General features: G+C 70.5%; 48 protein-coding genes and 2 pseudogenes (1 of these 50 only partly in view). 25 read left to right on the forward strand and 25 right to left on the reverse strand.

The features are described 5' to 3' along the window. The 5 genes and pseudogenes from ACFVT1_RS36675 to ACFVT1_RS36695 all read left to right on the forward strand — a co-directional run. Positions 1-220: transposase (locus ACFVT1_RS36675; RefSeq protein WP_389803955.1), on the forward strand; the 220-nt coding region annotated here is incomplete at its 5' end. A 55-nt stretch (positions 221-275) separates the two neighbouring features. Next, positions 276-1136, forward strand: coding sequence for an alpha/beta fold hydrolase (locus ACFVT1_RS36680; RefSeq protein ID WP_389803958.1), 861 nt, complete (start codon positions 276-278; stop codon positions 1134-1136). Positions 1137-1818: 682 nt separating this feature from the next. Further along, on the forward strand, positions 1819-2286 hold the full coding sequence (locus tag ACFVT1_RS36685; RefSeq protein ID WP_389803961.1) for a hypothetical protein: 468 nt from the start codon (positions 1819-1821) through the stop codon (positions 2284-2286). 22 nt (positions 2287-2308) lie between these two features. Further along, a pseudogene (locus ACFVT1_RS36690) lies at positions 2309-3517 on the forward strand (IS3 family transposase); the annotation flags it as partial. A 521-nt stretch (positions 3518-4038) separates the two neighbouring features. Beyond that, a complete protein-coding gene (locus ACFVT1_RS36695) occupies positions 4039-5424 on the forward strand; it encodes an MFS transporter (protein ID WP_389803964.1) in 1386 nt (461 codons plus the stop codon). Positions 5425-5477: 53 nt separating this feature from the next. Here the strand turns inward: ACFVT1_RS36695 and ACFVT1_RS36700 are convergent, their stop codons facing one another. The 4 genes from ACFVT1_RS36700 to ACFVT1_RS36715 form a co-directional block, all read right to left on the reverse strand. Continuing rightward, positions 5478-5957, reverse strand: coding sequence for an NUDIX domain-containing protein (locus tag ACFVT1_RS36700; protein WP_389803966.1), 480 nt, complete (start codon positions 5955-5957; stop codon positions 5478-5480). 30 nt (positions 5958-5987) lie between these two features. Beyond that, positions 5988-7589, reverse strand: coding sequence for an apolipoprotein N-acyltransferase (gene lnt / locus ACFVT1_RS36705; RefSeq protein ID WP_389803968.1), 1602 nt, complete (start codon positions 7587-7589; stop codon positions 5988-5990). A 356-nt stretch (positions 7590-7945) separates the two neighbouring features. Beyond that, a complete protein-coding gene (locus ACFVT1_RS36710; RefSeq protein ID WP_389803970.1) occupies positions 7946-8509 on the reverse strand; it encodes a hypothetical protein in 564 nt (187 codons plus the stop codon). 60 nt (positions 8510-8569) lie between these two features. Then, on the reverse strand, positions 8570-9355 hold the full coding sequence (locus ACFVT1_RS36715; RefSeq protein WP_389803973.1) for a glutamate racemase: 786 nt from the start codon (positions 9353-9355) through the stop codon (positions 8570-8572). 58 nt (positions 9356-9413) lie between these two features. On the opposite strand from ACFVT1_RS36715, the gene ACFVT1_RS36720 reads away from it, so the two are divergent. Next, on the forward strand, positions 9414-10586 hold the full coding sequence (locus ACFVT1_RS36720) for a glycosyltransferase (protein WP_389803975.1): 1173 nt from the start codon (positions 9414-9416) through the stop codon (positions 10584-10586). A 51-nt stretch (positions 10587-10637) separates the two neighbouring features. On the opposite strand, the gene ACFVT1_RS36725 is transcribed toward ACFVT1_RS36720, so the two are convergent. The 6 genes from ACFVT1_RS36725 to ACFVT1_RS36750 all read right to left on the reverse strand — a co-directional run bounded on the left by ACFVT1_RS36725 (position 10638) and on the right by ACFVT1_RS36750 (position 21532). Further along, positions 10638-11963, reverse strand: a complete 1326-nt coding sequence (locus tag ACFVT1_RS36725; protein ID WP_389803978.1) for a TerD family protein — start codon at positions 11961-11963, stop codon at positions 10638-10640. A gap of 333 nt (positions 11964-12296) precedes the next feature. Next, a complete protein-coding gene (gene sbnA / locus ACFVT1_RS36730) occupies positions 12297-13370 on the reverse strand; it encodes a 2,3-diaminopropionate biosynthesis protein SbnA (protein WP_389803981.1) in 1074 nt (357 codons plus the stop codon). A 214-nt stretch (positions 13371-13584) separates the two neighbouring features. Next, complete coding sequence (sbnB, locus tag ACFVT1_RS36735) at positions 13585-14655, reverse strand: 2,3-diaminopropionate biosynthesis protein SbnB (RefSeq protein ID WP_389803983.1); 1071 nt, start codon at positions 14653-14655, stop codon at positions 13585-13587. Then, entirely contained in the window at positions 14652-15656 is a 1005-nt protein-coding gene (locus tag ACFVT1_RS36740) for a TauD/TfdA family dioxygenase (RefSeq protein ID WP_389803986.1), read from the reverse strand. Before ACFVT1_RS36740 ends, sbnB begins: the two co-directional genes overlap by 4 nt. Before the next feature lie 23 nt (positions 15657-15679). After that, entirely contained in the window at positions 15680-18934 is a 3255-nt protein-coding gene (locus tag ACFVT1_RS36745) for an amino acid adenylation domain-containing protein (RefSeq protein WP_389803989.1), read from the reverse strand. Between the two features lie 78 nt (positions 18935-19012). Further along, positions 19013-21532 carry a Pls/PosA family non-ribosomal peptide synthetase gene (locus ACFVT1_RS36750; RefSeq protein ID WP_389803992.1) on the reverse strand — a complete coding sequence of 840 codons (2520 nt, stop codon included), beginning with the start codon at positions 21530-21532 and terminating at the stop codon, positions 19013-19015. Between the two features lie 1235 nt (positions 21533-22767). On the opposite strand from ACFVT1_RS36750, the gene ACFVT1_RS36755 reads away from it, so the two are divergent. The 3 genes from ACFVT1_RS36755 (at position 22768) to ACFVT1_RS36765 (ending at position 26734) form a co-directional block, all read left to right on the forward strand. Next, complete coding sequence (locus ACFVT1_RS36755; RefSeq protein WP_389803994.1) at positions 22768-23247, forward strand: DUF6643 family protein; 480 nt, start codon at positions 22768-22770, stop codon at positions 23245-23247. Between the two features lie 280 nt (positions 23248-23527). Next, positions 23528-24136 carry a hypothetical protein gene (locus ACFVT1_RS36760; protein WP_389803997.1) on the forward strand — a complete coding sequence of 203 codons (609 nt, stop codon included), beginning with the start codon at positions 23528-23530 and terminating at the stop codon, positions 24134-24136. Between the two features lie 162 nt (positions 24137-24298). Then, positions 24299-26734: a right-handed parallel beta-helix repeat-containing protein gene (locus ACFVT1_RS36765; RefSeq protein ID WP_389804000.1), complete on the forward strand. Its 2436-nt coding sequence runs from the start codon at positions 24299-24301 to the stop codon at positions 26732-26734. Here ACFVT1_RS36765 and ACFVT1_RS36770 read toward each other — a convergent pair. Then, positions 26704-29160 (reverse strand): hypothetical protein, encoded by a 2457-nt coding sequence (locus ACFVT1_RS36770; RefSeq protein WP_389804003.1) that lies wholly within the window; start codon positions 29158-29160, stop codon positions 26704-26706. The two genes, ACFVT1_RS36765 and ACFVT1_RS36770, sit on opposite strands and share 31 nt — an antisense overlap. 128 nt (positions 29161-29288) lie before the next feature. Between ACFVT1_RS36770 and ACFVT1_RS36775 the strand changes: the two genes are divergently transcribed. From ACFVT1_RS36775 to ACFVT1_RS36790, 4 genes are all read left to right on the forward strand, one after another. Continuing rightward, on the forward strand, positions 29289-30125 hold the full coding sequence (locus ACFVT1_RS36775) for a DeoR/GlpR family DNA-binding transcription regulator (protein ID WP_389804005.1): 837 nt from the start codon (positions 29289-29291) through the stop codon (positions 30123-30125). A 205-nt stretch (positions 30126-30330) separates the two neighbouring features. Next, entirely contained in the window at positions 30331-30783 is a 453-nt protein-coding gene (locus ACFVT1_RS36780) for an SRPBCC family protein (protein WP_389804009.1), read from the forward strand. 88 nt (positions 30784-30871) lie between these two features. Beyond that, complete coding sequence (locus tag ACFVT1_RS36785; RefSeq protein ID WP_389804011.1) at positions 30872-32383, forward strand: SDR family oxidoreductase; 1512 nt, start codon at positions 30872-30874, stop codon at positions 32381-32383. Positions 32384-32470: 87 nt separating this feature from the next. Further along, positions 32471-32950, forward strand: coding sequence for an SRPBCC family protein (locus ACFVT1_RS36790; protein ID WP_389804014.1), 480 nt, complete (start codon positions 32471-32473; stop codon positions 32948-32950). Between the two features lie 38 nt (positions 32951-32988). On the opposite strand, the gene ACFVT1_RS36795 is transcribed toward ACFVT1_RS36790, so the two are convergent. Next, a complete protein-coding gene (locus tag ACFVT1_RS36795; RefSeq protein WP_389804016.1) occupies positions 32989-34122 on the reverse strand; it encodes a PLP-dependent cysteine synthase family protein in 1134 nt (377 codons plus the stop codon). Between the two features lie 207 nt (positions 34123-34329). Between ACFVT1_RS36795 and ACFVT1_RS36800 the strand changes: the two genes are divergently transcribed. Together ACFVT1_RS36800 and ACFVT1_RS36805 are read left to right on the forward strand one after the other, a co-directional pair. After that, on the forward strand, positions 34330-34647 hold the full coding sequence (locus tag ACFVT1_RS36800; protein ID WP_389804019.1) for a hypothetical protein: 318 nt from the start codon (positions 34330-34332) through the stop codon (positions 34645-34647). A gap of 188 nt (positions 34648-34835) precedes the next feature. Then, the gene (locus ACFVT1_RS36805) at positions 34836-35360 is read left to right on the forward strand and encodes an ATP-binding protein (protein WP_389804021.1); all 525 of its coding nucleotides are present in this window, start codon (positions 34836-34838) and stop codon (positions 35358-35360) included. A gap of 52 nt (positions 35361-35412) precedes the next feature. Here ACFVT1_RS36805 and ACFVT1_RS36810 read toward each other — a convergent pair whose 3' ends face one another. Genes ACFVT1_RS36810 through ACFVT1_RS36820 form a run of 3 tightly spaced genes read right to left on the reverse strand, consistent with a single transcriptional unit; the run spans position 35413 to position 39057 of the window. Then, positions 35413-37977 (reverse strand): ABC transporter permease, encoded by a 2565-nt coding sequence (locus tag ACFVT1_RS36810; RefSeq protein WP_389804024.1) that lies wholly within the window; start codon positions 37975-37977, stop codon positions 35413-35415. 4 nt (positions 37978-37981) lie between these two features. Then, positions 37982-38770 carry an ABC transporter ATP-binding protein gene (locus ACFVT1_RS36815; RefSeq protein WP_389804026.1) on the reverse strand — a complete coding sequence of 263 codons (789 nt, stop codon included), beginning with the start codon at positions 38768-38770 and terminating at the stop codon, positions 37982-37984. Next, a complete protein-coding gene (locus ACFVT1_RS36820) occupies positions 38767-39057 on the reverse strand; it encodes an SHOCT domain-containing protein (RefSeq protein ID WP_362209538.1) in 291 nt (96 codons plus the stop codon). The genes ACFVT1_RS36815 and ACFVT1_RS36820 overlap by 4 nt, the downstream gene beginning before the upstream one ends. A gap of 201 nt (positions 39058-39258) precedes the next feature. On the opposite strand from ACFVT1_RS36820, the gene ACFVT1_RS36825 reads away from it, so the two are divergent. The 3 genes and pseudogenes from ACFVT1_RS36825 to ACFVT1_RS36835 all read left to right on the forward strand — a co-directional run. Then, the gene (locus ACFVT1_RS36825; protein WP_389804029.1) at positions 39259-39828 is read left to right on the forward strand and encodes a TetR/AcrR family transcriptional regulator; all 570 of its coding nucleotides are present in this window, start codon (positions 39259-39261) and stop codon (positions 39826-39828) included. A gap of 21 nt (positions 39829-39849) precedes the next feature. Beyond that, the gene (locus ACFVT1_RS36830; RefSeq protein ID WP_389804031.1) at positions 39850-39990 is read left to right on the forward strand and encodes a hypothetical protein; all 141 of its coding nucleotides are present in this window, start codon (positions 39850-39852) and stop codon (positions 39988-39990) included. A 5-nt stretch (positions 39991-39995) separates the two neighbouring features. Next, positions 39996-40460, forward strand: a pseudogene (locus ACFVT1_RS36835) (phosphotriesterase); the annotation flags it as partial. Between the two features lie 27 nt (positions 40461-40487). Here ACFVT1_RS36835 and ACFVT1_RS36840 read toward each other — a convergent pair. Beyond that, entirely contained in the window at positions 40488-41702 is a 1215-nt protein-coding gene (locus ACFVT1_RS36840) for an ROK family protein (RefSeq protein WP_362209552.1), read from the reverse strand. A 121-nt stretch (positions 41703-41823) separates the two neighbouring features. Here ACFVT1_RS36840 and ACFVT1_RS36845 point away from each other — a divergent pair, with 121 nt between their 5' ends. Together ACFVT1_RS36845 and ACFVT1_RS36850 are read left to right on the forward strand one after the other, a co-directional pair. Next, positions 41824-43038 carry an MFS transporter gene (locus ACFVT1_RS36845; protein ID WP_389804033.1) on the forward strand — a complete coding sequence of 405 codons (1215 nt, stop codon included), beginning with the start codon at positions 41824-41826 and terminating at the stop codon, positions 43036-43038. A 76-nt stretch (positions 43039-43114) separates the two neighbouring features. Then, positions 43115-43870 carry a maleylpyruvate isomerase family mycothiol-dependent enzyme gene (locus ACFVT1_RS36850; RefSeq protein ID WP_389804035.1) on the forward strand — a complete coding sequence of 252 codons (756 nt, stop codon included), beginning with the start codon at positions 43115-43117 and terminating at the stop codon, positions 43868-43870. 70 nt (positions 43871-43940) lie between these two features. Here ACFVT1_RS36850 and ACFVT1_RS36855 read toward each other — a convergent pair whose 3' ends face one another. The 3 genes from ACFVT1_RS36855 to ACFVT1_RS36865 all read right to left on the reverse strand — a co-directional run bounded on the left by ACFVT1_RS36855 (position 43941) and on the right by ACFVT1_RS36865 (position 46881). Next, entirely contained in the window at positions 43941-44606 is a 666-nt protein-coding gene (locus tag ACFVT1_RS36855; protein WP_389804037.1) for a response regulator, read from the reverse strand. Beyond that, the gene (locus ACFVT1_RS36860) at positions 44603-45844 is read right to left on the reverse strand and encodes a sensor histidine kinase (protein ID WP_389804039.1); all 1242 of its coding nucleotides are present in this window, start codon (positions 45842-45844) and stop codon (positions 44603-44605) included. Before ACFVT1_RS36860 ends, ACFVT1_RS36855 begins: the two co-directional genes overlap by 4 nt. A 308-nt stretch (positions 45845-46152) precedes the next feature. Further along, complete coding sequence (locus tag ACFVT1_RS36865) at positions 46153-46881, reverse strand: TetR/AcrR family transcriptional regulator (protein ID WP_389804042.1); 729 nt, start codon at positions 46879-46881, stop codon at positions 46153-46155. A 128-nt stretch (positions 46882-47009) separates the two neighbouring features. Between ACFVT1_RS36865 and ACFVT1_RS36870 the strand changes: the two genes are divergently transcribed. Next, entirely contained in the window at positions 47010-47462 is a 453-nt protein-coding gene (locus ACFVT1_RS36870) for a nitroreductase/quinone reductase family protein (RefSeq protein WP_389804045.1), read from the forward strand. A gap of 74 nt (positions 47463-47536) precedes the next feature. On the opposite strand, the gene ACFVT1_RS36875 is transcribed toward ACFVT1_RS36870, so the two are convergent. After that, on the reverse strand, positions 47537-48751 hold the full coding sequence (locus ACFVT1_RS36875; protein WP_389804048.1) for a geranylgeranyl reductase family protein: 1215 nt from the start codon (positions 48749-48751) through the stop codon (positions 47537-47539). Between the two features lie 183 nt (positions 48752-48934). Between ACFVT1_RS36875 and ACFVT1_RS36880 the strand changes: the two genes are divergently transcribed. Further along, positions 48935-50299 carry a dipeptidase gene (locus ACFVT1_RS36880; protein ID WP_389804051.1) on the forward strand — a complete coding sequence of 455 codons (1365 nt, stop codon included), beginning with the start codon at positions 48935-48937 and terminating at the stop codon, positions 50297-50299. Positions 50300-50392: 93 nt separating this feature from the next. On the opposite strand, the gene ACFVT1_RS36885 is transcribed toward ACFVT1_RS36880, so the two are convergent. Next, the gene (locus tag ACFVT1_RS36885) at positions 50393-51430 is read right to left on the reverse strand and encodes an NUDIX domain-containing protein (RefSeq protein ID WP_389804053.1); all 1038 of its coding nucleotides are present in this window, start codon (positions 51428-51430) and stop codon (positions 50393-50395) included. Positions 51431-52408: 978 nt separating this feature from the next. On the opposite strand from ACFVT1_RS36885, the gene ACFVT1_RS36890 reads away from it, so the two are divergent. Next, positions 52409-52591 carry a DUF6233 domain-containing protein gene (locus ACFVT1_RS36890; protein ID WP_389804082.1) on the forward strand — a complete coding sequence of 61 codons (183 nt, stop codon included), beginning with the start codon at positions 52409-52411 and terminating at the stop codon, positions 52589-52591. On the opposite strand, the gene ACFVT1_RS36895 is transcribed toward ACFVT1_RS36890, so the two are convergent. Continuing rightward, the gene (locus ACFVT1_RS36895; protein WP_389804055.1) at positions 52575-53177 is read right to left on the reverse strand and encodes a fasciclin domain-containing protein; all 603 of its coding nucleotides are present in this window, start codon (positions 53175-53177) and stop codon (positions 52575-52577) included. The genes ACFVT1_RS36890 and ACFVT1_RS36895 overlap by 17 nt on opposite strands. Before the next feature lie 259 nt (positions 53178-53436). Here ACFVT1_RS36895 and ACFVT1_RS36900 point away from each other — a divergent pair, with 259 nt between their 5' ends. Further along, complete coding sequence (locus ACFVT1_RS36900) at positions 53437-53580, forward strand: hypothetical protein (RefSeq protein WP_389804085.1); 144 nt, start codon at positions 53437-53439, stop codon at positions 53578-53580. 277 nt (positions 53581-53857) lie between these two features. Here the strand turns inward: ACFVT1_RS36900 and ACFVT1_RS36905 are convergent, their stop codons facing one another. From ACFVT1_RS36905 to ACFVT1_RS36915, 3 genes are read right to left on the reverse strand one after another with little or no spacing between them, the layout of a single operon-like run. After that, positions 53858-54787: a carbohydrate ABC transporter permease gene (locus ACFVT1_RS36905; protein WP_389804058.1), complete on the reverse strand. Its 930-nt coding sequence runs from the start codon at positions 54785-54787 to the stop codon at positions 53858-53860. Beyond that, positions 54784-55698, reverse strand: coding sequence for a carbohydrate ABC transporter permease (locus tag ACFVT1_RS36910; protein WP_389804061.1), 915 nt, complete (start codon positions 55696-55698; stop codon positions 54784-54786). The genes ACFVT1_RS36905 and ACFVT1_RS36910 overlap by 4 nt, the downstream gene beginning before the upstream one ends. A 49-nt stretch (positions 55699-55747) precedes the next feature. Further along, complete coding sequence (locus ACFVT1_RS36915; protein WP_389804064.1) at positions 55748-57037, reverse strand: ABC transporter substrate-binding protein; 1290 nt, start codon at positions 57035-57037, stop codon at positions 55748-55750. A 268-nt stretch (positions 57038-57305) separates the two neighbouring features. On the opposite strand from ACFVT1_RS36915, the gene ACFVT1_RS36920 reads away from it, so the two are divergent. Further along, positions 57306-57333, forward strand: the 5' end (the start) of a protein-coding gene (locus tag ACFVT1_RS36920; protein ID WP_389804067.1) for an NPCBM/NEW2 domain-containing protein. The gene runs 2000 nt beyond the window's last position; only the first 28 of its 2028 coding nucleotides appear in the window; the start codon lies at positions 57306-57308; its stop codon lies off the right edge, out of view.

A 57333-nucleotide genomic window follows, 5' to 3' on the forward strand; every position in this document is an offset into this window, starting at 1 on the left:
CCTCCGGGCCCGCGGCATCACACCGAAGATCGCCCGCAAGGGCACAGCCCATGGCTCCGGCCTGGGCAGGACCCGCTGGGTCGTCGAGCGGACCTCCGCATGGCTCCACCAGTTCAAACGGCTCCGGATCCGCTACGAGATACGCGCAGACCTCCATCTGGGACTCCTCCAACTCGCCTCCAGCATCATCTGCTTGAGACGACTCCGAACCTCATTCTGAAACGATCAGTTAGTCTCACGGGAGTTGATGTTCCTCAGCTTCGGGAGGATGACCTATGGCAGCCGTGCACGTGACCGTGTGGGATGACCGCGATCGGGTCGGAGGAGGCCGGGCCCCGACAGCTTCGAGGGCCCCGGTGACCCCGGCGGCCGCTGCTGCCCCCGCCGTCTTCATCCACAACATCTTCACCTGGGGCAGCGACTCCACGTACGGGTTTGCCGGGCAGCGGCCCCTCGCGGACAGCCGACGGCTCCTCATGATGGATCGCCGGGGCTACGGCGACAGCCCGGACACCGCGCGCAGCGACTTCGACGTCGACGCCGAGGACATCGTGGAGGTTCTCGGCGACGGGGCCTCCTCCGCCGTGGGGCTCGGCGGCGCCCACCTCGTGGGGCACGGGAACGGCGCCGTCGCCGCGCTCATCGCCGCCGCGCGCCGACCCGACCTCGTCCGCTCCCTTGCCCTCATCCAGCCCTCCGCCTTCACCGCCGCCGCGCACCATCCAGTCGTCGCCGACCTCCTCGACCGGGTGCGCGACGGTGCCCCGGGCATCCCGGACGGCGTCACGCCGGAGCAGTATCTACATGCGTCCACCGAGGGGTTGGGGATGGCTATGCCCGAGCCCACGTCGCGCCGGCTCCGCGCCGTTGCCACATCAATGAGGGAGCGGCCCATCTGGGAGGCGGAGATCCCGTTGGAGGTGGTCCGGGGCGCCGCCCTGCCGATTCTGGTGATCTGCGGAACCTGGGAGCGCGCGCCGGCCACGTACCGCGCGCACGTGGGGCTCCCGCTCATGGCCGTGTCCGAGTCCCTCACGGACTCCCTCGGGGGCCGCCTCCTGCGAGTGCCCGGTTACTACCCGCACACCCAGGAGCCCGCCGCCGTCAACGCCGCCCTGCGCGAGTTCTGGAGCTGACCCGGTTCCGCATCGGCTGCCGGTCCCGCGCGGCCCGCCCTTGCCTGGCGGTCCGTCTCACCAGGTGCACACCGCACGTGGGGCATGGACTATCTGATGCCCGGACAGATTGCCTCGGTGAGAGGCTGGGATGCGGACGCCGCACAGGTTTCCGCCGGGGCGGCTGCTCTACGGGATGCAACTGCCCACCCAGTCGCAGAGCTCCCCCTACGCGGAGGGGTGGGAGGCGGACGCCACCGCCCGACGACCTCGCCGCGATCGCCCGCACCTGGTGACCTTCGCGTCCGCCGCCGCACCTGCGCCGTTCCTCACCCCGGTCAACTTGACCTTCTCCGTAACCCGTCGCGGCAGACCACACTGCTCGGCCAGCCGCATCACCGGGACCAGCCCGGCCTGCGCGATCAGATTCGGGTCATCGAACGCAGCGGAGACCGCCGCCGGCGTATGGGAAACCTGCATCTCGGAAGTGCCTTGCTGATTGCGCGTGCTGGAAGCGTGAAGAACTCCCCTCATCGCAGGTCACAAGGCACTCCTCCATTTTCCCAAACGTCATCCACAGGCATCAGTCGGCGGATCGAGGCCAAGGAGAGGCGGGAAGTTCTCAGGAAGATCCCCGCGGGCGCGGGGACGGCCACGGCATGGGCAACTCGTGGGCCTTCCACCCCGGAAGATCCCCGCGGGCGTGGGGACAACTGCCCGTACCGCCAGGAGTCCGGCGTCACCAGCGGACCATCCCCGCGGGCGCAGGGACAACTACGTCCTGGTGAACAACGCCCTCCACCTCACCTACCAGACCAACTCCTGTGCCCTCACCCACGTCCTCAACCGACCGGACTCCCACCTCGCCCACGGCACCAGCACGTGCGCCGACAACCACTGCCCGGCCAGTCAACGCGTCCTGTGTGCCTCCTCTGCGCCCCCGCCGGTTACACCCGACGACATTCAGCAGCACCTCGTATGGCTCGGCGTACCCACGGTTCACCCCATTCACTGGGACTCCGAACGGCGTACCGCAACCGTGGAAGGTGCCCTCACGCTGCGCGACTGCAACAACTCCGCGCAGGGCTTCGGGATCGGTGTCCAGGCACCACGACAGACCGGGGACGGGCCCTCACCCCTGATCTTGGACACTCGAGATAGTGGATCTTGAGGATCTGAGAGATGGACGTGTCGTGGTCATGAAGCACTACTCCGCCGAGTTCAAGGCGGATGCGGTCGCGTTGTAGGAGTCGCGGCCGGAAGCGACGATCAAGCAGGTTGCCGCGGACCTGGGGATCAACGCGGAGACACTGCGGAACTGGATCCGGGCGGCCGGCTCCGGCCGGCCGCGGGGCCGCCGTTCGACCGCCCCGTCTTCAGCCCCGGTAGTACCGTCGGCGCTGGAAGCCGAGGCCGCCGCCCTGCGACGGGAAAACGCCGAGCTGAAGAAAGAACGCGAGATCCTGCGCAAGGCGGCCCGCTATCTCGCGGCGGAGACGGGCTGGTGAACCGCCGCCAGTTCGTTGAGGACCACCAGCGCCCATACGGCGTGAAGCGGTTGTGCCATGTCCTGGGCCTGGCCCGGTCGACCTTCTACTACTGGCGCCGGACAGCGTCGCTGCGGGCAGCCTGGCAGACGGCCGACGCACGGCTTGCCGCCCTGATACGCACCGTCCACCGAGCCTCGGACGGCACCTACGGTGTCCCGAGAATCACCGCCGAACTTCGCGACAGGGGTGAGGTGGTGAACCACAAACACGTCACCCGGGCCATGAAGGCCACCGGCCCGGCCGGGCTCCGCCTGCGCCGCCGGCACCGCACCACCGCCCCCGACCCTGCCGCCGCGAACGTCCCGGACCTGATCGGCCGCGACTTCACCGCCACCGACGTCAACACCAAGTACGCCGACGACATCACCCATCTACCGCTGAGCAGCGGGACGTACCGCTACCTGGCAACCCTGATCGACCTCACCTCGCGGCGCCTGGCGGGATGGGCGATCGCCGACCACATGCGGGCCGACCTCGTCATCGACGCCCCTCCATGCGGCCGAACAGACCCGCGGCACTCTCACCGGCGCCATATTCCACAACGATCACGGGGCCCAGTACTGCAACCGGGCTTTCGCCGACGCCTACCGCGAAGCCGGCATCACCCAGTCCACGAGCGCGGCCGGCTCCAGCGCGGACAACACACTCGCCAAGCCGTTCAACACGACCTGCAAACAGGAAACCCTCCAAGACCGCCGGGCCTGGGACACCGAGCGCGAGGCCCACCCGGACCTCTTCCGCCGGCTCCACCGCTACAACACCGTCCGACGCCACTCCCGCCTCGGACATCACAGCCCCATCGCCTACGAGCAAGCACCCCGAACAACATCAACTACGCTGGCCGAAGCCGCACAACCCGTGTTCAAGATCAGGGGTCAAGGCCCGTGGTCGCGTGGGTTCATCCGGCCGCCTATGTATGGGTTTCACGGTGCGGGGACCTGCCGGTGCGGGACCACGTGCCACCAGCCATGGACGGCTCCGCAGAAGCCCGCCAGGCCTGACCGCAGGCGCGCGGAAGGGGAGAACACTACCCGCCCGATCCGCCCCGAATGCCGAAGTTCAACGCTGCGTAGTCAGCACCAAGCCAGCACGGGACAGGTGATCAGGAGTGCTGACATGCGGTTTCAGGTCAGCACCAAACCAGCACGGGAGTCAGCACCGGGGCAATAAACCATGGCTAATAGCGCAATCCTGACAGGCGCCTGCCGGCCTTCAATACGGTCCTCGAAGCAGTCTCGACGCGCCTGTCATAGTGGCCCCGCGCACACCCGGACCGAGAACTATGGTGTCCCACCACATACGCCTCTGACCTGCGCGTTCCTACGGTGTGGCGACACGAAACCGTCCCCGCCAACCGTCCGGAAGTGGTACTCATGGCTGCCTCGGCATCCGCCCCGCCGACCACCCGCTCGCTCAAGCGCATCGTCGCCGCAAGTCTCATCGGGACCACCATCGAGTGGTACGACTTCTTCCTGTACGGGTCAGCTGCCGCGCTGGTCTTCAACAAGCTGTTCTTCCCCGAGTCCGACCCGCTCGTCGGCACGCTTCTCTCCTTCCTCACCTACGCGGTCGGCTTCGCCGCCCGGCCGCTCGGCGCCCTGGTGTTCGGGCACTACGGCGACCGGCTCGGCCGCAAGAAGCTGTTGGTGCTCAGTCTGCTGATGATGGGTGGTGCGACGTTCGCCATCGGGCTGTTGCCGACGCACGCCACGGTCGGGGCCGCCGCCCCCGTGCTGCTCACCGTCCTGCGTCTGGTGCAGGGCTTCGCCCTCGGTGGGGAGTGGGGCGGGGCCGTGCTGCTGGTGTCGGAGCACGGGAGCGCCGAGCGGCGCGGGTTCTGGGCGTCCTGGCCGCAGACGGGGGCGCCGGCCGGGCAGTTGCTCGCCACCGGAGTGCTCTCCGCGCTCACCGCGCTGATGTCGGACTCGGCCTTCGGGGCGTGGGGCTGGCGCATCCCCTTCCTGCTCTCCGGTGTCCTGGTGGTCATCGGCTTGTGGATTCGGCTCTCCGTCGACGAATCGCCGGTGTTCAAAGCCGCGCTGGCGCAGGCCGAGCAGCGCAGGTCGGCCGCCGGGGCGGCCGAGAAGATGCCGCTCGTCGCCGTGTTGCGGCACCACTGGCGCGATGTGCTGATCGCGATGGGCGCCCGGATGGCGGAGAACATCAGCTACTACGTCATCACGGCGTTCATCCTCGTCTACGCGACCACGGCAGCGGACCTGGGCAAGCAGACGGCGCTCAACGCGGTGCTCATCGCCTCGGCCGTCCACTTCGCGGTCATTCCGATGTGGGGAGCGTTGTCGGACCGGGTCGGGCGCAGGCCCGTCTATCTGGTCGGTGCGGTCGGCGTGGGGCTGTGGATGTTCCCGTTCTTCGCCCTGATCGACACCCGTAGCTTCGGAAGTCTGCTGCTCGCCGTCACCGTCGGGCTCATCTTCCACGGTGCGATGTACGCGCCCCAGGCGGCCTTCTTCTCGGAGATGTTCGCGACCCGGATGCGTTACTCGGGTGCGTCGATCGGGGCACAGTTCTCGTCGGTCGCGGCCGGTGCTCCGGCGCCGCTCATCGCCACGGCGCTGCTGGCGGACTTCGACAGCTCGACGCCCATCGCGCTGTACGTCATCGCCGCGGCGCTCCTCACCGTCGTGGCGGTCGGATGCGCCAGGGAGACCAGGAACCGAGACCTCGCGGACATCGAGGGGGCAGGCGCGGAGCCGGACGCGACCACTGCACTGCCGGCCGACGCCCGCACCGTCTGAGCCACGTTCGGAGGGAGGGCCGGTTGCCCCGGTCCTCCCTCCGAACGCCACGGTCACTGCTGGGCGGTGGGTTCGAACCAGGTGGGCTCGTCGGTGAGGGACTGCTTGATCCTGAAGAGCGAGAACTCGTTCAACGCCGGCAGCGCGTCCAGCGGGAACCAGTCCACCGCCAGCGACTCGTCGTCGTTGACGCGGGCCTCGCCGCCGGTCGCCCGGCAGCGGAAGGTGACGTCCAGATACTGGCAGCGGTCGCCGTTGGCGTACTGCACCGGTGCCAGTGCCTGGGTGAGCACCACCCGCTCCGCCACACAGCGCACGGCCGTCTCTTCGTACACCTCCCGCTCCGCCGTTGCCGCCGGCTGCTCACCCGGCTCGCAGATGCCGCCGATGAGCGACCACTTGCCGGTGTCGGAACGCCGTCCGAGCAGCACTCGGCCCTCGTCGTCGAAGACGACGGCCGTGACGCCCGGCAGGAGAAGCAGTTGCCGGCCCGCGGTGGCGCGGATCTCGCGGATGAAATCTGGAGTACCCATGGGGCCGACCCTACGTGGCGTGTGAGCGGATCAGCGGCTGCGCCGCAGCCGTACCGACCGGACGGTGACCCAGCCGAGCCCCGCCACGGCGAGCAGGGCGAGGACTCCCTCGGGAAGGGTGCCCATCCGGGTCGCGGGCGTGAGCGAGGACCTCAGCGGCACCTCGTCCACGAGCGCGTCCGCAGTGAACAGCTTCGTCTTCCGGACGATGGTCCCGTCCGGGCGGATGACGGCGCTGACCCCGCTGGTGACGGGGACGACGACGGACCTGCTGTGCTCGACCGCCCGCACCCTGGACATGGCCAGCTGCTGATAGGTCATCTCACTGCGCCCGAAGGTGGCGTTGTTGCTGGGTACGGCGATCAGCTGGCCGCCGTGCATCACCGTGTCCCGTACGGCGTCGTCGAACGCCGCCTCGTAGCAGGTCACCAGCCCCACGTTCGTACCCGCCAGATCGAAGACGCCGACCTTCTCTCCCGGGCCGAAGTCGCGCCGCACCCGGTCCACGTCGGAGCTGAAGAGGCGTACGAAGGAACGCATCGGGATGTACTCGCCGAACGGCTGGATGTGGCGCTTGTCGTACGTGTCGACAGGCCCCTTCTTGGGATCCCACTGGATGAGGGTGTTGCGCAGCTTGCCGGTGTCGGGCTCGACCACGGCTCCGATGACGGTGGGGACGCCGATCGCCTTCACGGCGTCGTCGATCACGATCCGGGCGTCCGCGTTCCGGTAGGGGTCCAGGTCGGAGGAGTTCTCCGGCCACAGAACGAAGTCGGGCTGGGGTACCTTGCCCGCCTTCACCTCCTGGGCGAGCTGCTCCGTGCGGCGCACATGGTTGTCGAGGACGGCGCGGCGCTGGGCGTTGAAGTCGAGTCCGAGCTGGGGCACGTTGCCCTGGATCGCGGCGACGGTTGCGGTGCCGTCCTCCGCCGAGTCGTCGACGAGCGGCAGTGCGGCGAACGCAGCGGCGACGGGCACGAGGACGGTCGCGGCCGCCGCGGCGACGGCGGCCCTGGGCACCGCGCGCGTGCTGCGGTAGGTACGGAACTGACGTACCGCCTCGTAGAGACCGAAGCCGCACAGCACCACCGCGAAGGAGAGCAGCGGCGTGCCGCCCACGGCCGCGAGCGGCAGGAACACGCTGTCCGCCTGCCCGAAGGCGATCTTCCCCCAGGGGAAGCCGCCGAACGGGACCCTGGCCCGGATCCCCTCGTCGAGGGCCCAGACCGCGGCGGCCCACAGCGGCCAGCAGGCGAGGCGGGAGACGGCGGCGATGCCGATGCAGCCGACCGCGATGAACAGCGCCTCGGCCGCGGCGAGCGCCAGCCACGGCACGGGACCGACCTCTTCGCCCGTCCAGTGCAGCAACGGCAGCATGAACCCCAGCCCGGCGAGGAGGCCGAGGCCGAATCCGGCGCGCAGTCTGCGCTGGTGCAGCACCCAGCCGAGCAGCGCGAAACCGGGCAGAACCAGCCACCACAGGGGTCGCGGCGGGAAGCTCAGGTACAGCAGCACTCCCGCGATCACGGCGGCGGCGGGCCGTACCAGCCGTGGCAGCAGCCGTCTCCCCCCTGACACGGGGGCGGGTGCGGGCTGTTGCGGGTCGTCGACTGAGGTGATGGTGGCGCTCACCCGGCGGAGTCTACGGTGGCCGGCTGTGTGCCGGGCAGCCCTCCCGGCGGACGGACCCCTTGGCGCCGGATCGTTTCGGCACTTTCCCGCACAGAACCGGGCCGCTGCCGTTGCCGTGCCCGCCGATCCCGGCCGATCGGCCGGGGCCGCCGCGGCGCTGCCGGCGCTCGCAGCAGGCAATGCCCGCTGTGCGGCAGCGGCGGCGCGGCAGGCAGTGCCCGCGGTTCACGCTGCGGCTGTCGGCGCTCGGCACGACCCTCGCAGCCCCGGCGCTGCACTCGGTGGGCGGATTCGCGGCGGCGCTCGGAAGGCTGCTCCGTTCGCCGGCAGCCGTCGGCCGCGGGCCGTGTCCCGGGTCAGGCTCCGGCCGACGCACCGGTCGTCGACAGGTGCAGGCGCTCGCGGATGAACCGTACGCCCGTTTCCGCGTCGTCGACCGTGATGGTGAACGTCCGGCCGTCACCGAGCCGGAGTACCAGGCCCTCGCCCCTGCGGACCACCACGGCCGTGCCCTGCTCGGGGCGCCAGCGGTAGCCCCAGCCGCCCCACTGGCGCGGAGTGACCCGGGGTACGAACTCCGCGCCCACCACCTGGGCCAGCAGAATCCGGCGGCGCGGCAGGCCCATGTGACCGCAGCGCACTTCCAGGGCGTCCCTGTCGACCCTGACGGCCACGTTCACGAAGGCGAGGGTGCCGAACAGCATGAGCAGTCCGGCGGCGACGCAGCCGATCACGGACATCAGCAGCGGGACGGCGCCGGAGGCCCAGTCGGAGGTGACGGCCAGCTGGACGCCGAGCGCCAGACAGGCGGCGCCCGCGGCGGCAAGCACCCACTGGGCACGGTTGGTGGCCCTGCCGATCCATACGTCGGAGGGGGGATCGGCTCCGGTGCGCCTCGGTTTTCGGGGGTGGTCCCTCATGCCAAGCAGCGTACTCACGAATCCGCACGCCGGGCATGGGTCCGGTGCCCCCGCACCGGGTCAGCGGGCGGGGCTGACGGCCCCCAGCAGCTGCCCCTCGGCGTAGGCCAGAGCGGCTTCCGGCAGGTCGGCAGTGCGCCCGTCGAGGAGCACGGTGAGACCGCCGGCCGGTTCGGCCGACGGAGCGGGGGCCACCCCGATTCGGCGCAGTGCCTGGGCGGCGACGGCACCTGCGGAACCGTGCAGGGCGACGGGGGGCAGACCGGGCTGCCCCACGGCGGTACGGATGCGTTCGGCGACCAGCTCGTAATGGGTGCAGCCCAGCACCACGGCCCGCACGTCGCGCGGGGTGAGCGCCGCGGCCGCGGCGACGGCGCGGTCGATCGCCGGCTCGTCGGCCTGCTCCACCGCATCGGCGAGACCGGGGCACGGGACCTCGGTGACGGCGACGGAGCGGGCGAATTCCCGGATGAGTCCGCGCTGGTACGGGCTGCCGGTGGTGGCGGGGGTGGCCCAGATCGCGACGGGGCCGCCGCCGGCGACGGACGGCTTGATGGCGGGAACGGTGCCGATGACCGGCAGCGCGGGTTCCAGCTCGGCACGGAGCGTCGGCAGGGCGTGCACGGAGGCCGTATTGCAGGCGACGATCAGTGCGTCGGGCCGGTGGGCGGCCGCCGCGCGGGCCACGTCCAGCGCGCGGGCGGTCAGGTCCTCGGGGGTACGCGGTCCCCAGGGCATGCCGCCGGGGTCGGACGAGAGCACCAGATCGGCGTCGGGCCTCAGCCGGCGTACCGCGGCGGCGGCCGCGAGCAGGCCGATTCCGGAGTCCATGAGCGCGATCTTCACTCGGTCACCATAGTCGACCGCCCTTGCGGTTCCGTCGCGGTGGGGCAGACTGCGGCGAATGAGTGCCATTGCCTGGATCGCCGTGGGTTCGCTGGCCGCATGGGTGTGGCTGCTGCTCGGACAAGGGTTCTTCTGGCGGACCGACCAGCGGCTGCCGCGCCGGGAGGCTCCGGATCACTGGCCGTCCGTGGCGATCGTCGTGCCCGCGCGTGACGAAGCCGACGTTCTGCCGGTGAGTCTGCCGTCACTGATGGCCCAGGACTATCCGGGGGTCGCGGAGATCTTCCTCGTCGACGACTGCAGCGAGGACGGCACCGGGGACGTCGCTCGTGCGCTGTCCGTGCGATACGGGGGCCTGCCGGTGACGGTGGCGTCGCCCGGTGAGCCGGAGCCGGGCTGGACGGGCAAGCTCTGGGCCGTGCGGCACGGGATCTCGCTGGCCCGAGCCCGAAAACCGGAGTACCTGCTGCTGACGGACGCCGACATCGCGCATGAGCCGGACAGTCTGCGGGAGCTGGTCGCCGCCGCGGTGGCGGACGGGTTCGACCTGGTCTCGCAGATGGCCCGGCTGCGGGTGTCGAGTGTCTGGGAGCGGCTGGTCGTGCCGGCCTTCGTCTACTTCTTCTCGCAGCTCTACCCGTTCCGGTGGGTGAACCGGGCGGGGGCGCGGACGGCCGCGGCGGCCGGTGGCTGTGTGCTGCTGCGGACCGGGGCGGCGGACCGTGCGGGAGTGCCGGAGTCGATCCGGCAGGCGGTGATCGACGACGTGACGCTGGCGCGGGCGGTGCAGCGGAGCGGCGGGCGGATCTGGCTGGGACTCGCGGAGCGGGTGGACAGCGTGCGGCCGTATCCGTGCCTGGGCGATCTGTGGCGGATGGTGTCGCGGAGTGCGTACGCCCAGCTGCGGCACAGTCCGCCGCTGCTCCTCGGGACGGTGCTGGGGCTCGCGCTGGTCTATCTCGCGCCGCCGGTCACCCTCGTCGCCGGGCTGCTGGGCGGTGATCCGGTGACGGCGTGGGCTGGCGGGGCGGCATGGGCGGTGATGGCCGGGACGTACATGCCGATGCTGGGCTACTACCGGCAGTCGCTGTGGCTGGCCGCACTGCTGCCGTTCACCGCCGCGCTGTATCTGCTGATGACGGTCGATTCGGCGGTGCAGCACCACCGGGGGCGGGGCGCGGCCTGGAAGGGGCGTACGTACGCCCGTCCCGAGGCCGCGCCCGACCGGTGAGCGGAGCCGGCCGGGGCCGATGGCCGCAGTGGCGGCCGGACCCCCGGGGGGTCATTTGCGGCCGGGTGTCCAGTTCATGCCCCACCCGTAGGCGTAGTCGATGGTGCGCTGCGGGCTCACTCCGCGCTCGGGCACGAGATAGCGGGCCTCGCGCTGCACCGTGAGGTCTCCCCCGTTGTTGGTGAGGAGTGCGAGCGCACAGACGGTGGACGGGACGGTGCATTCGTCGAGCGAGAAGTCGATCGGGGCGCCGTGCTGGGGCTGAAGGGTGACGGTGGCATGGAGATCGGCGAAACTCCGGGCGCCTTCGTAGATGGTGACGAAGATCAGGACGCGGCGGAGCTTGTCCTTCTGGTCGAGGTTGACGGTGAGGTTCTCACCGGTGGCCACGGCTCCGGTGCGGTCGTCGCCGTCGAGATGGATATAAGGCGGCTGCCGGAGCGCGCCGAACGCGTTTCCGAGTGCCTGTACGACTCCCTTGCGGCCGTCGGTGAGTTCGTAGAGGGCGCACAGATCCAGATCGAGGTCCGCGTGGTTGGCGACCGCTCTGCCGAGTTTGCTTCCCCAGCCGGTGAACTGTTTGCGCACTTCCCAGTTGAGGTTGACCCGGAGGGCTCCCGAAGTGCCGCCCTGTTTGGCGAGGGAGACCGATGGCGCGTCCTTGGTGAGAGTCACCTTGGACAGTCGGACGGGCGGGGCGGCGGGAGGTGCGGGCGCGGGCGGAGGCGCCGTCGGCGGTGCAGGAGGAAACGCCGGAGGGGGCAGTGCCAGAGGGTCAACCCTGGTTCGGTGCTGCGGCTGTTGCGGCGATGGGGGTTGTTGATAGGGCTGGGGCCGCTGTGGTTCGTCGACGGAAATGCCGAAGTCCGTCGCGAGACCTTCGAGGCCGGTGTCGTAACCCTGCCCGACGGCGCGGAACTTCCAGGCGCCCTGGCGCCGGTAGAGCTCGCCGAGAATGAACGCGGTCTCGACTGTCGCGTCCGCGCTGTCGAAGCGCGCGAGCTCCGAGCCGTCCGCCGCGTCCATGATCCGTACGTACAGCCCCGTCACCTGCCCGAACGTGCCCCCGTCCGCGGAGGCCGCCAGGACCACGCGGTCGATGGCCGGCTCGACGCGCGCCAGGTCGACGGCGAGGCTGTCCGTCACCCCGTCACCGGCGGTTCGCTTGCCCTCGTGGCGTACCGCTCCGGATGCGTGGGAGGGCTGGTTGTAAAAGACGAAGTCGGCGTCGCCGCGCACCTTTCCCGACACGAGGAGGAGCGCCGAGCCGTCGACGTCCGGCGTCCCCGGAGAGCCGCGCCACCCCAATTCGACCCGCACGGCGTGAGCCGCCACTGGAACATTGGCGCCTTTTAGCATGGTCATGCTCGCCCCCATCGCGAGTCCGGCTGCCCGAAGGCTTTTCTCCGCCAACCTATTCCCCCGCCCGGCACGGAGCCCACAGCGGTGCGGTCACCGTCCGGCCCAGTGGCAGCTCCGGTCGGCCGGAGAAGTCCCCGGGGCCGTCTTCGTCACCATCCTCACTCGAGTCCGACAGCGTTTCCTCCTCCGCCATCGCTCACACGAATGGCTCAACACCGCCGCTCGGAAACGCCGGCGATATCGGGATCCCGAGCGTCGCGCCGGACCGGATCGGACCCGAGCGGCCGAGGCGGACATCAGGAAGCGCCTTGTCGGTGCTGCCGGCTCCTTGGACGGAGCGCCCGGGGCTCACCGATCCGCAGCCGGTGCAGATTGCCATTGCAGCTTCCGGTCCTCAGGGCCCGGCCGACGGCTCCACCGTGTCGTCGGCGAGGGGGCGGCTGCCCAGGGATCGGGGGCCTCCTTCACGGAGTCGAGCACGTCCTCGCCGTAGAGATCCTGCAGCCAGTTGGTCTGGTAGATGGTGTCGAGATAGCGCTCGCCGAGGTCCGGACCGACGGCCACTGCGGTGAGTCCGCGCGTGTCCTGCCGGGCCAACCAGTCCGTTGCGCCGCTGATCACCGTGCCGGTGGAACCGCCGAACAGGAATCCGCGCCTGGCCAGACGATGGCAGGCACGTACGGTGTCCGCCTCCTCGACACGAATCACCTCGTCGACATAGGACTCGTCGAGCAGCGGCGGGCGCATGCTCATGCCGAGACCGGGAATCATCCGGCGGCCCGGCGAACCGCCGAAGGACACCGAGCCGACGCTGTCTACCGCGATGATCCGCACCGACCGGCGCCATTCCCGGAAGTAGCGCGCACAGCCCATCAGGGTCCCGGTGGTGCCGGCTCCGACGAACAGCACGTCCAGCCGCGGGAACTGACGGGCGATCTCCGGCGCGGTCGTGCGGTAGTGCGCCTTCCAGTTGTTCGGATTGGTGTACTGGCTGAGCCACACATATCGGTCGTCGAAGGCGCACAGCGCGCGGACGTACTCGAGCCGCGCGCCGAGGAAACCACCGTGGGCCTCCTGTTCGGCGATCACGTGCACCCGGCTGCCCAACGCCTCCATCATCATTCTGTTCGACAGGTTGCCGCGGGAGTCCGTCACACACAGGAACCGGTAGCCCTTGCTCGCCGCGATCACGCTCAGCGCCACGCCGAGGTTTCCGGACGACGACTCGACGAGGATCGATGCCGGCGTCAGGATTCCATCCCGCTCGGCGGCCTCCACCATCTCGGTCGCGGCCTTCAGCTTGATCGAGCCGGCGAAGTTGAAGCCCTCACACTTCAGGAAGAGCGAGTGCCCGAAGATCGGCCGGAGGTCGACAAAGAGATCATCTTCGTTGAAGGAGTAGGGAGTGGAAATGATAGGCACGATGGTCTCCTCTGGCTGGAGCAGAGCACTTTCGGAACTTCCGTCCGGCCGTGGGCGGCTTCTCGCCTGTGCGGGCGAGCCCCCGTGTCCAACCAGGCGGGACGGGGCCCTGCGCCGGCGGCCACTGTCTCGTGCGTCAGGGGCTGCTGCGACGTGACCGGTGGGTCTTCTTCTGGGATCAGCTCTGAGGGAGCCTCCTGGGCTCTCGGCCCGCTCATCCGTACCGGCTGAGTTCGTGGAAGAAGTCGTCGACGACGTGCAACTCTCCGCAGCGGGCCACTTCCGTATACACGTACTTGCCCACCGCGAGGTCGAGCACCCCGAGGCCGAAGGGCGAGAACACCACCGGCCGGTCCGTCGGCACCGTCACCCGCCCGGCCATCACGTCGGCCAGTGTGCCGTCCAGGAAGTCCCGGTTGCCCGTGAGCTGCTCGGCCAGATGCGGCGACGTGTCGGCCTTGAGGCAGTGCTCGACGTCGTCGACGATGTTGGTCGAGGCGAGCAGGATCTCCGGCGCGAGATCGCGCAGCGACACATGCAGCACCAGTGGATTGTGTGCGAACCATGACGGTTCGCTGACGTGCGGTTGGCCGGCGACCGTGGCGAAGACGACCAGGTCGCTGTTTCGGATCAACTGTTCGGCGCTGTCGTGCACGGTGATTCGGCCGGTGGTGTCCGACTGCTCCAGGTAGCACCGGAAGCCTGCCGCACTGTCGGCGGACAGGTCGTGCACGCCGGTCTCGTCGAACGACCAGCCGGTGCCGACCAGGAAGGTATGGATGTAGCGGGCGATCAGGCCCGCCCCGAAGAACCCGACGCGCGTCGGCCGCGGCCGGTCGCGGCTGAGCCAGTCGGCCGCCGACGCCGCCGACGCGGCTGTCCGGGTGGCGCTGATGATCGAACTCTCCAGACAGGCGAACGGGTAGCCGGTGTCATGGTCGTTGAGGATCAGCACGGCCGATGCCCTTGGGACGCCGGCCGTCACGTTCTGAGGGAAGCTGGAGATCCACTTCAGGCCGTCCACCCGTGTCTCCCCGCCGATCGAGGCGGGCAACGCGATGATCCGGGAGGACGGGCGGTCGGGGAAACGCAGGAAGTACGACGGCGGGTTCACCGAATCACCGGCGCCGTGCACCCGGTAGGTGGCCTCGACCAACTCCGTGATCCGCTTCTCGGATCCGTGCAGCGTGCGCCGGACCTGGGCACCGGAGATCACCGCGAACGGTGGCACGGTGATCGGCGCGACCGCTTCGGAATCTCCCGTGGTGGAGTCGACAGTGGTCATTGCGTGGTCACCTCCACGGTCGGCGAGCAGTCGGCCAGACGCACCGGTTCGGCCATGGCGACGAGCACCTCGCGCGGTCCTTCGAAGGGCTCCCTGCTGTGCGCGGTGCGGACGTTGTCGACGAGCATCAGGTCGCCGGCCTGCCACGCCTCGCGTGCGGTGTTCGCCTCGTAGACGCTGTTGAGCAGCTGCACGACGTCCTCGCCGATCGGTTCGCCATTGCCGAAGTGTGTGTTGAACGGCAGCCCGTCGGCACCGTAGACGTCCACCAGGTACTCGTGCACCTCGGGGTCCATCGTCCACTCGTTGAGGAACGCGATCTGGTTGAACCAGCAGCGTCGGCCGGTGACCGGGTGGCGCACCACGGCGCTGCGGTGCTGTCTGGTGCGCAGTCCGCCATCGGGCTGCCACTCGAACGTGATCGCGTTGGCGCGGCAGTAGCGCTCGACGGCGCCCCGGTCGTCGGTGCCGAACGCCTCGGCGACGGAAGCGCCGATCTCGTCGTTGTAGCTGCGAGTGAGCAGCCAGCCCTCGCGCTCGAACCGCTCGGTCAACTCGGTGGGCAGCGCGTCGAGCACGGTCGGTGAGTCGGCCACCGCGGTCGCCCCGCCGTCGGTGGGCGCGCTGAGACAGGCGAACATCATCAGGCCGGGGAACTCAAGCGTGTAGCTCAGTTCGTGGTGCATGCACATCGGCTGGTTCGGCGGCCACTTCGATGAGGAGTACACCCCGTCGGAGTAGGTCTGCCGGGGCGCGAAGGCCTCCCGCTCGGTCATCAGACCGGTGCCCAACTTCGAGAAGACGGCTCCGGTCTCGGCCGCGTCACGCAGCCCGAGGCCGCGGACCAGGACCGAACCGTGCTCGGCGACGACTGCGCGCAGCACGTCCCGATGCTGGGCCGCCCAGGCCGGCGCGGAGCCGGTGACCTCGGCCCGCAGCCGTGGGGGTCTGCCGGATTCCAGTTCTACGTCGTCCGGCGACGCCGTGGTGGTGAATGACATCTCGGTCTCCTTTCAGCTGACACTCAGGAAGAGGCGAACAGTTCGGCGGCGTGCAGTACGGCCTTTGCCGCCTCGGCCGGACGGGTACGCAGGAAGTAGTGGCCGCCGTCGGCGAGCTCGTGCAGGTCGACCTGCCCGGCCAGCAGCTGCCAGTCGCGGTACCGGCGCGAGTACTCCGCCGTGCACGGGTCGTCCGCGGCAACGACCACGGTGACCGGCGCGGAGAGCTTCTGCTCCGGCGGGCGCTCCAGGGCGTCGGCGAAGTAGTGGTGTGCGGACACGCAGTCGTGCCGGTAGGCGGCGCCGATGTGCTCGGCGTGCTGCGCTCCCAGCTCACCGAGCGCGGTGTAGCCGCCGTCCGTGCTCAGGTTCGCGGCGATCTCGGCGTTGCTCCGTCCGGTCAGCTCGGTGATGGTGGCGCGCCGGTCGTCGGCGTCCCCGAGCAGTTGGGCGCCGAGGAACACCCGTGGGACGTCCACCCCGCTCTCGTGCAGCTTTCTGGCCGTCTCCACGGCCAGCGCGGTGCCCGAGGAATGGCCCCACAGCAGGACCCGGGTCAGGCCACGCCCGGTAATCTCGGCGACGACCTGCTCGACCACCTGTGTCATCGGCGCGAGCGGCTCGCTCTCGGCGGCCAGGTCGTGACCGGGCAGTTCGACGGCGTAGACCGCCGGTCCACTGTCCGGCAGCGCCTTGGCCATCGGCTGAAAGTTCACCGCGTTGCCTCCGGCGTAGGAGAAGCACACCAGGGCTGCGGTCTGCGCACCGTCCGCTTCCGACAGTGGCTGAAGCAGCCCGGAACGCCGCTCGGACCTGCCGTCGACCAGCCTGGCCAGATCGGCGAGGACGGGGTGGCCGGTGACGTCCTTGAGGGACACCGCACGGTCCAGGACGATGGCCAGCTTTACTGCCGACAGCGACGTGCCGCCCCGGTCGAAGAAGTGGTCCCGTCGTCCGATCTGGTTCTGCGGGATGCCGAGCACCTTCGCCCATGCGGCCGCCAACTGCTGTTCTGTCGGTGTGTCCGGCGCGCTGTAGTCGTCCTGGGGGGCGTCGAGTTCTCCGGCGAGCGCCTCCAGAGCCCTTCTGTCGATCTTGCTGTTGGCCGTCAGCGGCAGAGTCTCCCGCCAGTGGAAGGCCGACGGAACCATGTACGCGGGCAGCGTCTCACCGAGCCGGTCCAGCAGGACATCGGCCTCGATCGGACGCCGACCGGAGTAGAACGCCACCAGGTGCTTGCTCTGGTCGGCCCGCTCGGCGACCACGACCGCACCGTCGCGAACACCGGGCACCTGCAACAGGGTGTTCTCGATCTCGCCGATCTCGATCCGGAAGCCGCGGATCTTCACCTGGGTGTCGCGGCGGCCGAGGAACTCCAGCTTGCCCTCGGGCGTCCAGCGGCCGTAGTCCGCGCCCTGGTAGAGCCGGGCGCCCCCGCGGTGCGGATCGGCCAGGTATGCCTGCCGGGTGCGCTCGGGGTCGTTGACGTATCCGCGGCCGACGCAGACGCCGGAGAAGGCGATCAGACCGGGGGCTCCGAGCGGCACCGGGGTCAGGTGCTCGTCGACGACATAGACGTGCACGTTGTTGACCGCGGGCCCCAGCAGGACACGGCCTCCATCGGGCATGCGGTCCATGATCTCGTGGTTGGTGTCGTCCGAGGTCTCGGTCAGCCCGTAGGCGTTGACCAGCTTGATCCCGGGCCGGGCGGCGAACCAGCGCTGCACGAGCTCCTTCTTCAGCGCCTCGCCGGTGACCGACACGCACCGCAGGTCCGGCAGCTCGCGGGGGTGCTGCTTCAGCCAGGACACGACCACGTCCAGGTAGGAGGGTACGACCTGGAGGACGGCGACCCGGCCGTCGACGATCGTGTCGACGAACCGCTGGATGTTCAGGATCGCCTCCTGCTCCACCAGCAGGGTCCGCCCCCCGACCAGGAGCCCGGACACCAGCTGCCACAGCGAGATGTCGAAGCACTGGGGTGCGGTCTGGGCGACCACCTGTCCCTCTCCGATCTCCAGGTCGTCGATCTTGGCGTAGAGGTGGTTCAGCATGCCCTCGTGCTCGCACATCGCGCCCTTGGGCTCACCTGTAGAGCCGGAGGTGAAGTAGATGTAGGCGAGCTGGTCCGGTGCGACGTGGAGGCCCAGATCATCGTCGGCATGGTCTTCCTCGTAGGCCGCGCCGACGAAGAGCTTCCGGACTCCGGGCAGCGAGTCGAGGGCCCGGTCGAGCGTGGAGGTGCTGCCGGGTTCGGTCAGCACGAGCCCGCATGCGGCACGGGAGAGCATGGTCGTGAGGCGGGCGGCCGGGAAATGCGGCTCGATGGGCAGGTACACACCGCCGGCCTTGAAGACCGCGAGGACGGCAGCCATCCAGTCCAGGTTGCGTTCGGTCACCACTGCGACGACGCCCTCGGGGCGCAGCCCCCGCGCCAGCAGGGCTCGTCCGACCCGGTTGGCGCGCGCGTTGAGTTCTCGATACGTCAGTTGCTGCTCTCCGTGCACCGCGGCGACGGCGTCCGGGTGTGCCGCCACCCGCTGCTCGAACAGTTCGTGGAACCGGTGGTCCGGCAGTTCCCGGCGTGGACCGGCCAGTTCTTCGAGCTGGAAGTGGAGTTCCTCGGCGGAGAGCAGGCTCTGCGGCCCGTGCTCGGCGTCCGGATCGGCCGCGATCAGCGCGAGCGCGGTGAGGTGGTATCCGGCGATCCTGACGGCGCAGTCCTCGTCGAGCGTGTCGGCCCGGTACCGCAGCCGCAGCGCAAGGTGTCCGTCGCGTTGCGAAAATCCCACCCACAGCATGGTGTGACCGGCGACTTCGCCGCCTGCGCCGTGCGGATCGAAGACGGCCTCGATCGACGGCTCGGCCAGGCCCAGTTCGCGCCTGAGCTCATCGACCGGGAAGTCCTTGTGCGACAGCAGGTCCGACGCGACTCGATGGGCGTCCAGCACCAGCGTCCGCCACAAGTCGGGTTCGGTCGTCAGCCGGCAGGGCAGCGGCCGGCCGCCCTCCGCAGTGACGTATCCGATCGCGACCCCGTGCTCGCCGGACAGCGCGGCGAGCACCTTGGCGTGCGCTGCCAGCAGCACCGATTCGAGCGGCACCGCCAGGTCCTTGGCCAGCCGGCCCGACGCCGCCGCGATGTCGTCCGGGATCGGCACCTCGTGTTCGCCGACGCCCTTCACCGGATTGAGCGTCCACCGCGGGATTTCGGTGAATCCCCCGGCTCCGAGAACATCGCGCCAGAATTCCCGGTCGGCCTGCGCTTGCATTCCCATTCTGGCCGTCCCTCTCCATTCGTCTTCGTTACCGTGCTGTTCCGCGCCGACATGGGCGGAGCCGCTATCCCTTCCGCGTCAGCGCCTCGGGCTGATCGGGGTTTCTCGCATCTCCGCGGCGGGGTTCCCTCCCCAGCGTGCGTGCTGGGGGACCTCTTCGCCTTTCATGAGGAAGGAGTCGGGCGCGAGCACCGCGCCGGTGCCCATCGTCACGCCGTAATGGACGTGGGCTCCCACACCGATGGTGCAGCCGGCTTCGAGGGTGCTGCGATCGGATTTGAAGGTGCCGTCCTCCTGCGAGTGGCACTGGATCTTGCTTCCCGCGTTGAGCGTGCAGTCGTTCCCGACGGTGGTGAGCGTCCGCTCCGTCATGTAGCAGCCGTCATCGAAGACCCTGCTGCCGATCCGCACACCCAGCATCCGCCAGATCACGTTCTTGAACGGGGTGCCGTTGAAGACGTTGAGGTAGGTGTCGGGCACCTTCCAGAGGCGCTCGTGCCACCAGAAGTACGGGTCGTAGATGGAACGCACCTGCGGTCGCAGCGTGCGGAATGCCGCGATGCCGCGCTCCACCAGCACGAAGTAGACAGCGGTGAACCCGAGGCTGAGCACCAGGAACATGGCGATCAGCACATGCCCGTAGGAGTCGTACAGCTCGGCGTTCGCCAGGCCGAGCATCGTGAGCACGAAGAAGTGCAGCCACCGCACGAGCAGGAAGAAGACCATCGAGCGGATGTTGTAGCGGTTCTTCGCAGCGAGGCTGCGGCGCAACTCGTCACCGGTGCGCAGATGATCGAACCGGGAATCGCGCTCGACCGACCGGGGGATCTCGAAGCACGGCGAGCCGAGCAGGCCCACCCCCTCGCGCACCTCACCTTCGAGCGGAACCATCACCTTCGTCGCGAGGAGACAGTTCTCGCCTGTCCTGGCCCCCGCGGGATAGGCGATGTTGTTCCCGAGGAAGTTGTACGCCCCGATCGAGGCCCGGGACACCCGGAAGGACGTGCTCGAATAGTCGGCGTTGATGATGGAGAGCCCGTCGGCGACCATCGTCCCGCTGCCGACGGAGCACAGAAACGGGGTCTCGTGTTGCACTTCCGTGCCGAAGTTCGACCCGGTCTGCTCGACCTTGGACAAGTCGTATCCGACGCCGCGCAGATAGTGGACGATGTAGGAGCTGTCACCGAACAGCCAAGTGAAGAACTTGATGTTGGTCATGCGCCCGATCGCCCGGTGCGCCGAGTAGTGAAACCCGTACAGCGGATAGACCTTGTCCGGCTTGACGACCAGGTTCAGCAGGCGCGGAACGGCGAACATCGCGGCCAGGCCCACGACGACGAGGCCGAAGAACAGCAGCAGGGAAAGGACCAGGGCGTCGATGTAGAGAGCTGGCGAGGTGAGATCCACCGTGCCCTGGCTCAGCCGGTTGTTCAGCGCCGGGACCAGGGTCACCAGCATGTACGCGCCCCCGACAACCAGTGGCATGTAGAGGAAGAACAGCTGAAGCACGGTGACGAGGCCGAAGCCGGCCCGGCGCAGCGTGCCGCAGGTGGCCGGCCCGATCCTCAGGTAGTCGTGCTGCGTGAGCTGTGCCGGGGATCCGTGCCAGCGCTGACCGCCCGGGACCGCCTGGCCGCTGTACAGCGTGGACGTGTGCCCGAGCTGAGCTCCGTCGCCCATCGTCGTGTCGATGTCGAGCACGGTCTTCTCTCCGATGAAGACATCCCGGCCAAGGGTGACCCGGCCGGTCTGGATACGGCCGGCGTGCGCCCGGTAGCAGAGCAAGAACGAGTCCTTGCGGATCACCGTGCCGGCGCCGACCGTGAGCAGGTCGGGGCAGACCGGAACGTTGCGGGAGAGGATCGTGACCCCTTTGCCGATGCGCGCGCCCAGGGCTCGCAGGTACAGCACGTACAAGGGATTGCCGACGAAGAGGACCATCGGATTGGCGTGGATCAGCACCTTGACGGTCCAGAAGCGCAGATAGGTCAGACCCCAGACCGGGAACTCGCGTGATTTCCACCGGCCGACGAGAAGCCATTTGGCCGCGATCGGGAAGGTGCACAGGCCGACGAAGCCGACGCCCCCGAAGACGAACGACCGCAGGTAGATGTCGACCACACCCGAGCCGGCGGAGACCCATGTATAGCCTCGGTCGGCAACAAGTCCGGCGAGGAACGAGTACCCCAGGAAGATCAGGAACTGCAGCGTTCCGCAGAGTACGTACCGCACCGTGCCGGTCGGGGTCACCACGTCGGCCGGCGCCGGGACCGACGGCTCGTGTGGGGTGGGCGCGGCGTTCGCGAGCTCCGTCGCCAGGCTGCGGATCGTCGGGTGCCGGTAGATGTCCTTCATCGACGCCGAGGGAAGGTCCGCCCGTTTCCTGACCCGTGCGCAGAAATGAGCCATCACCAATGAGTTGGCGCCGAGGTCATCGAAGAAGTGGCTGTCGATCGGCACCCGTTCGACGTCCATGACGTCAGCCAGCACCTCGGCGAGGTCCTTCTCGGTGCCGTTCTCCGGGCCGGTGTACTTGCGTAAGCCGATCGCGGGTCCGTCCGGCCCGGGTGTCAGGACGTCGAGGGATTTCTCCTCCATGCGAGCTCCTTGAGGAACGTCTGAGCGCCGTCGCCATGAGGGGCGGCGCCCGTACTCGCGCTTTAGATGGCCGGAGCGAGTGGTCCGGAAATTCACGAGGCCGGGATCTGTTGTCCGGATCCAAAACCGCTGCCTCAGTCTTAGCTGTCCGTCGTCGGGCTGCCACTCGAACTCGATCGCATCGGCGCGGCAGTAGCTCTCGACGGCGCCGAGGCCCTCCTCGCTGCCGGACGCCTGGCGCGCCCCGAACGCGGCGCGCTCGCCGCCCGGTTCACGCCTCGTCCACGATCCTGCCCGGCGGGGCGGCGGCGAGCAGCGCGCGTCTCGCCGTACTGCATGCGAGTGGTGCGTGCCTGATCAGGGAGGAGCTGCGCCGGACGCGCAACGGTTCCGGCATCCGGGTCATCGCAGCTGTGAGGAGGCGGAGCGACCTCCGCGCGCTTCTGGTGGTGGCAGGTGGCACGTTCGGCCGCAGCCATCTGATGTGACTCGATCAAGTGAGGTACGCCCGCGCCCGCAGCGTGATCGTGGTCATGGTCCGTGGCCATTCACCCGCCGGCGCCAGAGTGCGGCTGTCGTATCACGGAGCGATCGTGCAGGTCGGACTCGGCACACACCGCACACGCCGCACACGCTGGTGACTTCGTGCTCTGGGACAACCGGGTGACCTGGTACTGCGTCGTGGACGACTACGGCGACGGTGCCCGTGTCCACCTCAAGGCCATCGGAGTGGGGCCGGTGCAACCGTCCGAAGCAGTGACGCGGCATCGCCACCCGCTACGAGAGGGCCGCAGCTTTCGTGCTCCTGCAAGAACCCGGGCCGTGTGGGGTGGCGACGGACGCAGGCGGCGTAGCAGGAGTGGATGTTCTCCCGAAACCGGTGGGCGGCGACGCCGCCGAGCCAGTAGGGCCAGCAGGGCCGGTAGCCACGGAAGCGTGCTGTCGGGAGGGCGACCGGCAGGCCACGGCTGCCGTCGGCGATCTCCTGACAACCGTGAGGTTCCAGGCGCTCGGAGTCGAAGCCCTCCGTCCCGGCGAGTGCCACTCGGCTGTCGCCCTGTGCAGCCTGTCCGTCACTTCTCGCTCAGCCATGGGCCGTCCACGGAAAACACCCCCTCCGTCAACGGAAGCTTTAACGATGTTCTAGCAGGTCAGGCGGATAGATCTGGCGTAAAACGGATGACCCCAAGATTGGGACTCCCCAACCAGCACATCGTGGGCTTAACTTAGGTGCCATGACCTCCCCCCGCTCCACCTACGGCGGCGGCTACTACGCCGCACCGTCGTTCCCCGACACCCCGATCTACGACTCCCTGGTCGCGGAGCGGGGCACCCCTCAGATCGCACCGATCCGAGTGCCTGCCGCCTATGACACCGGCAACAGCTATCTGCCGGCTCTCCCCGCGGCCCTGCCGGCCCTTCCCGCGGCGCCCTCCCCGCCCGGTCCGTCGTACGGCTACCAGCAGCCGGCCCAGCAGGGTTACGCGCCGATGCAGCCCGCTCAGCTGCAGCAGGCCCCGGCGCCGTACATCCCTCAGCAGCCGACCGCGGCCCGCGGTGGATACCCGGCGGCGCCCTACCCACCGCAGCAGCAGCAGCGGCCCGCGCCAAGCACCGGTTACGAGGCGATGCGTCCGGCGTCGCCCCGGCCCGCCCCGGCGCCCTCTCCCTACGAGGACCCGTACAACCGTCCGTACCAGGGCCGGGGGTACTGAGCCGGGAGTCGCACACGGTCGTACCGAGGTCGTCGTCGAGCCATGGGGACTCGCCGACGACTTCGGTGTTCCCGCGCAGGGCCGTACAGCCCTCCTCGGCCGGTACGGCCCTCCCCGGTCGCACACGCGCCTCGGACGAGCCGTCAGCATCCGTCGGGGGGCGGGGAACTCGCGAGGGCGGTCGGTGCGTTGTCGGGGTGAGGTTGCTCTCTCCTCGCTGTTTCAGCGCGCGAGGCGTGCCGTATCGGGTGAGGACGGATACGGAAGGGGGTGCGGGACGGTGCGAGCGGTTGCGGGAGTGTGGCGGTGGCGGCGCAATCCCCTGCGCCGCGCCACCGACCGGCGCGAGGCATGGGTGGCCCTGGCCGCGCTGCTCCTCATGGTGGCGGCCGCGCCGGCGCTGGGCTGGGTGTGCGGATCGCTCACCGACGACGCCCTCCAGAAGTCGGTACGGGTCCAGCAGGCCCGGCGCCATGTCACGACCGCGGTCGTGCTCCACCGGGCGCCGGAAGCACCGCATTTCGTCACCGACCCCGAGGTGTCCTCGGAGCGCACCCCGCAGACCCTGGTGGTGGCACGCTGGAAGGCGCCGGACGGCACGGACCGCCGCGGTACGGTGACCACCCTCTCCCGGAGGACCGGGCCCGGGGCCGAGGTGGAGATCTGGACGGACCTCGACGGCCGTCCCGCGCTGCGGCCCATGGACGCGCCGACGGCTCATACGCACGCGGCGCTGGCCGGGTTCGGAGCGATGCTGCTCGCCGTCGGGCTGATCGAGGTCGGCCGCCGCCTGATCGTCCGGCGCATGGTACGGGGACGGTACATCCGGATCGACCGCGCCTGGGCCCAGGCCGGTCCGGACTGGGGCAGGACCGGGACCGGCAGCTGATCGGCCGCCGATCACCACTGATCGGGTCAACTCCCGGCCGCCGCGCGCGCTACGGTGGACCGGCCCGCCCGCTCACTCGGCGGGCGGACCCGGGGTTCGTCGCTGCCGGAAGGCCGGTGACCCGGGCATCACACACGCACGAGGTGGGGGCACAACAGCGCCATGGCACAGGGCACGGTCCAGGTGACGCACACCGGCACATCGCGGTGGCGGCGCCGCACAGGCGAATACGCCTCCCTCACCGCAGCCCTGGAGGCCGCGGCGGACGGTGATGTCCTCACCGTCGCGCCCGGCACCTACCGGGAGAATCTGGTCCTGCACCGGGCCGTGACCCTGCGCGGTCCCGAAGGCTCGGTCGGCTCGGTACGGATCGCGCCGGTCGACGGCGTCCCGTTGACCGTCCGTGCCTCCGCCGTCGTCTCGGACCTGCATGTGGAGGGCCAGGACTCGACGGCTCCGGCGCTGCTCGTCGAGGACGGCGCACCGGAGCTCGCGGACCTGCGGATCGTGACCCGTTCCGCCGCGGGGATCGAGGTGCGCGGTACGGCCCGGCCCACCGTGCGCCGTTGCACGGTCGACAACCCCGCCGGGGTCGGCATCGCCGTACTCGATGGCGCGGGCGGCGTGTTCGAGCAGTGCGAGGTCGTCTCGGCCGGCCAGTCCGGTGTCTCGGTACGGGACGGCGCGCATCCCCGGCTGGAGCGCTGCCGGATCCACCACACGTCGGGCGCGGGGCTGAGCGTCACCGGCGAGGGCAGCGGTCTGGAGGCCGTCGGCTGCGAGGTGTACGAGATCAAGGGCAGCGGAATCCAGGTCACCGCTCGTGCCGCCGCCCACCTCACCGAGTGCACGGTGCACCGCACTTCCGCGGACGGTGTCACGCTCGACACCGACGCCGTCCTGACGCTGGCCGACTGCGACATCCACGACATCCCGGAGAACGCGGTGGATCTGCGTTCCCGCTCGGTCCTCACCCTGACGCGTTCCACGGTGCGCCGGTTCGGCCGGAACGGTCTTTCGGTCTGGGATCCCGGCACCCGCGTCGACGCCAACCAGTGCGAGATACATGACAGTACGGGCGACTACCCGGCGGTCTGGGTGAGCGACGGGGCGACGGTGATACTGGACTCCTGCCGGGTCCACGACGTACCGGACGCCATCTTCGTGCTCGACCGGGGGTCGCGCGCCGATGTCGTCGACAGCGATCTCTCCCAGATCCGCAATACCGCGGTGTCGGTGAGCGACGGGGCGACCGCCCAGCTCGACGACTGCCGCATCCGCGAGGCGTCCACCGGCGCCTGGTTCCGCGACCACGGCAGCGGCGGCACGCTGAACAACTGCACCATCGACGCCGCGCAGACCGGAGTGATCGTCACCAAGGGCGCGGACCCGACGATCGAGCGCTGCGCGGTCACCTCGCCCGCCGAGGCCGGTTTCTACGTCTCCGCCGAGGGCCGCGGCACCTTCCACAGCTGCCGGGTCACCGGGAGTGAGGGCTATGGCTTCCATGTGATGGACGGCTGCCGTACGACGCTGACCCGTTGCCGCACCGAGCGGTGCGCCCGCGGTGGCTACGAGTTCGCCGAAGGCGGCAGCCACGGGGACGGACAGGGGGCGGGGCCCGTCGTGGAGGACTGCACGAGCGACGAGAGCGCGCTGCGCTCCCCCGTTCCCCCGGCCCCGGCCGTGCTGACGGCGACCCAATCGGCCTCCGGGCTGCTCGGCGCGGCCCCCGGACAGCGGGCCGCGGAGCCCGCCCCGGCCGAGGTCCCCGCCGCCGTGCCGGTGCGCGCGTCGGACGCCGTCCTCGGAGAACTGGACGCGCTGGTGGGCCTGGACAGCGTGAAGCGGGAGGTGCGCGCCCTCACCGACATGATCGAGGTCGGCCGTCGGCGCCGGGAGGCCGGGCTCAAGGCCGCGTCGGCCCGGCGGCATCTCGTCTTCACCGGCTCCCCCGGCACCGGCAAGACCACCGTGGCCCGGCTGTACGGCGAGATCCTCGCCTCGCTCGGGGTACTGGAGCGGGGCCATCTGATCGAGGTCTCCCGGGTCGACCTGGTCGGCGAGCACATCGGCTCGACGGCCATCCGCACCCAGGAGGCCTTCGACCGGGCGCGCGGCGGGGTGCTGTTCGTCGACGAGGCATACGCCCTGTCGCCCGAGGACTCCGGCCGGGACTTCGGCCGGGAGGCCATCGACACGCTCGTCAAGCTGATGGAGGATCACCGGGACGCGGTGGTCGTCATCGTCGCCGGTTACACCCTTGAGATGGAGCGGTTCCTCACCGTCAACCCCGGGGTGGCGTCCCGTTTCTCGCGGACCATCACCTTCAGCGACTACGAACCGGCCGAACTGCTGCGGATCGTCGGGCAGCAGGCCGACGAGCACGAGTACAGCCTGGCCGCCGGAACCGGGGAAGCGCTGCTGAAGTACTTCGCGGAGCTTCCCAAGGGCCCGGCGTTCGGCAACGGCCGTACGGCGCGGCAGACGTTCGAGTCGATGGTGGAGCGGCACGCGGGCAGGGTCGCCCAGCTCGCCGAGCCGAGCACGGACGACCTCAGCCTGCTCTACCCGGAGGACTTGCCCGAACTCCCCTGAGCCCGCAGGGACTTCGTGGATTCCTCCCCGTCGGCCTGGCGGGGCAGGACCGGGGTGAGCCGGTTCAGCAGCGCGGCTCGTTCCTGGGCGAAGACGGGGTCGGCCTGGTAGTCCGAGTGCCCCAGAATCGGCTCGGGCAGCGGATGCTCGGGGGTACGCCCGTAGACCAGGGGGTCCTTCAGCGGCCCCCGGTCCACCTCGGGCCCCGGCCCCTCGTCGAGCCGGACCCGGCCGCCGATCGGATCGGTGGCCCGCCAGAGGTTGCGCCAGCAGTGCACGGACCGGTGCAGCCCCTGCAGCGGTCCGTGGCCGAAGTAGGCGGGGAACCAGCGCGCGTAGAGCCGCTCGATCGGTGAGCCGTAGGTGAGCAGCGCAACCCGGCTCCGGGTCTCCGCGGGCAGCTGCCAGACCGCGGACGCCGCGAGGACGCTGCCCTGGGAATGGCCGGAGATGACGAGCCTGCCGTGGGTGAGCCGGGTCCAGCCGCACATCCGTGACGCCAGGTCGGGGACGGCACGCTCCGCGTAGCAGGGCGGTGCGAAGGGGTGGGCGGCGCGCGGCCAGAACGTACCGACGTCCCAGAGGATGCCGATGGTGCGCCGGGCGGAGGCGTCGCGGTAGGCGCGCCGTCCCCAGGTGACGAAGAGTATGAAGCCGAATCCGATCATCCAGGAGCCGGTCGACTGAGCCGCTTCGGCCACGGACTCGATGAACGGGCCGCTGCCCTTCATCGCCAGGCCGGGCACCTCGCCGCTCGCCCCGGCCCCGCCGACCGCCGCCGCACCGAGGAGCAGCGTGGCGCCGGAGACCGGGCCGAAGATCCAGGGTGCCGAGTCGGTGAGGGCTGCCGTGGCCCGGATCCGGGCGATCTGCCGGGTCCGGGCGGGGTCCGGCCGCTCCTGCCCGTACTCCCGGTCGATCTCGGGTTCCAGGGCGCGGGCGGTGAGCCAGGTGCGTACGAGCAGCACGGCGCCCGGGACCGCCAGCAGCACCAGGAGCACGGGGATGACCGATGCCTGCCAGCTGAGCAGCACCGGCGGCCCTTCGATGACGGCGTTCCGGCCCATGCCCGGGGTGCCGGGGCCGTCGAGCCAGTCGGCGACGCGCTGGGCGACGCCGCCGGTCATGACGCCGCCGAGCGCGCAGGCGAGCATGGCGACCACCGGTCCGCCGAGTCCGTACATGACGGTGCGGGGTTCGGGAACCTTGCGGTACAGGCCGAGTGACACCACGGCGAGGACGACGACGAGCGTCCCCTGGCCGAGCGTGATGACGCTGAAGGAGACATCGCCGGGCAGGGCGCCCGCGGAGATCCAGGCGGGGCGCGACCATGCCGCGTACACGGCGGCGAGGAGGAGCAGGGCCAGAGCGGCGCCGGGGAGATAGGTGATGAGGGCCCGGTCGAGCCGGTTGTCCAGGCGCCGTTCGCTGCGGCCTCGGCGGCAGACGACCCACAGCACGACGAGCGCGCCCAGCACGAGCGCCGCTTCGATCAGCCGGCCGATGATCCCGGGCACAGGGCCGGTGGCGGCACGGTCGTGGCGGGCCGCGGCGCCCGCGACCGACGCGGCGACGGTGAGGAATCCGGCGGCGGTGTGGGCGGCACGCAGCCGGGCGACCAGCCGGCGGCCGTACCAGAATCCGGGTCGGCCGAGGGCCGGGCGGCCACCGGCCGGGGCGCCGGCGGTGTCGGGGGTGTGCGCGGTCCCCGGGTCGGCCCGGTCCGGTTCGGATCCGGTGAGCGGGCGCTGCGATTCGTAGGCGCTCCATGTCCGGTTGGACAGGAACCAGAGCAGGCCCACCAGGGCGGTGGGCACGAGCGCGGCGAGGGCGAGCCTCCGGCCGGGCTGGGACCACCAGCCGCCCTGTGCCGTCGAAAGGAAGCCGAGCCAGGACCGCTTGTCCGAGCAGTCCGGCACGCCCGCGCACTGCCAGGCCGTCAGATCGAGCGCGACCTCGCACGCCGCCGCGGTCAGCAGGACCGTGAGGCTGAGCGCGACGAGCCGGACGAGGACCCCGTACAGGCGCACCGCGCGGGTGCGGCCCCGGGCCGTGGGCCGCATCCAGTGGGCGAGATTGACCACCATGAACGGGAGCAGCAGCAGCCACAGTGCGCGGGAGCCGTTGCCGGAGGTGAGGTTGGACCAGCAGTAGGCCTCGGCGATGGGCCGGTCGCGGTACCGCTCCGGGTGCTGTTCGGCGTCCATGTCCCCGGCCCGGCGGTACATGGCGGCGGTCGCGTCGCCGGTCACTCGGACCGGGCGCGGGTCGTCGAGCATCTCCTGCGGGGTGGTTCCGCCCACGCCGTGGACCAGAAGTTCCAGCGCGGGCCCGGGACTCTGCGGGGCCTGGGTGGCAGGGGGCACTGGAGTGACTCGCTCTCTCGGTGGTGGGGGGAGGTGCTGATGCACGGTCACCAGAATCATGGAGGAGGGCCGGTGTACGCACCGCTCTCAAGGAATCTCCCCAGTGCGGCGGCCGGCGACACCGCGTGGCAGGATGACCCCCGTCCGAAGAGACTGTCGTACGGCCAGAGGGAAGGACCGGACCGGCGTTGAGCGAGAATCAGAACCTGCTCGCGGAGCAGCGGCGTGCCCTGATCCTCGACGAGGTGCGCAGGCGTGGTGGGGTCCGGGTCAATGAACTCACCCGCAGGCTGAACGTCTCGGACATGACCGTCCGCCGGGATCTGGACGCCCTGGCCCGCCAGGGCATGGTCGAGAAGGTGCACGGCGGGGCCGTTCCGGTGGTCGAGGCCAGTACGCACGAGCCCGGTTTCGAGGCCAAGTCGGCACTGGAACTGACCGCCAAGGAGGACATCGCGCGGACGGCCGCGGCCATGGCGGTGCCCGGCAGCGCCATCGCGCTCTCCGGCGGTACGACGACATACGCGCTCGCCCAGCGGCTGCTGGACGTACCGGATCTGACGGTGGTGACCAACTCGGTGCGAGTCGCCGATGTGTTCCACTCCGCGCAACGGCCGGGGGGCGCGGGCGGGGCGCGGACCGGGGCCGCCACGGTGGTGCTCACCGGTGGTGTACGGACCCCGTCGGACTCCCTGGTCGGCCCGGTCGCGGATCAGGCGATCGCCTCGCTCCATTTCGACGTGCTGTTCCTCGGCGTGCACGGGATCTCGGTGGAGGCCGGGCTTTCCACGCCGAATCTGGCGGAGGCCGAGACCAATCGGCGTTTCGTCCAGTCGGCGCGGCGTGTGGTCGTGGTGGCGGACCACACCAAGTGGGGCACGGTGGGCCTGAGTTCGTTCGCGGCACTGGAGCAGGTGGACACGTTCGTCACGGACGCGGGTCTGTCGGCCGCCGCCCGCGAGGAGATCGAGGAACATGTGCCGGGCCTGCTGGTGGCAGGCCGGATCGCGGACGACGTCTCCTGAGCGGCCGGGCGGCGGCGTGGCACCCCCAGGGCTGTCCCGCCGCCGCTGTCCCACCGTCCCCCGCGGGTGCGCGACGACGGCTGCGGCGCCTCTCCGCGTTGCCGGAGCGTCCGAATACATCGAGTGTGCGAAGGCCCCTCCGCCGTACGGTGCCGCGCACTCGTTCACCGGGGGGTGGTGGCGGGACAGCCCATAGGATCGCACCGTGGCCGTCTTCCGGATCGAGCGCTTCACGCCCTTGCCCGCAGCCGAGTGCTGGCGCCGGGTGACGGACTGGGAACGGCACGCCGCGCAGGTACCGCTGACCAGGATCACCGTGCCCACGGGGCTGCCGACCGGGACGGGGACCGTCTTCGTGGCGCGCACGGGCGTGGGGTTGCTGGGCTTCGACGATCCGATGGAAGTGGTGCGCTGGACCCCGCCCGCCGCCGGGCGCGCGGGGCTGTGCCGGCTGGAGAAGCGCGGTCGGCTGGTGCGGGGCCGGGCGTCGATCGACGTGTATCCGACGGATTGCGGATCCCATGTGGTGTGGGTGGAGGAGCTGAGTGTCCGGCTGCTGCCGCGGTGGGCCGATCCGTTGATCCGCGGAGCGGGCCGCCGGGTCTTCGGCCGGGTGCTCGACGGCATGCTGGACCGTCCGGCCGGGCCGCGCCCGTAGCGCCGCCGGCGCGGCGGGTGGCCCGCGTGCCGCCGTTCGGAGCCCTCCGGCGAGCCCCGGAGGACCCCGCGGTGGAAGACTCGGGCGGGTGACCGAACCCTCCGGCGGTACGCGGCTGCGTTGTCTGGTGACCGGTGCCTCCGGGTACATCGGCGGCAGGCTGGTGCCCGCACTTCTCGACGCCGGCCACGGCGTGCGCACACTGGCCAGGACCCCGCAGAAGCTGCGTGACCAGCCGTGGGCGGACCGGGTCGAGGTGGTGAAGGGGGATGTCTTCGACGCCGCTGCGGTGCGGGCGGCGATGCGGGACATGGATGTGGCGTACTACCTGGTGCACGCGCTCGGCTCAGGGCCCGGGTTCGAGGAGAAGGACCGCGAGGCGGCCCGGATCTTCGGTGAGCAGGCGCGGGCGGCGGGGGTCGGCCGGATCGTGTACCTCGGCGGGCTCACCCCGGCCGGGGTGCCCGAGCGGGAACTGTCACCGCATCTGCGGTCGCGGGCCGAGGTGGGGCGCATTCTGCTGGATTCCGGGGTGCCGACGGCCGTACTGCGGGCCGCGGTCGTCATCGGTTCGGGCTCGGCCTCGTTCGAGATCCTGCGCCATCTCACCGAACGGCTGCCGGTGATGATCACCCCGAGCTGGGTGCGCACGTCGATCCAGCCGATCGCGGTACGGGACGTGCTGCGGTATCTCGTCGGCTGCGCCCGCCTGCCGGACGAGGTGAACCGTACGTTCGACATCGGCGGCCCGGAGGTCATGACGTACCGGGACATGATGCGGCGGTACGCCCAGGTCGCCGGATTGCCGCACCGGGTGATCCTCCCCGTGCCGGTGCTCACCCCGGGGCTCTCCAGTCTCTGGATCGGCCTGGTGACACCCGTGCCGCCCGCCATCGCCCGGCCGCTGGCGGAGTCGCTGCGCCACGAGGTGGTCTGTCGCGAGCACGACATCGCCCGGTACGTACCCGATCCGCCCGGTGGGGCCATCGGCTTCGAGCAGGCGCTGCGGCTGGCGCTCCAGCGGATCAAGGATGCCCGGGTCGACACCCGCTGGTCGTCCGCCGCGGTGCCCGGCGCCCCCAGCGACCCGTTGCCCACCGATCCGGACTGGTCCGGCGGCAGCCTCTACCGCGACGAGCGGGAACTGACCGTGCCGGTGGCACCGGCCGCGCTCTGGCGGGTGATCGAGGGCATCGGCGGCGAGAACGGCTGGTACTCGTTCCCGCTCGCCTGGGCCGTGCGGGGCTGGCTCGACCGAATCGTCGGCGGCGTCGGGCTGCGGCGCGGGCGGCGGGACGCACAGCGGCTGCGGGTGGGCGACTCATTGGACTTCTGGCGAGTGGAGGAGATCGTTCCGGGCGAGCTGCTGCGGCTGCGCGCCGAGATGCGACTGCCCGGTCCCGCCTGGCTCGAACTGTCGGTGGACCGTGACGAGCGGGGCCGGACGGTCTACCGGCAGCGGGCCCTGTTCCATCCACGCGGACTGCTCGGCCACGCCTACTGGTGGAGCGTGTGGCCGTTCCACTCGGTGGTGTTCGGTGGGATGGCCCGCAACATCACCGCGGCCGCACGGGCGGTCCCGCAGCGCTCGGTCGCATGACTTCCGTACCGGCAAGGACATCTGACGGTGCGACAGCTATGGTATGCGCGACCCCGCACGCCGCCGGCCGCACGGGAGGTGCGATCCATGGCACGCCGACTCCGTTCCGTGGACCTCGATTTCATCGAGTCTGCCCCACTGCGGCTGGTCTTCGCCGCCGAGGTGTCCGCGCCTCCCGAGACGGTCTACCGTGCGCTCGCCGACGACGTGGCGGGCTGGCCGAACTGGTTCACCTCGGTGAGGGCGGCCCGCCCGACCGAGGACGGCGCGGGCCGCGAGGTCCGGCTCATGGGCGGCACGGTGCTGCGCGAGTCGATCCTCGCGGCGGAGCCCTGCGAGCGGTACACCTATCGGGTCGACGAGTCCAGCGCCCCTGGCCCGAAAGCCCTGCTGGAGGAGTGGCGGCTCACCCCGGCCGGGACCGGGACGCGGGTGCAGTGGACATTCGCCGCCGACGGTTCCGCGACCTTCCGGTTCGCCCTGCGGCTGGGCCGGCCGGGGATGGGCCGGGCGTTCCGGGACGCGGTGCGCAATCTCGACCGGCGGCTGGCCGGGTCCGGGACCTGAGCCCGGACCCGCTCCGCGCGCACCGGCCCGCGTCGGTGCTATCCGGGCCAGTTGCCGCTGTTCAGGAAGGCGTCGATGGTCCGCGTGTACGGGGCGATGTCCAGGCCCTGTTCGGCGAGCCAGCTGTCGGAGTAGTACTTGTCGAGGTAGCGGTCGCCCGGGTCGCAGATCAGCGTGACGACGCTGCCCGTGCTGCCCTGTCCGACCATTTCCGCGACCAGTTTGAACGCGCTCCACAGCCCGGTTCCGGTGGAGCCTCCCGCCTTCCGGCCGATGGCCTTCTCCAGGGCGCGCACGGCCGCGACGGTGGCCGCGTCCGGCACCTTCATCATCCGGTCGACGGCCCCGGGCACGAAGCTCGGCTCCATCCGGGGCCTGCCGATGCCCTCGATCCGGGAGCCGCGGTCGCTGGTGGCCAGGAGGTTGTGGTGGGTCCAGCCGTCGAAGAAACAGGAGTTCTCCGGGTCGGGCACACAGATCCGGGTGTCGAACTGCATGTAGTGCACATAGCGGGCGATGGTCGCCGAGGTGCCGCCCGTTCCGGCCGTGGCGACGATCCACGTCGGCTCCGGGTAGCGCTCCAGCCTCAGCTGCTGGTAGATCGACTCGGCGATGTTGTTGTTGCCGCGCCAGTCGGTAGCCCGTTCCGCGTAGGTGAACTGGTCCATGTAGTGGCCGCCGGTTGCGGCGGCGAGCGTGGCCGACTCCTCGTACAGCTTCCGCGAGTCGTCGACGAAGTGGCAGCGACCGCCGTGGAACTCGATCAGGCGGCACTTCTCCGGGCTGGTGGTGCGGGGCATCACGGCGATGAACGGCACACCGATCAGCTTGGCGAAGTACGCCTCGGAGACGGCCGTCGAACCGCTGGACGCCTCGATCACCGGCCTGCCCGGCCGGACCCAGCCGTTGCAGAGCCCGTAGAGGAAGAGCGAGCGGGCCAGCCGGTGCTTGAGGCTGCCGGTGGGGTGCGTCGACTCGTCCTTGAGGTAGAGGTCGATGCCCCAGCTCTCGGGCAGCGGGAAGCGCAGCAGATGGGTGTCTGCGGAGCGGTTGGCGTCGGCCTGGACCTTGCGGACCGCCTCCTTGAGCCAGGCCCGGTACTCCGGGTCGGAGCGGTCGATGTCGATGGTCGCTGCGGACCGGCCTTCGTCTGTGTGCTCACTGTGGCCCATCAACGCGTTCCTCCTCGTGTCACCGGACTCTCCGCCGTCAACGATATTCCCCCTACCTGCAGAAACGTTCACTTTGATATTCCATAGCCCAGCCTTGGCCCGGACGGACAGAACGGTCGCCGGATTGCTCCCGGACGCGGCCTGGCGTGCCGCTGCCGGCTTGTGCAGACTGCCCATCAGAAGCACTACGAAGGGGGCGAAGCAGTCATGCCGGAAACCGAGTTCAGTGCGACGGGGGTACGGATCGAGAGGTGGGCCCGTTCGCTCACGAGGGCCGGGCAGGTGGTCGTCAAGGACGGGAGGCTGGCCCTGCTGACCAGTTACGGACGGGAGATCGACAGCGCGCCGGTGGTGGCGGTGAGTGCGGGCAGGCCGTGGTTCGCCGGAACCGGGGCGGCCGTGGCGCGCCTCAACGGGACGCGGTACCGGCTGACGATGGGGCAGCGCAACCACGCTCCGGACACGGCCGGACCCACCCACAGATTTCTCGAAACGCTGCGCAGCGCGGGCGGCCGCATGATCTGACGGAGTGGCGCGACCGGAGCATCGCGAGTTGCGGAACCGTTCCCCCTGAGCGACATTGGTCACACGTCACTCATGGTTCAACGGCGGTGACACTGTGATCCGTCACTGCCGGTCGGGAATCAGCAGTCGGCCATCTGCTGGATCCGCCCCTTCGTCGTCTTCCGGACCTATTTCGGGGAGTCGCAGCCGTGATCAGCGAGCCAAGCAGGCACTGCACGGTGGAGCTCCAGGCCCTGCCGTCGCGGATCGGTCAGGTCCGCAGAATCGTTTCGGCGCAGTTGCGCTACTGGCATCTCGATCCGTTGATCGACCATGCGGCGCTCGGCGTCACCGAACTGCTGACCAATGTCCACCGGCATGCCCAGCCGGACAAATCGTGCATCGTCGAGATCGAGTTGCTGCTCGAACGGCTGACGGTGTCCGTCCACGACCACGACCCACGGCTGCCGACCGTGCGCGAGCCCAGTGCGTCCAGCACCTCGGGGCGCGGGCTCGCCCTGATCGCCGCGGTCAGTGAGAGCTGGGGCGTCCGCCCGACGGGCGGGGCCGGGAAGGTCGTCTGGTTCACCCTTCCGGCGCCCCCTCCCCTGTTCGCCGCGCAGCCGCCGCACTCGGTGTACGGGGCCACGACGGACGGGCCGTTCGAGCCGGACGCCGTCGCGTACCTGGAGAGCCGTACGCCCTCCGTCGCCCGGTCGGCGGTGGTCGGGTAGCGGAGAAGGAGGAGCGGAGCGCCCCCGGCGCCCCGCTCCTCCTTCTCGCGCGCTATTCGGCGGAGATCGCGCGGAGCACGTCCAGTCGAGCCGCCCGCCGGGCCGGCCGCCACCCCGCCAGTGCCCCGGCGGCGATCCCCACGAGGGCCACCACCAGGAGCCGCAGCGGCGGCAGCACGAAGGAGAAGTCGGTGGCGCCCGCGGACGCCTTCACCAGCACCCGGCCCAGGAAGCCGCCGAGCAGCAGACCACCGGCGGTGCCGAACGCGGCGACCAGGACCGATTCCCAGCGGACCATGGACCGCAGCTGGCTCCTCGTCTGCCCGAGGGCCCGCAACAGGCCCAGTTCCCTGGTGCGTTCGTGGAGGGCGAGGGTCAGCGTGTTGGCGATGCCCAGCAGGGCGATCAGGACGGCGAGTGCCAGCAGGGCGTAGACCAGGGTGAGCATCATGTCGATGCCGCCGGCCGAGGACTGCGCGTACTCGCCGCGGGTCTGCACGTCCGGGTTGCCGTACGCTGCGGCGGTCTTCACGACGGCGGCCTTGCCGTCGGCGGTCGACACACCGGGCTTGAAGGAGACGGCGATCAGCGAGTCGGAGTCCTGCGCGCGGTGCGGGGCCCATGCCTGGCGGGTGATGACGTAGTCGCCCGCCAGTTCCGACCGGTCGTAGACGGCGCGGACGGTGAAGTCCTGCCGGGTGCCGTCGGTGAAGGTGAGGCGCGCGGTGGAGCCGGTGTGCAGTCCGCGCTTCCCGGCCTCGGTGCCGGACACCGCGATCCCGTTCGCGCCCAGCCCCTTCAGAGATCCTTCGATCCGGCCGAGGTCGAAGACCCCGCCGAGCGCGGCCGGGTCGGTGACGGTCAGGGCGCGTCCGGCGCCGTCGACCTCGGCGACCCCCTTGCCGAGGCCGACGGCGGTCGCGACCTCCGGCAGCCGGTCGACGGCCGGGGCGAGCCGGGGGCTGAGACCGCTGCCGCCCGCCCCGAAGGCGGGGGCGCTGATGGCGACGTCGCCGGCGAAGGAGCGGTCCACCGTCCGGTTCATGGTGGCCTTCAGCGAAGCGCCGAAGACGGTGAAGAGACAGACCACGGCCACGCCGATCATCAGTGCGGTCGCGGTGGAGGCGGTCCGCCGGGGGCTGCGCAGGGCGTTGCGCCGGGCCAGTCGGCCCGGGACGCCGCGCAGCCGGTCGAGCGGGGCGCCGAGGAGCCGTACGGCGTACGAGGAGGCGACCGGTCCGAGCACCACGAACGCGGCGAGTGCCGACACCGCGCCGGCGGCCGACAGCCAGGCCGACGGGTCGGCCGACCCGCCGGTCAGGACGGCGCCGAGGGAGGCCACCAGCAGCACGAGCCCGACGAGAGCACGTGTCCGGGATGCCGCGGGGTCGTCGACGGCGCTCTCGCGCAGGGCGGCGAGCGGAGCGGTGCGCCCGGCCCGGACCGCGGGCAGAAGGGCGGAGCCGAGACAGACGACGACGCCGACGGCGAGTGGCAGCAGCAGGGAGGCGGCGCCGATCACCAGCGCGCCCTCGGGGAACGGGAATCCTACGGCGGGGAAGAGCGCCCGCAGTCCGGCGGCGATACCGATACCGCCGGCCAGACCGGCCGCGGAGGCGACCACGCCGACCGCGCTCGCCTCGACGAGGGTGGAGGCGACGACCTGCCGACGGGTGGCGCCGAGCGCGCGCAGCAGGGCGTTCTCACGGGTCCGCTGGGCAACGACGATCGCGAAGGTGTTGTGGATGGAGAAGGTGGCGACGAGCAGCACGATCCCGGAGAACACCAGCAGCAGCGTGGTGAACAGGCCGAGGAAGGCGCCCGAGATCATGTCCCGGTTCTCGGCGGCCGCGGCCTGTCCGGTGACGGCCTCGACGCCCTTGGGCAGCACGGGGCGCAGTGCTTCGACGAGTTCCCGCTGGCTCGTACCCGGACCCGCACGCACCTGGATGGCCGATGCCTCGCCGGGCTTCGGCGTGAGGTACTTCTCGGCGTCGGCCCGTGTCAGCGCGGTGTAGGTGACCTGGCCCATGCCGTCCTGCCCGCCGAAGGTGGCCAGTCCGACGATCGTGACGCGCACCGGGTCGGGGGTGCGCAGCACGGTGGTGTCGCCGATCCCGAGCCCGCCCCGGTCGGCGGCGCCGCGGTTGACGACGACCTCACCGGGTGCGGACGGGGCGCGTCCCTCCGCGAGCCGGTACGGGTTGAGTTTCGGGTCGTCGATCCAGTTGCCGGCGAGGGTGGGCGGCCCCTGGCCGCCGATGGGTCTGCCGTCCGAGCCGATGAGCTGGCCGGCGCCCTGGATGTCGGGGGCCGCCGCGGCGACCCCGGGGGTCTGCTCGATCCTCTCCACGAGCGCGGTGCTCACCGGCTGCCGGGTGCCCTGGGACTCACCGGCGACGGTGACCGCATGGGAGCCGCGCACGACGGCGTCGGTGCCGGCGGTGGCGTTGCCGAACATGGTGTCGAAGCTCGCGCGCAGCGTGTCGCCCATGACGAGCGTCCCGGTGAGGAACGCGACGCCGAGCAGGACGGCGACGAAGGTGCCGGCGAAGCGGCGCTTGCGGGCGCGGAGCGAGGAGAGGCTCAGGCGCACGGAGGCCCGGGTGCTGGTCATGCCGTCACCGCCCGCGCGAGGGGTGGGGGGCCAAGGACTTGAAGCGGTCGAGTACGCGCTCCGCCGTGGGGTCGGGCATCCGGTCGACGAGCCGGCCGTCGGCGAGGAAGACGGCCTCGTCGGCGTGGGCGGCGGCGAGCGGGTCGTGGGTGACCATGACGACCGTACGACCGGTCTGCCGGACGGTGCGGCCGAGCAGCCGGAGCACCTCCTGACCGGAACGGGAGTCGAGGTTGCCGGTCGGTTCGTCGGCGAAGACGACGTCGGGGCTGCCCGCGAAGGCCCGCGCCACCGCCACCCGCTGCTGCTGTCCACCGGACAGTTCGCCGGGCCGGTGGTGCAGCCGGTCCCGCAGCCCGACCGTGTCGACCAGTGCGTCGAGCCACTCCGGGTCGGGGCGCTCACCCGCGAGGTCCAGGGGCAGGGTGATGTTCTCGGCGACGGTGAGCGTCGGCAGGAGGTTGAAGGACTGGAAGACGAAGCCGATGCGCCGTCGGCGCAGCAGGGTGAGCCTGCGGTCGTCCAGGGCGCCGATGTCGGTGTCGCCGATGAAGGCCGAGCCGGACGTGAGGGTGTCGAGTCCGGCCGCGCAGTGCATCAGGGTGGATTTTCCGGAGCCGGAGGGCCCCATGATCGCGGTGAAGCGGCCGGCCGGGAAGTCGACGCTCACCCCGTCCAGGGCCCTGACCCGGGTGTCGCCCGTGCCGTAGAGCTTCACGGCGTCGACGACCCGGGCAGCGGCGGCGGTGGCGGACCTGGGGGTGGAATCGGAAGTGGGGGCGGTGGTGGTCATGCCGCTGCTCCCTTGCCGCCGCGGCCGAACTGCTCGTCGAGGACGGAGAGCCGGCGCCAGTACTCCTCCTCGTCGATCTCCCCGGCCGCAAAGCGGCGGCCGAGCAGGGTGATCGGCGACGGTTCGGCAGGTGCCTCCTGGGTGGGACGCGCCTGCCAGGGGCCTCGTCGGCCGCGCCGGGCGGTACGCCGCAGCAGGGTGACGCCGCCGGTGACGACGGCCGCCCAGAAGAGCGGGAAGAGGAGGATCCAGGGCCCGGGTCCACCGCTGTGCGCCAGAGTGTTCATCTCGGTCAGCTCCCTCGGTTCGGGGTTCGCGGTCAGGTTCTCCTGACGTTTTCGAGCCTCGCCCCGGGAGGGGGTCCGAGTCGTCGTACGGCCAGCGGCCGTACGCGTACCCCCTCGGGAGTACGGGGTGGATCTGCGGCTGCTCCCGTCGGCCGACCGAGATCACTGGATTCTGTACCTACTAGTATGTACAGTCGCCTCATGAGCACTCCGGACCGTCTGATCGAAGCCACTCGGGAGCTCCTGTGGGAGCGCGGCTATGTGGGCACCAGCCCCAAGGCCATCCAGCAGCAGGCGGGCGCGGGCCAGGGCAGCATGTACCACCACTTCGCGGGCAAACCCGATCTGGCGCTCGCGGCCATCCGCCGCACGGCCGCGCAGATGCGCGAGACCGCGGGACGGCTGTTCGACGGTCCGGGGACGGCGTACGAGCGGATCTCGGCCTATCTCCTGCGCGAGCGCGATGTGCTCCGCGGCTGTCCGGTCGGGCGCCTGACGATGGATCCGGATGTCGTCGCGAGCGAGGAGTTGCGCGCACCGGTCGACGAGACGATCGGCTGGTTGCGCGGCCGCCTCGCCGAGATCGTCCAGGAGGGCCTGGAACAGGGCGAGTTCAGCTCCTCCCTCGTCCCCGAGGAGGTGGCGGCGACGATCGTCGCGACGGTGCAGGGCGGCTATGTACTGGCCCGCGCCTCCGGCTCGACGGACGCGTTCGACGCGGGCGCCCGCGGGCTGCTCTCGCTGCTCGCCCCGCGTGGCACCTCCGCCTGACACCCCAGGAGCACACGGCACATGCAGATCACGAGGAACCGTCCCGGCACCTCCGCCGGACCTGCCGAGCATGTCGACGGCGCCGTCCGGCCCGACGAGGCAGCGGCACCCCCGCCTCCGGCCGGACTGCGGGAGCGGCTCGGGGAGGGACGGCAGTGGTAGCGACCGCGGCGGCAGCGGAGGCCCACCACCGCACCGGCGCGCCGATCGCCGTCCACCTGGAGCTGGGAACGGCGGCTCTCGACGTACTGGACCTGCTCTGCGGTGAGTTGGGAGTCGGGCCGCAGCGGGTGGTCCTCGGCCATCTGGGCCGGTCACCGGAGACGGCCGTACAGCGTGAGGCGGCGCGGGCGGGCGCGTTCCTGGCATTCGACGGTCCGTCCCGGGCCCATCACGCGACGGACTGGCGACTGCCCGAGCAGCTGACCGCCCTCACCGACGCCGGTTTCGGCGGGCAGTTGCTGCTGGGCGGCGACACGACCGTGCCCGAGACCCCGGGCATGCCGCATCTGCTGAACCGGTTGCGCCCGCGCCTCGAACAGGCCCTGGGGAAGGAGGCGTTGGACACCATCCTGGTGGGCAACCCGGCGCGGGCGTTCGCCTGGAGGGTGTCGGGCCCGTCCGAGGGCTGAGGAGAACACGCTCGCCCGTGGACCTCGTCACGCAAGAGCGGCCAGCGGATCGTCCAGCACGGGCTGCCAGGCCAGTTCCGCCGCGCCCACCAGGCTGTTGTAATCGAGTGTGCACGGCAGGATCGGCACGCTGCCGCTGCGCCCCCACAGGCTGCGGTCGGCCACCACCGCGCGCAGCCGCTCCGGATCCGCGTCGAGCAGGGCCCGGTGCAGCCCGCCGAGGATGATGCGGTCCGGGTTGAGGATGTTGACCAGTCCGGCGAGCCCGAGGCCGAGCCGGTCGATCAGTTCCTCGGCCGCGCCCCGTACCGCCGGGTCCTCGTACTCCGTACGCAGCAGGTCGCCCGCCTGCTTGAGCAGCGACTCCTCCGGACCGGGTTCGCGGCGGGCGGCGATCAGGAAGGCGAGCGGGTCGGTCTCGACGTCCAGGCAGCCGCGACCGCCGCAGTGGCACGGGCGGCCCTCGGGGTGCACCGTGAGATGGCCGACCTCCAGCGCGAGCCCCGAACTCCCGGTGTGCAGGCGGCCGTCGAGGACCAGTGCACCGCCCACGCCACGGTGGCCGGTGGCCACACAGAGCAGATGCTGGGCGCCTCGCCCGGCACCGTGCCGGTGTTCGGCGAGCGCCGCGAGGTTGACGTCGTTCCCGGTGAACGCGGGTCCGGGGATGCCCGCCTCCCGTACCCGCGCGGCGAAGATCTCACGCACCGGGGCGCCCGCGGGCCAGGCGATGTGCAGCGGGTTGAGTGCGTTGCCCTCCGGTTCGGCGACCGCGGACGGCACGGCGAGGCCCGCGCCGACGCAGCGCAGTCCGCTGTCCCGCAGCAACCGGGCGCAGGCGTCGACCACATCGCCGATGACCTGTGCCGGGTCCGCGGTGACGGTGGCGCAGCTCGGGGTGGTGGCGACGAGCCGCCCGCCGAGCCCGACGAGCGCGGCCCGGAACCCGTCGGCGTGCACCTGTGCGGCGATGGCGACGGGGCCGGACTCGCGGATGGCCAGCCGGTGCGACGGGCGGCCCTGCGAGCCGGCGGCCGAGCCGGGCCGGGAGTCGACGCGGATCAGGCCGAGCGCTTCCAGCTCCGCGGCGACCGCACCGGCCGTCGCCCGGGTGACCCCGAGCTCGGAGGTGAGGACGGCGCGGGTGGGCGCGCGTCCGGTGTGGACCAGTTCCAGCGCGGGTCCGAGCGCGCTGCGGCCCCTCTCCAACTTTGTCCGGGTGGTGGTCACCTTGCCGTTCATGGGGGCGAGTCTCCCATGATCCGCGGGTGCCGCCCACGCCCCGGTGGCGCACTTGTGCCCCTTGCGGCCGTAGCGGGCGGCCGTCTTGCGCCCGTTGTCCGGGCGCCCCTATGCTGAGTTTGTGCCGCAACTAAACAAACTGCGGACGGCACTGCCGGGGGGACCGGGCGGAAACACCGCCCCACCTTCGCCGGCCCGCCTCCGTACCGCGCTGACCCTGTTCTTCGCCCTCGACGGTTTCCTCTTCGCCGGCTGGGTGGTCCGCATCCCGGCCATCAAGCACCAGACCGGCGCCTCGGCCTCCACCCTCGGCCTCGCCCTGCTCGGCGTGTCCGCCGGGGCCGTGGTGACCATGATGCTCACCGGCCGGCTGTGCCGGCGCTTCGGCAGCCATCCGGTGACCGTGGTCTGCGGCGTCCTTCTCTCCCTGAGCATCGCCCTGCCCGCGCAGACGCATTCGGCGCTCGCGCTCGGCCTGGTGCTGCTGGTCTTCGGCGCCGCGTACGGCGGGATGAACGTGGCGATGAACAGCGCGGCGGTCGATCTGGTCGCTGCCCTGCGGCGTCCCGTGATGCCCAGCTTCCACGCCGCGTTCAGCCTCGGGGGAATGGTCGGCGCCGGGCTCGGCGGACTGGTCGCGGGCGGCCTCTCCCCCGCCATGCACCTGTTCGTCCTCACCGGGATCGGACTCCTGGTCACCGCGGCGGTCGGACCGGTACTGCTGCGCCACCCGGCACCGAGGTCCGCGTCCACGGCCGACGACGCCGGGGAACCGCGGCGGCCCACCGGACGGGCCCGCCGCATGGTGCTGCTGTTCGGCGTGATCGCGCTCTGCACCGCGTACGGGGAAGGCGCGCTGGCCGACTGGGGCGCCCTCCACCTGGAACAGGACCTGCATGCCCACCCGGGCGTCGCCGCCGCCGGATACTCCCTGTTCGCACTGGCCATGACGGCGGGCCGGCTCAGCGGCACCGCGCTGCTCGAACGACTCGGCCAGACCCGGACCCTCGTCGCGGGCGGCGCGACGGCCGCCGCCGGAATGCTGCTCGGCTCGCTCGCCCCGACCACCTGGTCGGCACTCCTCGGCTTCGCCGTCACCGGTCTCGGTCTGGCCAATATCTTCCCCGTCGCGGTCAGCCGGGCGGGCGAGCTGGCCGGGCCCGGAGGGGTGGCCGCCGCGTCCACGCTCGGCTACGGCGGGATGCTGCTCGGACCGCCCGCGATCGGCTTCCTGGCCGACTGGTCCTCCTTGCCGGTGGCCCTCACCACGGTCGCACTGCTGGCCACCGCGGCCGCCGCGCTGGGGTACGGGGCACGCAACGCGGCGCACGCCTGAGAGTCCGGCCGGCCGGACCGCGGAGAAGCCCGGATTCGCCCTTCCCGAGAGCCGGCGCACCGGCACAATCAGCACCATGGAGATCTCGGATCACATCGACACCCTGGCCGTCGAGGGGCAGCTGATGGCGGCCGCCGCGCGGAAGGCGGGAACCGGGGCGCCCGTGCCGACCTGTCCGGACTGGCGGGTACGCGATCTGCTCCGGCACACCGGAATGGTCCATCGCTGGGCAACCGCCCTGGTCGTCGAGGGCCGCACCTCGTACCACCCGGACGGCGGGGAACCCGATCTGGACGGAGGGCAGTTGCTCGACTGGTTCCGTGAGGGCCACGGCCTCCTGGTCGCCGCGCTGCGGGCCGCACCGGCCGGGCTGGAGTGCTGGACCTTCATGCCCGCGCCGTCGCCACTGGCCTTCTGGGCCCGGCGGCAGGCACACGAGACCACGATCCACCGGGTGGACGCGGAGTCGGCACGCGGCGGCCGGCCGTCACCGGTGACGGCCGCGCACGCGGCGGACGGAATCGACGAGTTGCTGCGCGGGTTCCACGCCCGCCCGATGAGCAAGGTGCGTACCGGAACACCGCGTTCGCTGCGAGTGCGGGCCACGGACACCGGGACCACCTGGACCGTACGGCTCTCACCGGAACCGCCAGAGGCGGTACGGGAAGACGCGCCGGCCGAAAAGGACTCCGTGGACTGCGAGTTGAGCGCCACAGTCGCCGAGCTCTATCTGACACTCTGGAATCGGCTGCCGCTCACGGCGATCACCGTGACAGGGGACCCGGAACCGGCCCGGCTCTGGCGCGAGAACTCCGGAGTCACCTGGTCCTGACGGGCGGGCCGACGCGCAACGACCCCGGACGCGGGAACATCGGACACGGGTCTGCGCGGCGGTGGCCGGGTCAGCCGAGCCAGCCGGGGCGTACGAGCCCCGATTCGTAGGCGAGCACGACCAGCTGGGCCCGGTCTCGGGCGCCGAGCTTCACCATCGTGCGGCTGACATGGGTCTTGGCGGTGAGCGGGCTGACGACCAGCCGCCGGGCGATCTCGTCGTTGGAGAGCCCGATGCCGACGAGTGCCATCACCTCCCTTTCCCGTTCGGTGAGTTCGCTCAGTCCGGCCGCCACCGCGGGCTCCTTGGACCGGGCCGCGAACTCGGCGATCAGCCGACGGGTGACCCCCGGGGAGAGCAGCGCGTCGCCGGCCACCACGGCGCGTACCGCCCGCAGCAGTTCCTCCGGTTCGGTGTCCTTGACGAGGAAGCCGGACGCGCCGGAGCGGATCGCCTCGAAGACGTACTCGTCGAGCTCGAAGGTGGTGAGCATGACGACCTTCACATCGCCCAGTTCGGCGTCCTCGGTGATGGCGCGGGTGGCGGCGAGGCCGTCGAGGCGCGGCATCCGGATGTCCATCAGCACGGCGTCCGGCCGCAGTTCGCGCACCCTGCGTACGGCCTCCTCGCCGTCGGCTGCCTCCCCCGCCACCTCGATGTCGGGCTGGGCGTCCAGCAGGGCCCGGAAGCCGGCCCGGACCAGCAGCTGGTCGTCGGCGAGCAGTACGCGGATCACGGTGTCTCCTCCTTGTGCGCGGCCGCACCGGGCGCGTCGGACAGCAGCGGAAGCTCGGCCAGGACCCGGAAACCGCCCTCGGCCACGGGCCCGGCCTCGATCGTGCCACCCAGTGCGGCGGCCCGCTCCCGCATGCCCGCCAGCCCGTTGCCGCTGCCGCCGGCGTCGTCGCCGGTGGCGGGGCCGTCGTCGTCGATGCGGAGCCGGATGCGGCCGGGCTCGTAACCGATACGGACCCGCGCGGTGCGCGATCCGGAGTGCCGGACCACATTCGTCAGAGCTTCCTGCACGATCCGGAAGGCGGCGAGATCCGTGCCCGGCGGTACGGGGCCCCGCTCCCCGCCGGTCTCGGTGGTGACGGTCAGTCCGGCGCTCGCCGCCTGTTCGACGAGCTCGGGGAGCCGGTCGAGTCCGGGCGCCGGGGTCCGAGGGGCGTCCCCGGGGGTGCGCAGGGTGTCCAGGACCTGACGGACCTCGCCCAGTGCCTCCTTGCTGGCGGCCTTGATGGTGGTGAGGGCGGCACGTGCCTGTTCGGGGTCGGAGTCGATCAACGCGAGCCCGACGCTCGACTGGACATTGATGACGGAGATGCTGTGGGCCAGGACGTCATGGAGTTCGCGCGCCATCCGCAGACGCTCCTCATCGGCCCGGCGCTGCTCGGCGGCCTTCCGCTCCGCGCGCCGGTCCGCCCACTGCTCACGGCGTACCCGTACGAACTCCGCCGCGGTGACGATGGCCACCGCCCAAGCGGCGATGCCCAGTTCCTGCCCCCAGGGAGCGGCGTGGCCGCCGGAGGGCGGCAGCAGGCGATAGAGCCAGTGGGCCACCAGGACGTGTCCCAGCCACACCATGCCGACAGCCGACCAGGCCGCTCGCCGATGTCCGGCGACCACGGCACTGAAGCAGCCCACGGCGACGGCCAGGAAGACCGGCCCGTACGGGTACCCGGCCGCCAGATAGACCATCGCCGCAGCCGAACTCCCGAAGACGGCCGTCACGGGGTGGCGGTGGCGCAGGAGAAGCACGGCGACGGCCAGGAAGAGCAGCAGCCGTGCGAAGAGGTCCAGCGGCGCCCGCTCGTCCATCTGGCTCCGGGCCGCGATGGTCGAACCGATCATGACGACGGCACCGAGCAGGACCGTCGACGGCCAGGGCAGCCGGGAGGTGGAGCGACCCGGCGCCCCTGTCAGCCACCGCGGCGGCTCGCCGTGACCCCGGTGTGAGCGTTGCTCTTCCATGGCGGCCACGCTAGACGGCGGGCCGCGGCGCAGGCGTCAGCCGTGCGTGGTGACCACCCGTACTCCCTGTGGAGTACGACGTACCGGCCGGAGGCGCGACGCATCGGCCGGAGGGGCGACGTACGGGGCGGAGGGGCGACGTACCGGCCGGAGGACGACGTACCGGCCGGAGGACGACGCCCGGTCCAGGGCTGCTGTTCGGAGGTCGTGCCGGCCCCGCGCGCGTCGGCGCTGTACCCCGGCCCAGTCTGGCCCGAAGGGAATACCCGGCATTCCACAGGACGACGGCACAGGACTGCGGCGGGCGCTCAGGACCCGCCGGACAGCCCTCGGCTGTTCCGGGAGCCGAGCAGCCCGACGGTGCGGGCCAGCTCGGTGACGGCCTGCTGGAAGAAGAACCCGCGGGCCTCGACCACCCGGTTGAACTGGCCGAAGATCTCGAAGGAGATCAGCCCGAACAGCTGCGACCAGGCGGCGATCAGCGGGACGGCGACGCCCGGAGGGAGGTCGGGAGCGAGTTCGGCGACCATCCGCTCGGCCTCGGGGCGCAGCTCGTCGGCGAGCGGCGGCACGGCGAGGCCGTCCGTGCGGTAGGCCTCGCCGACGACGGCGATCAGGACACGGCCGACACGGGTGGCGGGGCCGATCGTGGCCTGCGGTGCGCTGTATCCCGGCACGGGCGAGCCGTAGATCAGGGCGTACTCATGGGGGTGTGCGAGGGCCCAGTCGCGCACGGCGCGGGCGACGGCGGTCCAGCGTGCGAGGTGGGGGACGGCGTCGGCGGCAGCGGCCCGGTGGGCGGCCTCGGCGGCCTCGCCCACGGAGTCGTACGCGTCGACGATGAGGGCCGTGAGCAGTTCGTCCCGGCTGGGGAAGTAGCGGTAGAGCGCGGAGGACGCCATACCGAGCTCCCGTGCGACGGCGCGCAGCGAGAGCTTCGCTGCGCCCTCCGCCGCAAGCTGCTTCCTCGCCTCGTCCTTGATGGCGGCGGTGACCTCGATGCGGGCCCGTTCCCTGGCTCCCCGGACAGTGCTCATGGGCTTCAGTCTGCCACGGGTGAAGAGCGCCGATCAATAACGAGAGCAGTGCTCTTGCTTTTGAGCGCCACTCCCGTGCACACTGATCTCAAGCGAGAGCACCGCTCTCAAATCGTCGAGGAGTCACCATGCCTCAGCCGTACTACCGTCAGGCCAATGCCTTCAACGTCCGGCTGAACAGCACCATCGGACGGCTCGCCCGGCACGGCGTCAGCTTTCTCGGCACGGCCGAGTTGTCGGTGCGCGGCCGCAAGAGCGGCCAGATGCAGCGCATCCCCGTGAACCCGCACTCCTACGAGGGAGCGCAGTACCTGGTCTCCGCGCGCGGCCACTCCCAGTGGGTGCGCAACATGAGGGTGGCCGGCGGCGGCGAACTGCAGGTGGGCCGGAAGATCCGCGCCTTCACAGCCGTGGAGGTCGCGGACGACGCCCAGAAGGCGCTGATCGTCCGCGCCTACCTGGAGCGGTGGGGCTGGGAGGTCAACCAGTACTTCCAGGGCGTCACGGCGAAGTCCACGGATGCCGAACTCCTGGCCGCCTGCCCGGACCACCCCGTCTTCCGGATCACCGTCGAGGGCTGACCGCCCGGCCGGTCCCGCCCTCGACGACACCCGCCCCGTGCTCGGCGGCATCCCTCCCTGGACGGCGTCGGGCTCTAACGGTCCATCGCCGAGAGCGCCCGCTGCGCCAGCGGATGCGTACGGACCAGCTCGGCCAGCGAGGTCGTCCCCCGGGTGACCCCGGCGAATGCGTTCCAGGCCGGGCGGAATCCCGTCAGTACCGCGTGCAGCACCCCGGGCCGGCGCTCGAACAGCTTCAGCATGCGCCGTCCGACGCCCATCTCGACACCCAGGCCGGCCTTGATGGCGAAGGCGTAGTTCAGCGCCTGGCGCCGGGCGTCCACCGCATCGTGCGACTCCGCGACACGGACCGCCCATTCACCGGCGAGACGCCCCGACCGCAGCGCGAAGGAGATGCCCTCGCGGGTCCACGGCTCCAGCAGCCCCGCCGCGTCGCCGCACACCAGTACCCGCCCGCGCGACAGCGGCGAGTCGTCGCTGCGGCAGCGCGTCAGATGCCCCGAGGAGATCTTCGGCTCGAAACCGGCGAGACCGAGCCGGGCGATGAAGTCCTCCAAGTAGCGCTTGGTCCCCGCGCCGTCGCCCCGCGCCGAGATCACGCCGACGGTGAGGACGTCGCCCTTGGGGAACACCCAGCCGTAACTGCCGGGCATGGGACCCCAGTCGATGAGCACCCGCCCCGCCCAGTCCTCCGCGACCGTCGCCGGAACCGGGATCTCCGCCTCCAGGCCGAGGTCCACCTGGTCGAGCTTCACCCCGACATGGGCTCCTATCCGCCCCGCGCTGCCGTCGGCACCGACGACCGCGCGGGCCAGGATCGTCTCGCCACCGGACAGCACCACGGCGACCGTGCGCCGGTCGGGTACCGCGGCGCCGTGCTGTTCGACCCTCGTCACCGTCGCCCCGGTCCGGAGTTCGGCGCCCGCCTTCTGCGCCTCCTCGACCAGTCCCGCGTCGAACTCGGGGCGGTTGATGAGCCCGAAGAGCATCCGCTTGGAACGCCGGGTGCGCGTCAGCCTGCCGTTGAGCGAGAACGTGACCGCATGGATCCGGTCCCGCAGCGGCAGTTCGAATCCGGGTGGCAGTGAATCACGCGAAAACCCGATGATGCCGCCGCCACACGTCTTGTAGCGGGGCAGTTCCGCCTTTTCGAGGAGCAGTACCCGTCGGCCCGCGACCGCCGCCGCGTATGCCGCGGAAGCTCCGGCCGGTCCGCCACCGACTACGACGACGTCCCACACGGACGACTCTTCGTGCTCATGTCCGGCGTCTGCGTTCTCGCTGCTCACGATGTGCTTCTGCTCCCGATCCCACCAATGGCCCATGCTGCTTACGGCATCCTACGGCGCCCCGCGCCCGGCCCCCGCTGTGGGAGGATCGACCGTGCCTTCGTCCTCCATGCAGCGCCGCACAATCGGTGTGCATGTAGCCGGATTCGTACACATAACGTCGCACCCACGAGGAGCGTGCCCATGACCGCCCGTCCGATCTCCGAGACCATTGCCTCGCTGATGCCCCGCGCCAAGACGGAGCTGGCCGAGCTGGTGGCCTTCCAGTCGGTGGCGGATCCCGCGCAGTTCCCGAAGAGCGAGTGCGAGGCGGCCGCGAACTGGGTCGCCGACGCGCTGCGCGCCGAGGACTTCCAGGATGTCGCCCTGCTCGACACCCCCGACGGCACGCAGTCGGTGTACGGCTTCCTGCCCGGACCGGCCGGCGCCCCGACCGTACTGCTCTACGCGCACTACGACGTGCAGCCGCCGCTCGACGAGTCCGCCTGGCTCTCGCCCCCGTTCGAGCTGACGGAGCGCGACGGCCGCTGGTTCGGCCGCGGCTCGGCGGACTGCAAGGGCGGCTTCATCATGCACCTCCTCGCCCTGCGCGCCCTCAAGGCGAACGGCGGTGTCCCGGTCTCCGTCAAGGTGATCGCCGAGGGGTCCGAGGAGCAGGGCACCGGCGGTCTGGAGCGGTACGCGGAGGCGCACCCCGAACTGCTGACCGCCGACACGATCGTCATCGGCGACACCGGAAACTTCCGGGTCGGTCTGCCGACGGTCACCGCGACGCTGCGCGGCATGACGATGCTGCGGGTCACGCTCGACACCCTCGAAGGGAACCTGCACTCCGGACAGTTCGGCGGTGCCGCCCCGGACGCGCTGGCCGCGATGATCCAGTTGCTGGCGTCGCTGCGCGCCGAGGACGGCACCACGACCGTCGACGGGCTCGCCACGGACACCGAATGGGACGGACTGCAGTACCCGGAGGCCGAGTTCCGCAAGGACGCGAAGGTCCTCGACGGCGTCGGACTGATCGGCACGGGCACGGTCGCCGACCGGATCTGGGCCCGGCCCGCCGTCACCGTCATCGGTATCGACTGCCCGCCGGTGGTCGGCGCGACCCCCTCGCTCCAGGCGAACGCGCGGGCACAGATCAGCCTGCGCGTGCCGCCGGGCCAGGACGCCGCCGCGGCGACCGAGCTGCTGACCGCCCACCTCAGGGCCCACGCTCCCTGGGGAGCGAGGGTGTCGGTGGAACAGGTCGGCCAGGGCCAGCCGTTCCGCGCCGACACCTCCAGCCCGGCCTACACGTCCATGGCGCAGGCCATGGAGGCCGCGTACCCCGGCGAGAAGATGCAGACGTCCGGCATGGGCGGCTCGATCCCCCTCTGCAACACCCTCGCCGCTCTCTACCCGGAGGCCGAGATCCTCCTGATCGGCCTGAGCGAGCCGGAGGCGCAGATCCACGCGGTGAACGAGAGCGTGTCGCCCGAGGAGCTGGAGCGCCTGTCGCTCGCCGAGGCGCTGTTCCTGCGGAACTACGCGGAGTCCAAGAAGATCTGACGCGCCCTGCCGCGGTCCGCTTCGGCACCGGCCACGGCCTGCTTCGGGCCGGGCGATCCGCTCGCCGCCGAAGCGGCCGCGGCGCTCCGGGCCTCAGCCGACCGGGACTCCGGCCTCCAGGTTGAGCACGGTCGACCGCTCCCGGGCGCGCAGCGCCCAGCGCAGCCGTTCGTACCGGGTGGGGGGCAGCATGGTGGCCGCCTCCTCCTCGGTGGCGAACCGCCAGCCGCGCAGTTCCTGGCCGGGCAGGAGCAGCCGTTCGGCGTCCGCACGGGGCAGCAGACCGCCGTCGAAGAGCAGCCGCAGCCCCCCGTAGCCGGGCGGTTCGGGCGCTTCCCAGTCGATGACCAGCAGTTTCGGCACCCGGTCGAGGTGGATGCCTATCTCCTCGGCCACCTCGCGGATCCCGGCCCGGGCGGGTGCCTCGCCGGCCTCGACCACTCCGCCGGGAAACTCCCAGCCGGGCTTGTACGTCGGGTCGACGAGCAGTACCCGGTCGTGTTCGTCGAAGAGCAGCACGCCGGCCGCGACGGTCTCCGCGGTCGGCTCGGGAGTCTGCACGATCTCGCACGCGCTCGCCGCCCCGGTGCGGACCGCCTCGGCTATGCGCTCGGCCGTCTCGTACGGAGTGAGCGCGCTGGTGTCGATGGTGTGGGCGTCCCGGGAGAGCCAGCCGAGAGCCGCCCGGTAGGGCCCGATGTGCTCGTAGGCCCACTGCCGGATGCGTTCACTGTGCTCCGGGTCGTCGGCGAACTCGACCCGGCCGGCGATCCGTTTGCGCAGGATCGTTTCCTCAGGTGAGAGCAGGACATGGCGCACCGGAATGCGCCGGGAGGCGAGCCCTCCGAAGATCTCGTCGCGATACTCCTGTCGCAGCAGCGTCATCGACACCACCAGCACCCCGGACACCTCGGCCAGCAGAGCCGCTGCGGTGTCCACCACCAGACGCCGCCAGATCGGCAGGTCCTGGAAGTCCGTCACCTCGGCAAGTCTCTTCTGGGGCAGCAGATACCGCAGCCCCGCTCCGATCAGCTCGGGGTCGTAGAACGTGCTGTTCGGGATCAGATCGACCAGCTCGCGCGCGGCGCTCGTCTTCCCCGCGCTGAACGCACCGTTGATCCAAACAATCACGGTTCCCCCTCTTCCGTAGCCCCCTGTGGCTTGCCCGCAACACCCTGCCGCGAAAACCCGGCTGTGGCGATGCTGTTACCCGAACAGAACCGCCGGATGCCTTCGGGAAACCTTCCTGTGTACGAGTCCGCACGTCCACGCGGCTCCGACACGGCGGCCGGAGTGCGTGAGGAATCCGGAGGAGGACCCTCATGCCGGCCGAGCACGGCGCCCGTCGGCATCTTCAGGCCTGCGCGCGATCTTCGCTGTTCCCGCCGAGCGGTCCCGGCCCGAGGCGTGGCCGGACGCCGCGCCTCCGGGTGACGGGCCACCGCCCCGCCCGCGCCCTCGGGCGAAGCACGTCGCGTGTGAAGGGACGTCACCGAACGTCGCACCTGGCGGCCTTGAAGGGTTGCGAGACCGTTATGAGCCAAGGCCGCCTATTCACCCGTTGGTCACAGCTCCGTCACCAACGGAAGATAAAGCTCCTTGTCTGATTCCAGAGTCGGTACGTTCATCTCCCCATGAACCGGCCTCGGGGGGAAATCTGTCCCCAGAGCCACCAACCGCCGTGGGGCCGGCCGCCCAAGCCGCCGGGCAACGGCCCCTGCACCGCGCCCGCTTCTCCGGCACGCCGTCCGAAGTCGACGCGCAAGCGGATCCTGATCCCGGCCGCCGTCGTCCTGTTCCTCGTAGATGTGGGCATCGGTGGTGCGGAAGGTCCCGCGAAGACGGAGAACGCGGCCGCGGCAAAAGCCGCGCCATCCGCGACCGTCACCGCCACGGTGACCGCCACTACACACTCCGGGGCACCGATACGGTCCTCACCGGTACCGGAAGCGTCCTGGTGCAGGCCGTTGAGAGGCCCTGAGCCCTGTCGCCGCCGACCGTCGCGGGTGCGGGGCACGTGCTGCACCACCCCTTGCCGGAGCCCAGCGTGAGCCCCGCGATGAGGTGGCACCGGAGCAGCAGGACGACCACGGGTGACGCCGCCGCACCATCGACCGGGAGCAGGCCCTCGCCCTCCTCGCGGACGGGATTCGCGCCTGCGCGCACGGTCGGCCGGACACCGATCTCGGCCCGGCCTCCCGCCTCCCAGGGGGACGGGAGGCGGGAGGCGGGACGGTACACCTACTGGCCGACCTCAGCCCGGAGTGGGGCACTTCTATGACGGGGGCATGAGGACCGTGTCGACGAGGTAGACCGTGGCGTTGGCCGTCTTGATGTCTCCACAGACGATCTTCGCTGTGTCGTTGACCTTGAACGACGTGCCCGACCCGGAGGTCTTGAGCATGGAGCCCTCCAGCGTCTTGAAGCTGCCGTTGGGAAGCTTGCTGGGGGTGATGGTCTTGTCCACGACGTGGTACGTCAGGACCTTCTTCAGCTTCGCCTTGTCCTTGAGCAAGCCGGCAAGCTGCATCTTGGAGATCTTGTCGAACGCCGCGTTTGTGGGGGCGAAGACCGTGACGTGCTTCGCGTCATTGAGCTTGGTGGTGAGCCCGGCGTCCTTCAACGCGAGTGCCAGCTTGGTCAGTTTCGGGTTGTTGGCCGCTGCGGTGGCCACGCGTTCCTTGGACATGCCGGTGACACTGCCCTTGCCGCTGTGCGGCAGCGAGGAGCATCCCGGGCCGAACGGGCTCGGCGTGCTGGAAGGGCTGGATGCCGCACTGTCCGCAAACGCTTGCGGGGCGAACGCTCCGAGCGAGAGTGGGAGGGCCACCACAGCGGTGATCGCTGCGGCGCTCATGCGGATGCGATGTGAACTCATACCGTTTCCTCTTCCCTCTAGGAGGAGGTCCGTGAGGTGTCGATGGCGACCCTCGCAGGACGAGGAGTGTGGCCGACCCGGCCGGGGTGTCGTCTGCACCGCTCTGACATGCCTCATGGACCGACGGACCAAGCCTAGACATCACCCGGCAAGAAGCGCATCCCGAAGAAAATCGGCTGGATGCGCCACTCAGCCACCGCATACGAAGTCGCCCGGTACAGCGCGGGCACAAGCAGCCGAGCGGGCACACCATGGCAGCATGAGCACCCTGGCAGTCGTGCACCGCCCCTCCCCCACAGGCGGCCGGAGAGTCACTGTCGGCGACGAGATCGCCGGGCTCGCCCACGGCGACCGCGACCTCGTCGAGTTCCTGCGGCGGGCGGGCATTGAAGACGCAGGGTGACGCGGAGGACAGGGCCGCCCGCGGTCATGAGGTTGAGGACGTCGAGCCGGAGTGGGACCGGTGCCGACCGGCTGCCGGTCGCTGTGGGCCCGCTGCCGTTGGAGCCGGGCATGAGCCGGGTGCCGAGCCTGGCGTCTCCCCAGCCTCTCGGTAGTGGCGGGGTAAGCACCCTGCCGGACGTGTCGACCGCATCGGATCAGACCAGGTCTGCCGTCCCGTCAGAGCATCAAAAGATCTTGTCGGAGTTGGCTCGTGAAGCTTTTTCGCAGGTCATCCCCTACCCCTTGCTGGCGCCCAGGGTGAGTCCCGCGATGAAGTGGCGCTGGAGCAGCAGGAAGACCACGAGCGTCGGCAGTGCGACGATGACCGAGCCTGCGGCCAGCAGGTTGTAGTCGGTGAAGAACTGGCCCCTGAGATTGTTCAGCGCCGAGGTGATGGGCAGCTTGTCGCCGTCGGAGATGAAGACCAGAGCCCACAGGAAGTCGTTGTACATCCAGGTGAACTGGAGCGTTCCGAGCGCGGCCAGGGCCGGGCGGCACAAAGGCAGGGTGATCCGCCGGTACTGGGTCCAGACGCCCGCGCCGTCGACGATGGCGGCTTCCAGGATCTCCTGCGGCAGGGACCGCATGAAGTTGGCCAGGACGAAGACGCAGAAGCCGAGCTGGAAACCGATCTGGACGACGACGACGGCCCAGTACGAGTCGAACATCGTCATCGAGTCGGACATCCAGTAGGGCAGCGGGATGCGGTTGAACACGACGTACAGGGGCGTGACGATCACCTGCTGCGGCAGCAGGTTCCCGGCGGTGAAGAGCATCAGCAGGACGAGTCCGCCGCGCACCTTCAGACGGGCCAGCGCGAAGGCGGTGAAGGAGGCGAGGAAGAGGGTGATGATCACCCCCGGGACCGCGATGATCATGGTGTTGACGAAGTACTTCGTCATGCCGGAGTCGGAGAACGCCTGCCGGTAGTAGTCCAGGGAGAGGTGGCGCGGCAGCGAGAAGTAGCCATGTGCCGAGGTCTCGTCGTACGGCCGCAGCGAGGCGTACACCGCGAGCAGCAACGGCGCGAGGAAGGCGAGGGAGACCGCCGTCAGGAAGGCGTGGACGCCGATTCTGCCGGGGCGCGTCCGGCGCCGGGCGGCCGGGGCCGGCGGCGTCCGCGGTGCGGTGGGGCGGGCTGGGGCGGGAGCGGCATGGACGGTCAACGGTTCTTCTCCCCTCGGAGCTCCTGGACCAGGTACGTCACGACGAATCCCAGGGAGACGGCCAGCAGGACGACGGCGATGGCGGAGCCGAAGCCGATACGGCTGGCCTCACCGATGATGTTGTCGGTGACGAGCACCGAGAGGAGTTCGAGCCCGTTGCGGCCGTGGTTGACGGCGTACACGATGTCGAAGGCGCGCAGGGACTCGATGACGGTGATGACGCCGACGATGACGTTGACCGGACGCAGTGTGGGGAAGACGATGCGGAAGAAGGTCTGGGCCTCGCCCGCCCCGTCGATCGCCGCGGCCTCCTTCAGGGACGGGTCGACCGCCTTGAGCCCGGCGAGGTAGAGAATCATCACGTAGCCGGTGTGCCGCCAGGCCGCGGCCAGCAGGACCATCCAGATGTTGAGGTCCGGATCTCCGAGCCAGTCGGTCGGCGAGTCCGTGTCCCCGATGACCGCGTTGAGGGCGCCCTGGTCGCGGGAGAAGACCAGTTGGGCGATGAAACCGACCACGGCGAGCGACAGCACGACGGGCATGTACAGGGTCGACTGGTAGAAGCGGCTGAAGCGCACGCCTCTGTCGATGAGCACGGCGAGCAGCAGCCCGAACGGTGCGGCGACCAGGCCCAGGAAGGCGAGCCAGAGCAGGTTGTGCCGCGCGGCGGGCCAGAACTGCGGGTAGTTGGTGAAGAGGTTCGCGTAGTTCTGCGTACCGACCCATTTGATGTCACCGACGCCGTCCCAACTGGTGAAGGAGAGCACGACGGAGGCGAGGGTCGGTCCCCACACGATGGCGATGTCGAGCAGGACTGGTATGCCGAGCAGCACACCGAGTACGGCGAGGTCGCGGCCGGTGAACCGCCGCGAGACCCGTCGTCGGGTGCGCCGCGCCGAGATGAACGACACGGTCGGTACTCCAGGTTCAGTGGGATTCCATCGGGGTCGTCCTGGGAGGTCAGTCGGTGGCGAAGATGGTCTTCTTCTGCCGTTCGATGTCGTTGACCAGGCCGTCCACGTCGTCCGGGTTGCTGATGAACGTCTGGATCGCCGGGATCATGACTGTGGAGGAGAAGTCCGGCCGGGTGTCGCGGTCCAGGAACTGGGAGATCTGCTTCGCCCCGGAGACCAGGTCCACGGCCTTCTTCTGGAGCGGTGAGTACGCGGAGATGTCCGCCCGGTCGCTGACCGCGACGTTGTTCGGGTCGCTCTTCAGGTAGATGTCCTCGGCCTTCCCGGTGGCCAGCCAGCTGAGCAGGTCCTTGGCGCTCTCCAGCGTCTTCTTGTTCTTGAGGTTCTTCGACTTCTTCGCCAGCAGGAACCCGTCGATGGGTGCCTCGACCGCGTCCTGTCCGTGCTCGGGGTCGATGACGGGGAACGGGAAGAAGTCGATGTCGCCCTGTTCACCCTTGGGGAACTGGGCACCGGGGTGCGGCAGGCCGAACACGGCCATGCCCGCCTCCTTCTTCTGGAGGCTGTTGGCGGCCTCCTGCCAGGTACGGCCGTTGGCACCCTGCTGGCAGTACGGAAGCAGCCGGCGCCAGGTGTCGAAGACTTCCCTGACCCTTCTGTCGGTCCAGGCGACTTCCCCCGCCATCAGGCTCTTGTGGAACTCGTAGCCGTTGGTCCGCATGTCGATGTAGTCGAAGGTGCCCATGGCGGGCCAGCCGTCCTTGTCGCAGAAGGCGATGGGGTCCAGCTTGTCCTTCTTCATCTGCTTGGCGAGAGCCACGTACTCGTCGAGCGTCCTCGGTGCCTGGTAGCCACGGTCGGCGAACAGGCTCTTGCGGTGGAATACGGCCCATGGGTAGTAGTAGTACGGCGTGAGGTACTGCTTGCCGTCCGCGCCGGTGGACTGGGCTTTCAGGGCGGCCGAGAAGCCCGTGTATTCCTGCCAGTTGTCGCTGACGTCGTGCAGCAGGCCCTTCTCGGCGAAGAACTGCATCCGGTTGCCCGCGAACCACATGAAGACGTCGTCCGGCTTGCCCTGCAGATACCGGCTGATGTTCTCCTGAAAGGTGTTGTGGTCGACGGTGTTGACCTTCACCTTCCGCCCGTCCGACTGCGCCTCGTACGCCGCGAAGGCGTCCGCGAAGGCCTTTTTCGGAATCGGGTCGGACGAATTCGAACCCATGGTGATCGTTTTTCCGTCGCCGCCGGGACCGCTCCCGCAGGCGGTGAGCAGCGACGGCAGGGCCACGGCTCCCGCGCCCACTGCCGCACCGCGCAGCAGACTTCGTCTGGACATCCGATGTCCTGCGACGCTGCCCGGTACACCTGACCTGTCGTAATCAGACTGCGTCATGTCCAGCCCCTTCGGAGATGTAACCCAACACAACCGAACGTGCGATTGGATCTCACCCTCAAGTCGTGCCTCCGTCAAGGGTTTTGACGAGATGACGGACAAGCTGCCGCCCCGCCTCTTCCAACAGACTTCAACACGCCCTAACGTAATCGCACGCCTTGGCGTGCACATGCTGTCATCCGATCATGCGCGAGTATGGAGGAACGTAACGATGCGTCATCTTCCAACCCGTACAACCC

It is taken from the genome of Streptomyces sp. NPDC057963 (assembly GCF_042887155.1).
In the GTDB taxonomy this organism is placed as follows: Bacteria; Actinomycetota; Actinomycetes; order Streptomycetales; family Streptomycetaceae; genus Streptomyces.

Excerpts from the sequence above, each read along its gene's own strand:
- ACFVT1_RS36900 (WP_389804085.1), top strand. The coding sequence starts at position 53,437 with ATGAGCACCCTGGCAGTCGTGCACCGCCCCTCCCCCACAGGCGGCCGG.
- ACFVT1_RS36895 (WP_389804055.1), bottom strand. The coding sequence starts at position 53,177 with ATGAGTTCACATCGCATCCGCATGAGCGCCGCAGCGATCACCGCTGTG.
- ACFVT1_RS36830 (WP_389804031.1), top strand. The coding sequence starts at position 39,850 with ATGCAGATCACGAGGAACCGTCCCGGCACCTCCGCCGGACCTGCCGAG.
- ACFVT1_RS36915 (WP_389804064.1), bottom strand. The coding sequence starts at position 57,037 with ATGTCCAGACGAAGTCTGCTGCGCGGTGCGGCAGTGGGCGCGGGAGCC.
- ACFVT1_RS36710 (WP_389803970.1), bottom strand. The coding sequence starts at position 8,509 with ATGAGGGACCACCCCCGAAAACCGAGGCGCACCGGAGCCGATCCCCCC.
- ACFVT1_RS36745 (WP_389803989.1), bottom strand. The coding sequence starts at position 18,934 with ATGGGAATGCAAGCGCAGGCCGACCGGGAATTCTGGCGCGATGTTCTC.
- ACFVT1_RS36680 (WP_389803958.1), top strand. The coding sequence starts at position 276 with ATGGCAGCCGTGCACGTGACCGTGTGGGATGACCGCGATCGGGTCGGA.
- ACFVT1_RS36740 (WP_389803986.1), bottom strand. The coding sequence starts at position 15,656 with ATGTCATTCACCACCACGGCGTCGCCGGACGACGTAGAACTGGAATCC.
- ACFVT1_RS36790 (WP_389804014.1), top strand. The coding sequence starts at position 32,471 with ATGGCACGCCGACTCCGTTCCGTGGACCTCGATTTCATCGAGTCTGCC.
- ACFVT1_RS36755 (WP_389803994.1), top strand. The coding sequence starts at position 22,768 with ATGACCTCCCCCCGCTCCACCTACGGCGGCGGCTACTACGCCGCACCG.
- ACFVT1_RS36880 (WP_389804051.1), top strand. The coding sequence starts at position 48,935 with ATGACCGCCCGTCCGATCTCCGAGACCATTGCCTCGCTGATGCCCCGC.
- ACFVT1_RS36795 (WP_389804016.1), bottom strand. The coding sequence starts at position 34,122 with ATGGGCCACAGTGAGCACACAGACGAAGGCCGGTCCGCAGCGACCATC.
- ACFVT1_RS36810 (WP_389804024.1), bottom strand. The coding sequence starts at position 37,977 with ATGACCAGCACCCGGGCCTCCGTGCGCCTGAGCCTCTCCTCGCTCCGC.
- ACFVT1_RS36700 (WP_389803966.1), bottom strand. The coding sequence starts at position 5,957 with ATGGGTACTCCAGATTTCATCCGCGAGATCCGCGCCACCGCGGGCCGG.
- ACFVT1_RS36770 (WP_389804003.1), bottom strand. The coding sequence starts at position 29,160 with ATGATTCTGGTGACCGTGCATCAGCACCTCCCCCCACCACCGAGAGAG.
- ACFVT1_RS36725 (WP_389803978.1), bottom strand. The coding sequence starts at position 11,963 with ATGGGGGCGAGCATGACCATGCTAAAAGGCGCCAATGTTCCAGTGGCG.
- ACFVT1_RS36720 (WP_389803975.1), top strand. The coding sequence starts at position 9,414 with ATGAGTGCCATTGCCTGGATCGCCGTGGGTTCGCTGGCCGCATGGGTG.
- ACFVT1_RS36815 (WP_389804026.1), bottom strand. The coding sequence starts at position 38,770 with ATGACCACCACCGCCCCCACTTCCGATTCCACCCCCAGGTCCGCCACC.
- ACFVT1_RS36860 (WP_389804039.1), bottom strand. The coding sequence starts at position 45,844 with ATGGAAGAGCAACGCTCACACCGGGGTCACGGCGAGCCGCCGCGGTGG.
- ACFVT1_RS36695 (WP_389803964.1), top strand. The coding sequence starts at position 4,039 with ATGGCTGCCTCGGCATCCGCCCCGCCGACCACCCGCTCGCTCAAGCGC.
- ACFVT1_RS36765 (WP_389804000.1), top strand. The coding sequence starts at position 24,299 with ATGGCACAGGGCACGGTCCAGGTGACGCACACCGGCACATCGCGGTGG.
- ACFVT1_RS36870 (WP_389804045.1), top strand. The coding sequence starts at position 47,010 with ATGCCTCAGCCGTACTACCGTCAGGCCAATGCCTTCAACGTCCGGCTG.
- sbnB (WP_389803983.1), bottom strand. The coding sequence starts at position 14,655 with ATGACCACTGTCGACTCCACCACGGGAGATTCCGAAGCGGTCGCGCCG.
- ACFVT1_RS36865 (WP_389804042.1), bottom strand. The coding sequence starts at position 46,881 with ATGAGCACTGTCCGGGGAGCCAGGGAACGGGCCCGCATCGAGGTCACC.
- ACFVT1_RS36750 (WP_389803992.1), bottom strand. The coding sequence starts at position 21,532 with ATGGAGGAGAAATCCCTCGACGTCCTGACACCCGGGCCGGACGGACCC.
- ACFVT1_RS36820 (WP_362209538.1), bottom strand. The coding sequence starts at position 39,057 with ATGAACACTCTGGCGCACAGCGGTGGACCCGGGCCCTGGATCCTCCTC.
- ACFVT1_RS36850 (WP_389804035.1), top strand. The coding sequence starts at position 43,115 with ATGGAGATCTCGGATCACATCGACACCCTGGCCGTCGAGGGGCAGCTG.
- ACFVT1_RS36840 (WP_362209552.1), bottom strand. The coding sequence starts at position 41,702 with ATGAACGGCAAGGTGACCACCACCCGGACAAAGTTGGAGAGGGGCCGC.
- ACFVT1_RS36800 (WP_389804019.1), top strand. The coding sequence starts at position 34,330 with ATGCCGGAAACCGAGTTCAGTGCGACGGGGGTACGGATCGAGAGGTGG.
- ACFVT1_RS36825 (WP_389804029.1), top strand. The coding sequence starts at position 39,259 with ATGAGCACTCCGGACCGTCTGATCGAAGCCACTCGGGAGCTCCTGTGG.